This is a genomic window from Klebsiella indica (genome assembly GCF_005860775.1).
GTDB classification, from domain to species: Bacteria; Pseudomonadota; Gammaproteobacteria; order Enterobacterales; family Enterobacteriaceae; genus Klebsiella; species Klebsiella indica.
Map to the genome: position 1 here is coordinate 1 of NZ_VCHQ01000032.1, position 57,671 is coordinate 57,671.

Annotated in this window: 51 protein-coding genes and 2 pseudogenes (1 of these 53 running past the window's edge); 23 read left to right on the forward strand and 30 right to left on the reverse strand. The window is 55.1% G+C overall.

What is annotated here, in order from left to right; translation table 11 throughout:
- The 5 genes and pseudogenes from FE839_RS24785 to fabY form a co-directional block, all read left to right on the forward strand.
- Positions 1 to 412, forward strand: a pseudogene (locus FE839_RS24785) (hypothetical protein); the annotation flags it as partial.
- Positions 413 to 643: 231 nt separating this feature from the next.
- Positions 644 to 1,243, forward strand: a complete 600-nt coding sequence (yihX, locus tag FE839_RS21525; protein WP_138362808.1) for a glucose-1-phosphatase — start codon at positions 644 to 646, stop codon at positions 1,241 to 1,243.
- The gene (locus FE839_RS21530; RefSeq protein WP_138362809.1) at positions 1,237 to 2,097 is read left to right on the forward strand and encodes a virulence factor BrkB family protein; all 861 of its coding nucleotides are present in this window, start codon (positions 1,237 to 1,239) and stop codon (positions 2,095 to 2,097) included. The genes yihX and FE839_RS21530 overlap by 7 nt, the downstream gene beginning before the upstream one ends.
- Positions 2,094 to 2,531, forward strand: coding sequence for a D-aminoacyl-tRNA deacylase (gene dtd / locus FE839_RS21535; RefSeq protein WP_138362810.1), 438 nt, complete (start codon positions 2,094 to 2,096; stop codon positions 2,529 to 2,531). The genes FE839_RS21530 and dtd overlap by 4 nt, the downstream gene beginning before the upstream one ends.
- Positions 2,532 to 2,575: 44 nt before the next feature.
- Positions 2,576 to 3,517 carry a fatty acid biosynthesis protein FabY gene (gene fabY, locus FE839_RS21540; RefSeq protein WP_171034944.1) on the forward strand — a complete coding sequence of 314 codons (942 nt, stop codon included), beginning with the start codon at positions 2,576 to 2,578 and terminating at the stop codon, positions 3,515 to 3,517.
- A 19-nt stretch (positions 3,518 to 3,536) separates the two neighbouring features.
- Here the strand turns inward: fabY and FE839_RS21545 are convergent, their stop codons facing one another.
- From FE839_RS21545 to fdnG, 5 genes are all read right to left on the reverse strand, one after another.
- Positions 3,537 to 4,454 (reverse strand): alpha/beta hydrolase, encoded by a 918-nt coding sequence (locus FE839_RS21545; RefSeq protein ID WP_138362812.1) that lies wholly within the window; start codon positions 4,452 to 4,454, stop codon positions 3,537 to 3,539.
- Between the two features lie 182 nt (positions 4,455 to 4,636).
- The gene (gene fdhE, locus FE839_RS21550; protein ID WP_138362813.1) at positions 4,637 to 5,566 is read right to left on the reverse strand and encodes a formate dehydrogenase accessory protein FdhE; all 930 of its coding nucleotides are present in this window, start codon (positions 5,564 to 5,566) and stop codon (positions 4,637 to 4,639) included.
- A 526-nt stretch (positions 5,567 to 6,092) separates the two neighbouring features.
- The gene (gene fdoI / locus FE839_RS21555; protein ID WP_138362814.1) at positions 6,093 to 6,722 is read right to left on the reverse strand and encodes a formate dehydrogenase cytochrome b556 subunit; all 630 of its coding nucleotides are present in this window, start codon (positions 6,720 to 6,722) and stop codon (positions 6,093 to 6,095) included.
- On the reverse strand, positions 6,719 to 7,621 hold the full coding sequence (gene fdxH / locus FE839_RS21560; RefSeq protein ID WP_138362815.1) for a formate dehydrogenase subunit beta: 903 nt from the start codon (positions 7,619 to 7,621) through the stop codon (positions 6,719 to 6,721). The genes fdoI and fdxH overlap by 4 nt, the downstream gene beginning before the upstream one ends.
- 12 nt (positions 7,622 to 7,633) lie before the next feature.
- Positions 7,634 to 10,684, reverse strand: a complete 3,051-nt coding sequence (fdnG, locus tag FE839_RS21565) for a formate dehydrogenase-N subunit alpha (RefSeq protein WP_138362816.1) — start codon at positions 10,682 to 10,684, stop codon at positions 7,634 to 7,636.
- A gap of 191 nt (positions 10,685 to 10,875) precedes the next feature.
- On the opposite strand from fdnG, the gene fdhD reads away from it, so the two are divergent.
- The 6 genes from fdhD (at position 10,876) to FE839_RS21595 (ending at position 16,477) form a co-directional block, all read left to right on the forward strand.
- Entirely contained in the window at positions 10,876 to 11,676 is an 801-nt protein-coding gene (fdhD, locus tag FE839_RS21570) for a formate dehydrogenase accessory sulfurtransferase FdhD (RefSeq protein WP_374043500.1), read from the forward strand.
- Positions 11,677 to 11,804: 128 nt separating this feature from the next.
- Positions 11,805 to 12,017 (forward strand): YdgH/BhsA/McbA-like domain containing protein, encoded by a 213-nt coding sequence (locus FE839_RS21575; protein ID WP_138362818.1) that lies wholly within the window; start codon positions 11,805 to 11,807, stop codon positions 12,015 to 12,017.
- A gap of 527 nt (positions 12,018 to 12,544) precedes the next feature.
- Positions 12,545 to 13,756 carry a PfkB family carbohydrate kinase gene (locus FE839_RS21580; protein WP_138362819.1) on the forward strand — a complete coding sequence of 404 codons (1,212 nt, stop codon included), beginning with the start codon at positions 12,545 to 12,547 and terminating at the stop codon, positions 13,754 to 13,756.
- A gap of 16 nt (positions 13,757 to 13,772) precedes the next feature.
- Entirely contained in the window at positions 13,773 to 14,696 is a 924-nt protein-coding gene (locus FE839_RS21585) for a dihydrodipicolinate synthase family protein (RefSeq protein WP_138362820.1), read from the forward strand.
- Positions 14,697 to 14,711: 15 nt separating this feature from the next.
- Positions 14,712 to 15,203 (forward strand): NanQ anomerase/TabA/YiaL family protein, encoded by a 492-nt coding sequence (locus FE839_RS21590; protein WP_138362821.1) that lies wholly within the window; start codon positions 14,712 to 14,714, stop codon positions 15,201 to 15,203.
- Complete coding sequence (locus FE839_RS21595; RefSeq protein ID WP_138362822.1) at positions 15,200 to 16,477, forward strand: MFS transporter; 1,278 nt, start codon at positions 15,200 to 15,202, stop codon at positions 16,475 to 16,477. The genes FE839_RS21590 and FE839_RS21595 overlap by 4 nt, the downstream gene beginning before the upstream one ends.
- A 230-nt stretch (positions 16,478 to 16,707) precedes the next feature.
- On the opposite strand, the gene rhaM is transcribed toward FE839_RS21595, so the two are convergent.
- From rhaM to rhaB, 9 genes are all read right to left on the reverse strand, one after another.
- Positions 16,708 to 17,022: an L-rhamnose mutarotase gene (rhaM, locus tag FE839_RS21600; protein WP_138362823.1), complete on the reverse strand. Its 315-nt coding sequence runs from the start codon at positions 17,020 to 17,022 to the stop codon at positions 16,708 to 16,710.
- Positions 17,019 to 18,167 carry a lactaldehyde reductase gene (gene fucO / locus FE839_RS21605; RefSeq protein WP_138362824.1) on the reverse strand — a complete coding sequence of 383 codons (1,149 nt, stop codon included), beginning with the start codon at positions 18,165 to 18,167 and terminating at the stop codon, positions 17,019 to 17,021. Before fucO ends, rhaM begins: the two co-directional genes overlap by 4 nt.
- A gap of 133 nt (positions 18,168 to 18,300) precedes the next feature.
- On the reverse strand, positions 18,301 to 19,308 hold the full coding sequence (locus FE839_RS21610) for an ABC transporter permease (RefSeq protein ID WP_138362825.1): 1,008 nt from the start codon (positions 19,306 to 19,308) through the stop codon (positions 18,301 to 18,303).
- Entirely contained in the window at positions 19,305 to 20,309 is a 1,005-nt protein-coding gene (locus FE839_RS21615) for an ABC transporter permease (RefSeq protein WP_138362826.1), read from the reverse strand. The genes FE839_RS21610 and FE839_RS21615 overlap by 4 nt, the downstream gene beginning before the upstream one ends.
- A complete protein-coding gene (locus tag FE839_RS21620) occupies positions 20,309 to 21,820 on the reverse strand; it encodes a sugar ABC transporter ATP-binding protein (RefSeq protein WP_138362827.1) in 1,512 nt (503 codons plus the stop codon). Before FE839_RS21620 ends, FE839_RS21615 begins: the two co-directional genes overlap by 1 nt.
- A gap of 144 nt (positions 21,821 to 21,964) precedes the next feature.
- A complete protein-coding gene (gene rhaS / locus FE839_RS21625; protein ID WP_138362828.1) occupies positions 21,965 to 22,951 on the reverse strand; it encodes a rhamnose ABC transporter substrate-binding protein in 987 nt (328 codons plus the stop codon).
- Positions 22,952 to 23,146: 195 nt separating this feature from the next.
- A complete protein-coding gene (gene rhaD, locus FE839_RS21630) occupies positions 23,147 to 23,977 on the reverse strand; it encodes a rhamnulose-1-phosphate aldolase (protein ID WP_138362829.1) in 831 nt (276 codons plus the stop codon).
- A 59-nt stretch (positions 23,978 to 24,036) separates the two neighbouring features.
- Positions 24,037 to 25,296 carry an L-rhamnose isomerase gene (gene rhaA, locus FE839_RS21635; protein WP_138362830.1) on the reverse strand — a complete coding sequence of 420 codons (1,260 nt, stop codon included), beginning with the start codon at positions 25,294 to 25,296 and terminating at the stop codon, positions 24,037 to 24,039.
- A complete protein-coding gene (rhaB, locus tag FE839_RS21640; protein ID WP_138362831.1) occupies positions 25,293 to 26,759 on the reverse strand; it encodes a rhamnulokinase in 1,467 nt (488 codons plus the stop codon). The genes rhaA and rhaB overlap by 4 nt, the downstream gene beginning before the upstream one ends.
- A gap of 311 nt (positions 26,760 to 27,070) precedes the next feature.
- Here rhaB and rhaS (FE839_RS21650) point away from each other — a divergent pair, with 311 nt between their 5' ends.
- The gene (gene rhaS, locus FE839_RS21650; protein ID WP_138362832.1) at positions 27,071 to 27,907 is read left to right on the forward strand and encodes an HTH-type transcriptional activator RhaS; all 837 of its coding nucleotides are present in this window, start codon (positions 27,071 to 27,073) and stop codon (positions 27,905 to 27,907) included.
- Between the two features lie 155 nt (positions 27,908 to 28,062).
- Positions 28,063 to 28,911, forward strand: a complete 849-nt coding sequence (gene rhaR, locus FE839_RS21655; RefSeq protein ID WP_138362833.1) for an HTH-type transcriptional activator RhaR — start codon at positions 28,063 to 28,065, stop codon at positions 28,909 to 28,911.
- A 6-nt stretch (positions 28,912 to 28,917) separates the two neighbouring features.
- Here rhaR and rhaT read toward each other — a convergent pair whose 3' ends face one another.
- Entirely contained in the window at positions 28,918 to 29,952 is a 1,035-nt protein-coding gene (gene rhaT, locus FE839_RS21660) for an L-rhamnose/proton symporter RhaT (RefSeq protein ID WP_138362834.1), read from the reverse strand.
- A gap of 291 nt (positions 29,953 to 30,243) precedes the next feature.
- Here rhaT and sodA point away from each other — a divergent pair, with 291 nt between their 5' ends.
- Positions 30,244 to 30,864, forward strand: coding sequence for a superoxide dismutase [Mn] (sodA, locus tag FE839_RS21665; RefSeq protein ID WP_138362835.1), 621 nt, complete (start codon positions 30,244 to 30,246; stop codon positions 30,862 to 30,864).
- A gap of 72 nt (positions 30,865 to 30,936) precedes the next feature.
- Positions 30,937 to 31,611: a 6-hydroxyaminopurine reductase gene (gene yiiM, locus FE839_RS21670; RefSeq protein WP_138362836.1), complete on the forward strand. Its 675-nt coding sequence runs from the start codon at positions 30,937 to 30,939 to the stop codon at positions 31,609 to 31,611.
- 40 nt (positions 31,612 to 31,651) lie between these two features.
- Here the strand turns inward: yiiM and cpxA are convergent, their stop codons facing one another.
- Entirely contained in the window at positions 31,652 to 33,025 is a 1,374-nt protein-coding gene (cpxA, locus tag FE839_RS21675; protein WP_138362837.1) for an envelope stress sensor histidine kinase CpxA, read from the reverse strand.
- Entirely contained in the window at positions 33,022 to 33,720 is a 699-nt protein-coding gene (gene cpxR / locus FE839_RS21680) for an envelope stress response regulator transcription factor CpxR (RefSeq protein ID WP_138362838.1), read from the reverse strand. Before cpxR ends, cpxA begins: the two co-directional genes overlap by 4 nt.
- A gap of 149 nt (positions 33,721 to 33,869) precedes the next feature.
- Here cpxR and cpxP point away from each other — a divergent pair, with 149 nt between their 5' ends.
- The 3 genes from cpxP to pfkA all read left to right on the forward strand — a co-directional run bounded on the left by cpxP (position 33,870) and on the right by pfkA (position 36,586).
- Complete coding sequence (gene cpxP, locus FE839_RS21685; RefSeq protein WP_138362839.1) at positions 33,870 to 34,373, forward strand: cell-envelope stress modulator CpxP; 504 nt, start codon at positions 33,870 to 33,872, stop codon at positions 34,371 to 34,373.
- A 150-nt stretch (positions 34,374 to 34,523) separates the two neighbouring features.
- Positions 34,524 to 35,420 carry a CDF family cation-efflux transporter FieF gene (gene fieF / locus FE839_RS21690; protein ID WP_138362840.1) on the forward strand — a complete coding sequence of 299 codons (897 nt, stop codon included), beginning with the start codon at positions 34,524 to 34,526 and terminating at the stop codon, positions 35,418 to 35,420.
- Between the two features lie 203 nt (positions 35,421 to 35,623).
- Positions 35,624 to 36,586, forward strand: coding sequence for a 6-phosphofructokinase (gene pfkA, locus FE839_RS21695; RefSeq protein ID WP_138362841.1), 963 nt, complete (start codon positions 35,624 to 35,626; stop codon positions 36,584 to 36,586).
- A gap of 59 nt (positions 36,587 to 36,645) precedes the next feature.
- On the opposite strand, the gene rraA is transcribed toward pfkA, so the two are convergent.
- The 7 genes from rraA to priA form a co-directional block, all read right to left on the reverse strand.
- The gene (rraA, locus tag FE839_RS21700; RefSeq protein WP_138362842.1) at positions 36,646 to 37,131 is read right to left on the reverse strand and encodes a ribonuclease E activity regulator RraA; all 486 of its coding nucleotides are present in this window, start codon (positions 37,129 to 37,131) and stop codon (positions 36,646 to 36,648) included.
- Positions 37,132 to 37,223: 92 nt separating this feature from the next.
- On the reverse strand, positions 37,224 to 38,150 hold the full coding sequence (menA, locus tag FE839_RS21705) for a 1,4-dihydroxy-2-naphthoate polyprenyltransferase (RefSeq protein ID WP_138362843.1): 927 nt from the start codon (positions 38,148 to 38,150) through the stop codon (positions 37,224 to 37,226).
- Positions 38,151 to 38,357: 207 nt separating this feature from the next.
- A complete protein-coding gene (gene hslU / locus FE839_RS21710) occupies positions 38,358 to 39,692 on the reverse strand; it encodes an HslU--HslV peptidase ATPase subunit (RefSeq protein ID WP_138362844.1) in 1,335 nt (444 codons plus the stop codon).
- 9 nt (positions 39,693 to 39,701) lie between these two features.
- The gene (gene hslV / locus FE839_RS21715; RefSeq protein ID WP_138362845.1) at positions 39,702 to 40,232 is read right to left on the reverse strand and encodes an ATP-dependent protease subunit HslV; all 531 of its coding nucleotides are present in this window, start codon (positions 40,230 to 40,232) and stop codon (positions 39,702 to 39,704) included.
- A 90-nt stretch (positions 40,233 to 40,322) separates the two neighbouring features.
- A complete protein-coding gene (gene ftsN, locus FE839_RS21720; RefSeq protein ID WP_138362846.1) occupies positions 40,323 to 41,279 on the reverse strand; it encodes a cell division protein FtsN in 957 nt (318 codons plus the stop codon).
- A gap of 90 nt (positions 41,280 to 41,369) precedes the next feature.
- Entirely contained in the window at positions 41,370 to 42,398 is a 1,029-nt protein-coding gene (gene cytR, locus FE839_RS21725) for a DNA-binding transcriptional regulator CytR (protein ID WP_138362847.1), read from the reverse strand.
- Between the two features lie 150 nt (positions 42,399 to 42,548).
- A complete protein-coding gene (gene priA, locus FE839_RS21730) occupies positions 42,549 to 44,744 on the reverse strand; it encodes a primosomal protein N' (RefSeq protein WP_138362848.1) in 2,196 nt (731 codons plus the stop codon).
- 241 nt (positions 44,745 to 44,985) lie between these two features.
- Here priA and rpmE point away from each other — a divergent pair, with 241 nt between their 5' ends.
- A complete protein-coding gene (gene rpmE, locus FE839_RS21735; protein WP_138362849.1) occupies positions 44,986 to 45,201 on the forward strand; it encodes a 50S ribosomal protein L31 in 216 nt (71 codons plus the stop codon).
- Between the two features lie 101 nt (positions 45,202 to 45,302).
- Here the strand turns inward: rpmE and metJ are convergent, their stop codons facing one another.
- Positions 45,303 to 45,620 (reverse strand): met regulon transcriptional regulator MetJ, encoded by a 318-nt coding sequence (gene metJ, locus FE839_RS21740; RefSeq protein ID WP_004869405.1) that lies wholly within the window; start codon positions 45,618 to 45,620, stop codon positions 45,303 to 45,305.
- Between the two features lie 267 nt (positions 45,621 to 45,887).
- Between metJ and metB the strand changes: the two genes are divergently transcribed.
- Positions 45,888 to 47,048, forward strand: a complete 1,161-nt coding sequence (gene metB / locus FE839_RS21745; RefSeq protein WP_138362850.1) for a cystathionine gamma-synthase — start codon at positions 45,888 to 45,890, stop codon at positions 47,046 to 47,048.
- A gap of 2 nt (positions 47,049 to 47,050) precedes the next feature.
- Positions 47,051 to 49,483 (forward strand): bifunctional aspartate kinase/homoserine dehydrogenase II, encoded by a 2,433-nt coding sequence (locus FE839_RS21750; RefSeq protein WP_138362851.1) that lies wholly within the window; start codon positions 47,051 to 47,053, stop codon positions 49,481 to 49,483.
- Positions 49,484 to 49,618: 135 nt separating this feature from the next.
- Here FE839_RS21750 and FE839_RS21755 read toward each other — a convergent pair.
- A pseudogene (locus tag FE839_RS21755) lies at positions 49,619 to 49,756 on the reverse strand (carboxymuconolactone decarboxylase family protein); the annotation flags it as partial.
- Positions 49,757 to 50,118: 362 nt separating this feature from the next.
- Here FE839_RS21755 and metF point away from each other — a divergent pair.
- Positions 50,119 to 51,006 carry a methylenetetrahydrofolate reductase gene (gene metF / locus FE839_RS21760; protein WP_138362852.1) on the forward strand — a complete coding sequence of 296 codons (888 nt, stop codon included), beginning with the start codon at positions 50,119 to 50,121 and terminating at the stop codon, positions 51,004 to 51,006.
- A 724-nt stretch (positions 51,007 to 51,730) separates the two neighbouring features.
- Here the strand turns inward: metF and gldA are convergent.
- From gldA to FE839_RS21775, 3 genes are all read right to left on the reverse strand, one after another.
- The gene (gene gldA, locus FE839_RS21765; protein WP_138362853.1) at positions 51,731 to 52,834 is read right to left on the reverse strand and encodes a bifunctional L-1,2-propanediol dehydrogenase/glycerol dehydrogenase; all 1,104 of its coding nucleotides are present in this window, start codon (positions 52,832 to 52,834) and stop codon (positions 51,731 to 51,733) included.
- A 55-nt stretch (positions 52,835 to 52,889) separates the two neighbouring features.
- Entirely contained in the window at positions 52,890 to 53,552 is a 663-nt protein-coding gene (gene fsa / locus FE839_RS21770; RefSeq protein ID WP_138362854.1) for a fructose-6-phosphate aldolase, read from the reverse strand.
- 203 nt (positions 53,553 to 53,755) lie between these two features.
- Positions 53,756 to 54,619: a helix-turn-helix transcriptional regulator gene (locus tag FE839_RS21775; protein ID WP_138362855.1), complete on the reverse strand. Its 864-nt coding sequence runs from the start codon at positions 54,617 to 54,619 to the stop codon at positions 53,756 to 53,758.
- Between the two features lie 149 nt (positions 54,620 to 54,768).
- On the opposite strand from FE839_RS21775, the gene zinT reads away from it, so the two are divergent.
- Complete coding sequence (gene zinT, locus FE839_RS21780) at positions 54,769 to 55,419, forward strand: metal-binding protein ZinT (RefSeq protein WP_138362856.1); 651 nt, start codon at positions 54,769 to 54,771, stop codon at positions 55,417 to 55,419.
- Between the two features lie 56 nt (positions 55,420 to 55,475).
- On the opposite strand, the gene ppc is transcribed toward zinT, so the two are convergent.
- Positions 55,476 to 57,671, reverse strand: the 3' portion of a protein-coding gene (ppc, locus tag FE839_RS21785; RefSeq protein WP_138362857.1) for a phosphoenolpyruvate carboxylase. Its footprint extends 450 nt past the window's final position; 2,196 of the gene's 2,646 nt are visible here — the last part of the coding sequence; its start codon lies beyond the right edge, outside the window; its stop codon occupies positions 55,476 to 55,478.

The following is a 57,671-nucleotide window of genomic DNA, read 5'->3' on the forward strand; positions in this document are numbered from 1 at the left end:
CGTTTTGCCCGTCCCCCTGCACCCCCGGCATGGCGCTGAAAACCTGCCGCTGCGCGGTCCGCTCCACTCCGGCTTCATCTGGCGGACCGGGCGGGACTCGACGCTACTCGTCCCATCCCTGGGACTCGCCCTTCCAGGGCCAGCGCAAGCGCTGTTCAAAATTGCTCCCGGCAATTTTGTCCCTGTCTCGACCCGCCCTCTGGCCGCCGTCCTGGCGGCCAGTCCTGGATGCGCGCCTGCGTTCTCGCCAGGTTTCCTTGATGCGCCCAACCCCCATGCGGTGAGTCCGTTATTCGTCAGTGGCTTTTCAGAGGCTGAAAATCATAAAAAAAGTCATATCCTTTATATTTCAGCCCGTATCAGCTCAGTAAGCGAATCAACCGAATTAGATTTTCGTTTAAACCACCAATAATGCGATTGCCGCTGACAAATAAAACAAAAGACAACACCGATGATTTGCTTAAGTGAGCGGCATTGGGGCAATATCACGGCAGTATTATCGACCCTTTGATAGCATTATACGTCGTTGAGATCGCCTCCTCAGTTCCAGGCACGTTTAAGAACATTCAGTTCCCGCTCTCGCATGGTCAAACTTCTCCTTTCCCGCTACAGTTAATTTTCCACGGTACAAAAGGAGAGGACCATGCTCTATATCTTTGATTTAGGTAATGTGATTGTCGATATTGACTTTAACCGCGTGCTCGGGACATGGAGTGATTTAACGCGCATCCCTCTTGCGACACTGAAGCAGCATTTCACTATGGGGGAGGCGTTTCATCAGCATGAGCGCGGCGAAATCAGCGATGAAGATTTTGCCGCAAAGATGTGCCACGAAATGAATATGTCGCTGAGCTACGAGCAGTTTTCTCATGGCTGGCAGGCTGTTTTTGTTGCCCTGCGCCCGGACGTTATCACGATCATGCAAAAATTACGTGAACAGGGGCATCGGGTGGTGGTGCTGTCGAATACTAACCGTTTACATACCACTTTCTGGCCGGATGAATACCCGGAGATACGCGCTGCCGCTGACCATATCTATCTTTCGCAAGAGATGGGGATGCGTAAACCCGAAGCGCGGATCTACCAGCGTGTTCTCGAATCAGAAGGTTTCCCGGCTGAGAATGCGATCTTTTTCGACGATAACGCCGATAATATCGCGGGGGCTAATCTGTTAAGCATCACCAGTATTCTGGTGACCGGAAAGGAGACCATCCCTAACTATTTTGCCAAACAGTTATGTTAAAAACCGTTCATCAAAAAACAACGCGCAATGTGCGGCTGCTGGCAGGCTGGCTAAAGCTGTTATGGCGGCGTATTGATGAAGATAATATGACGACTCTGGCGGGCAACCTTGCCTATGTATCGTTGCTCTCCCTTGTGCCGCTTATCGCCGTGATTTTCGCGCTGTTCGCGGCATTTCCGATGTTTTCTGACGTCAGTATTCAGATTCGTCATTTTATTTTTGCCAATTTTATCCCGGCGACCGGGGATGTCATTCAGGGCTATATTGAGCAGTTTGTGGCTAACTCCCGGCGAATGACCGCCCTGGGCGCTTTCGGTCTGATCGTGACATCGTTGCTGCTGATGTATTCCATTGATAGCGCGTTGAATACGATCTGGCGCAGTACCCGAAAGCGACCAAAGACATACTCCTTTGCGGTTTACTGGATGATCCTGACTCTGGGGCCGCTACTGGCGGGGGCCAGCCTGGCGATCAGTTCTTATCTGCTGTCGTTACGGTGGGCAAGTGAACTGAATAGCTTTATTGATGATGTCCTGCGCATTTTCCCGTTGCTGTTATCCTGGGTGGCATTCTGGCTGCTCTACAGCATTGTGCCGACGACACAGGTATGCAACCGCGATGCGGTGGTTGGTTCGCTGGTCGCCGCGCTGCTCTTTGAAGCAGGCAAGAAGGCCTTTGCTTTATATATCACCGCATTCCCGTCATATCAGTTGATTTACGGCGTGATTGCCGTGGTGCCTATTTTGTTCGTCTGGGTGTACTGGACGTGGTGTATCGTCTTGCTTGGCGCTGAAATTACTGTCACTCTCGGTGAATACCGCAAACTGAAAAAAGAAGAAACAGAACAATCATGATTGCATTAATTCAACGCGTATCCCGAGCCAGCGTTACCGTGGAGGATGACGTGACGGGTGAAATTGGCCCAGGGCTTCTGGTGCTGCTGGGTGTCGAGAGCGACGATGATGAGCAAAAGGCGAACCGTCTATGCGAACGCGTACTGGGATACCGTATTTTTAGCGATGCCGAAGGCAAGATGAACCTTAACGTACGGCAGGCTGGCGGCAGCGTGCTGGTGGTCTCACAGTTTACGCTGGCGGCGGATACCGGGCGCGGAATGCGTCCCGGATTTTCTAAAGGGGCGGCGCCGGATAAAGCGGAAGCGCTGTACGAATATTTCGTTGAGCGCTGTCGCCACCAGGAAATGAATACACAGACCGGAAGATTTGCTGCCGATATGCAAGTTTCGCTGGTGAATGATGGCCCAGTGACTTTTTGGTTGCAGGTATGAGCCAGTTTTCAGTCAGGCAGCGGATAACAAAAGAGAGTACAGCTATGTATCACCTTCGTGTACCGCAAACAGAAGAAGAGTTAGAGAGCTACTATCAGTTTCGCTGGGAGATGCTGCGTAAGCCGCTGCATCAGCCGAAAGGCTCCGAGCGGGATGCCTGGGATGCGATGGCGCACCACCAGATGGTGGTCGATGAAGAGGGCAATCTGGTTGCCGTCGGGCGACTATATGTCAATGCGGAGAATGAAGCTTCCATTCGCTTTATGGCTGTGGATCCCTCGGTACAGGATAAAGGTCTGGGGACCCTGATGGCGATGACCCTGGAGTCCGTTGCCCGTCAGGAAGGCGTTAAACGCGTGACCTGTAGCGCCCGCGAAGATGCGGTGGACTTCTTTGCTAAGCTCGGTTTTGTCAATCAGGGTGAAATTACCACTCCGACCACCACCCCGATTCGCCATTTTTTGATGATCAAGCCGATTGCCTCGCTGGACGATATTTTACACCGCGGCGACTGGTGCGCTCAGCTACAACAGGCCTGGTATCAGCATATCCCGCTTAGCGAGAAAATGGGCGTGCGCATTCAGCAGTATACCGGGCAAAAATTTATCACCACCATGCCGGAATCCGGCAACCAGAACCCGCACCATACGCTGTTTGCCGGCAGCCTGTTTTCACAGGCAACGTTAACCGGCTGGGGGCTTATCTGGCTGATGCTGCGTGAGCGGCATCTCGGCGGCACAATTATTCTTGCCGATGCGCATATTCGATATAGCCAGCCCATTAGCGGACGCCCCAGCGCCGTTGCCGATCTCGGCTCCCTGAGCGGCGATCTCGATCGTCTGGCGCGAGGGCGCAAAGCGCGCGTTCAGCTACAGGTTGAACTCTTTGGCGACGACCAGTTGGGTGCGGTTTTTGAGGGGATCTACATTGTTCTTCCCGCGAAGCCGTTCGGCTCGTATGAAGAGGGCGGGAACGAAGAAGAGTAGTTTCCCTGCGTGCTTATCTCTATTGGCCTGGTGATTTAACCCGCCAGGCGATATCCCTCATAGCGCTTCGTGCCGCCGGGCTGATTCCCCCTGACTGAAAGAAGCCATGAATCACCCCGAGATAGCGCTGACAGGTGCAGTCAACGCCCTGCTCAACCATGTGCCGATACAGCGCTTCGCCTTCATCACACAAGGGATCGTATTCCGCGGTCAGAATATGCACTGGCGGTAAGCCATTAAAGTCGTTACGCCACAGCGGGCTGGCTTCCGGATGACGGCGTTCTGTTGATGAGAGGTACATTTCATAGCCACTGAGCAGCGTATCCTCGGTGATGATGTAATCTTTACCGTTGTCGATATAGCTCTTCATGCTGGCGGTGGGATCCAGCATCGGGTAAATCAGAATCAGTTGCGCTGGCTGCCAGCTATGGGCAGCTTTAAGGCGCAGAGCGGTCACTAATGCCAGATGTCCTCCGGCGCTATCGCCAGCAAGCGTAATACGGGAAGCGTCGATTGCGAGTCGTTCTGCGTGGCGATGAATAATCAGCGTTCCCTTTTCCGCATCGTCATGCGCGGCAGGGAAAGTCTGCTCTGGCGCTAGCCGGTATTGCATGGCGATAACCCGACAGCCGCTATGGTATGCTAACTGGCGGAGCTGATTGTCATGAGTGGCGAAACCGCCGCTGATAAAGCAGCCGCCGTGGAAATAGATAACGGCAGGGAGAGCGCCAGAAGCGTTAAGGGGAGAGACAACGCGAAATGCCATGCCCTCAAGCTCGATATCTTCTACCTGAACGCGCTTTTCCTGTTCTCCAGCCAGTACCGTACTGGCGATATAGCCGCGTCTACGGTCATCAATATTCTGTTCGCGCGATGAGGGGCGGCCTGCATCGATAAATTCCTGAACCAGTTCTGCAATGCCTTTTTCAAGCGCCATTTGTTATTCTCTTTCCTGTTTGGATATACAGTATTTTGGCCTGGTTTTTAATAAAAGAAAACGGCAGATTTCAGTCAAGGGATGCAATGCGATGCTAAAGAGTTTACTGGAATACCAGACGTGATGACGTCTTACTTATTTGTAAGCCGGGCAGCAAGCGCCGCCCGGCATAACGTCAGCAACTACTCCCCTTCTCCCGGGAACAGGAATGGGTTGATGGAGCTGCGGGCAAAACCCTCTTGTTCCATACGCGCGTCCAGCACCAGAGATGCCAGGTCATCGGCGACGGCGTCAACGTTTGGATCTTTTTCCTGATAGAGAATTTTCAGGTAAGTCCCACAGTCGCCACAGCTTTCGGCTTTAATCGCCGCTTGCTCGTTATCCAGCGACCAGTAGTGCAGATCCCGGGTCTGTTCGCAGTTGCTGCATTTCACGCGTACCACGTGCCACTCGGTTTCACACAGGTTACAGTGGAGATAACGCAGACCCTGGGTGGTGCCAATTTGTACCACGCTGGAGACCGGCATAGAACCGCATACCGGACAGAACTGACGCTGCTCACCATATTCCGCGCGGGCTTTTCCAGGGATCAGGCTGGCCATCTGCGCCCAGTAGAGCGACAGCGCGGCCCAGATGAACGGTGCTTTATCGCTGCTGACCGACGTGAAATCAGACGCAAACAGCGCGCTTGCCATCAGTTCCAGCTCCTGCTCCGAGGCCTTCTCCAGATTCTCGATAACCGCCAGCGCCGGGCCGCTCATTTCAGGCTTCAGCTCGGCAATCAGCGAATGCAGCAGCTTATGCCAGTGCTTATCACGAGGCAGAATGTGGATATCGAGCGGCGGTTTACCCTGCGCGTTCGCTTCTTTGATGCGCGTAGTCAGATCCATCTCCAGCGGGTGGTCGTACAGCACCACTTCCTGCGCATGGGCGATCAGCGCGGCAAAGCGCAGGTAATCGCCCAGCGGGTTATTTTCAGCCAGTTCGCGCAGGCGTGTGGCGCGACGGTGATATAAATTTTTTAGCCGGGGGAATAATAGCGGCGGGATCATATCCGTCGCGCGTTTTTCGCTCTGTTCCAGCTCGTCTTGCGGGATGATACGAATGCTCATTGAGTCACTTCCTGGTTGGGCAGGCTATCCCCTGGTTTTTCAGGCTGCGCCAGCGTTGGTTGCGCGCGTTTGCCGTTTTGATGCGACCAGAAATCCATGAGGTATAAAGTGGCCTGCTCTGTAATTTGGCGGGCATCATGTCGTCCGCTCTGTGAATATCGCTAATGATAACCGTAATTGACCTACGGGATATACCTATGGCATCGCAATGTGTACGTTACGATACCCGATGTTGATACCGCAGACTATGCGCCGTGCAGCTGTGAATAGCTCGTCGTGGACTCAAGCGGTGCAATAGCTAAGCTGCATGTCTGCTCTGTTTGCGACGCAATACCGATTTTCGCGCGAGGGCGAACCCACGCAGTCCGGGGATTCACGATATGTCTTTTTAGTGAAAGTATCTATTCGATGCTCATATGACCAGAATCCCGGTTGGTTCGCTGTCTATATAAAGCGGTATCCGCTAAAAAAATGGCGTCGATGCACGACGCCATTTTCGCGAGCCACAACATACTTGCGCTAATGGTTAGCGCTTATCCTGCTTTTCGCTAACCTCACGGTACCAGCGTGGGTGATGCTTCTTCGCCCATGTCTTCGTGACCCAGCCTTCCACCATCGCGGTAATCGTGCCTTTTACCCACAGCGCGGCGTAAATATGCACCATGATAACCACAATTAGCGCCACGGCGGAAAACGAATGCAGCAGCAGCGCAAAGCGGATCACCGGAATGGAGAACGCTGGCGCAAAGTACGGACGCCAGATAATCACCCCGCTTACCAGCAGCAGCACCAGGAGGATAATCGCCGCCCAGAACACGCATTTCTGGCCGAAGTTATAGCGCCCGGTGTCGCCCACTTCCTCATTAACGACGATCTTGCGAATATTCTTCGCCCAGAAGATATCGTCCCGGTTGATCAGGTTGTGATGCCAGTAACGGAAGAACATGATGATGAACGAAGCAAACATGATTACGCCGACAAACGGGTGCAGAATGCGCGCCAGCTGTGGGGTACCCATGATTTGCATCAGCCAGTTGAAGGACGGGAAGAAGAAGCCCAGCCCGCTCACCGCCGCCAGCACGAAGCAGAAGGCGGTGACCCAGTGGTTGATTCGCTCTGGCGCTGTGTAGCGCACGATGGTGTCACGTCTTTTCATTTGCGCACCTCGTCATTCTCTTCATGCAGGTTGTCTTCTTCCTCTTCTGCGCGGTTCGGGCCGACACCGACATAGTGGAAGATGCTGGCGGCGAAGGTGGCCGCAAAGCCGACCGCCGCAAGAGGTTTCCAGATGCCTTTCCAGAACTTCACGGTGGCGCTGATTTCCGGATTTTCCGGCAGGCCGTGATACAGATTCGGCTTGTCGGCGTGGTGCAGCACGTACATCACGTGCGTACCGCCGACGCCTGCCGGATCGTACAGTCCGGCGTTGTCGTAGCCGCGGGTTTTCAGCTCGGTCACGCGCTCAGCCGCCAGGGTTTTCATATCCTCTTTGGAGCCAAAGTGGATAGCGCCGGTGGGGCAGGTTTTCACGCAGGCCGGTTCCTGTCCCACTGTTACGCGGTCGACGCACAGGGTGCATTTGTAGACGCGGTTGTCTTCCGGGTTCAGGCGCGGCACGTTAAACGGACAGCCGGCGATGCAGTAGCCGCAGCCGATGCACTGCTCGGACTGGAAGTCGACGATGCCGTTGGCATACTGAATGATCGCCCCTTCCGCCGGGCAGGCCTTCAGACAGCCCGGATCGGCGCAATGCATACAGCCATCCTTGCGGATAAGCCACTCCAGTTTGTCGTTCTGCTCTACTTCCGAGAAGCGCATCACCGTCCAGGATTTGGCGGTCAGATCGGCGGGGTTATCGTATACCCCGACGTTATGACCAACTTCATCACGGATGTCGTTCCATTCTGAACACGCCACCTGACAGGCTTTACAGCCGATACAGGTGGTGACGTCGATAAGCTTCGCCACCTCTTCCTGATACTCTCGCGCCCGCGGCGCGGGAGTGAAACCGTTAGTCGCGGAACGACGAACGATGTCTTGCGATTGATAAGCCATAGGTCGTCTCCGTTACACCTTTTCCACATTCACCAGGAAAGATTTGAACTCCGGCGTTTGTGTGTTCGCATCACCGACAAATGGCGTCAGGGTATTGGCGATAAAGCCTTTCTTCGCCACGCCCTCGTAGCCCCAGTGAATCGGAATACCGATAGTGTCGATATCTTTACCGTCTGCTTTCAGCGTGCGAATACGCTTAGTCACCACCGCCTTGGCTTTGATATAGCCGCGGTTAGAGGAGACCTTAACGGTATCGCCGTGAGCGATGCCGAGTTTATTCGCCAGCTTCTCGCCGATCTCCACAAACTGTTCTGGCTGTGCGATGGCATTCAGCAGCGCGTGCTTGGTCCAGTAGTGGAAGTGCTCGGTCAGGCGGTAAGTGGTGCCGACGTACGGGAATTTCGCCACTTTGCCCATCTGCTCAAGGTCGTCTTTAAAGACGCGAGCGGCCGGGTTAGAGACCACATTCGGGTGCAGCGGGTTAGTTCCCAACGGCGTTTCAAAGGGTTCGTAGTGTTCCGGGAACGGCCCTTCCGCCATCTTATCGATCGCGAACAGGCGCCCCATCCCTTCCGGCTGCATGATAAACGGCCCAACGTCGCTGCCAGGCGCGGCGGCGCTGTAGTCCGGGATATCAATACCTCCCCATTTTGCGCCGTCCCATTTCAGCAACTGGCGTTTCGGATCCCACGGTTTCCCCTGGGTGTCAGCGGAGGCGCGGTTATACAGAATGCGGCGGTTAAGCGGCCATGCCCACGCCCAGCCCAGCGTATTGCCGAGGCCTGACGGGTCGGCGTTATCACGGCGCGCCATCTGGTTGCCGTCCGGCGTCCAGCTACCGGTGAAGATCCAGCAGCCGCTGGCGGTGGTACCGTCATCCCGCAACTGCGCGAACGAACTCAACTGCTGGCCTTTCTTGACGATCACCGCGCCGGTTGCCGGATCGACAAGATCCGCCAGCGCTTTACCGTTGCTCTCCATCGCCACTTCTTCCGAAGCGGGTTCATGAGGGGTGGCGTAGTTCCACGTCATGTTCAGCACCGGCTCTGGCGTTGTGCCGCCCTGTTCGGCGTACATCTTACGCAGACGCAGGAAGATACCGGCCAGAATCTCGCCATCGGTGACGGCAATTCCGGGGGCGTCCGCGCCTTTCCAGTGCCACTGCAGCCAGCGGCCGGAGTTAACGATAGAACCGTTCTCTTCGGCGAAACAGGTGGATGGCAGGCGGAACACTTCGGTCTGGATTTTCGACGGATCAACGTCGTTCGACTCACCGTGGTTTTGCCAGAAGGTGGACGTTTCGGTATTGAGCGGATCGATGGTCACCAGATACTTCAGTTTCGAAAGCGACGCCACGATCTTGTTTTTATTCGGGAATGAGGCCACCGGGTTAAAGCCCTGGCAGATATAGCCATTCACTTTACCCTGGCTCATCATCTCGAAATACTGCAGTACGTCGTAGCCTTTATCCCACTTCGGCAGCCAGTCAAAGCCCCAGTTGTTTTCTGCTGTGGCTTTATCGCCAAAGAAGGCCTTCATCATGGAAACGAAGAATTTCGGGTAGTTGCCCCAGTAGTTCACCTGGCCCTTCAACAGCGGTTTTGGCGTGTTGGCGGCGAGGTAGGTTTGCAGATCGGTCTGTTTTTCGTTCGGCAGCGTCAGGTAACCCGGCAGGCTCTGCGACAGCAGGCCGAGGTCAGTCAGCCCCTGGATATTGGAGTGACCGCGCAGGGCGTTGACGCCACCGCCAGCCATCCCCATATTGCCGAGCAGCAGCTGGATCATCGCCATCGTACGAATGTTTTGCGCGCCGATGGAGTGTTGCGTCCAGCCGAGCGCATACAGGAACGATGCGGTTTTATCATGGGCGCTGGTTTCCGCGATATATTCGCAGACTTTCAGGAAGTCGGCTTTTGGTGTACCGCAGATGTTTTCGACAACTTCCGGTGTATAACGGGAAACGTGCTGTTTCAGCAGGTTCCAGACGCAGCGCGGATGTTGCAGCGTGGTATCGCGTCTGGCAAAGCCGTTTTCATCCAGCTCATAATTCCAGGACGTTTTATCGTACTTGCGGGCTTCCGCGTCGTAGCCGCTGAACAGACCGTCTTCAAAGCTGTAATCCTCACGCACGATCAGGCTGGCGTTGGTATAGGCTTCGGTATATTCACGGTTGATTTTTTCGTTGTTCAACAGGTACAGCATGACGCCTGACAAGAAGGTAATGTCAGTACCGGAGCGAATGGGGGCATAGAAATCGGCCACCGATGCGGTACGCGTAAAACGGGGATCGATCACAATCAGCTTCGCGCCATTGTGAATTTTGGCTTCCATCGCCCAGCGGAACCCGACAGGGTGCGCTTCAGCGGCGTTACCGCCCATTACCACGACGAGGTTGGCGTTTTTGATGTCGACCCAGTGGTTGGTCATCGCACCGCGACCAAATGTTGGAGCAAGACTTGCTACCGTTGGTCCGTGTCAGACGCGCGCCTGGTTGTCGACCGCGAGCATGCCGAGCGATCGGGTAAATTTCTGGGTTAAATAACCGGTTTCGTTACTGGAAGCGGAGGCGCACAGCATACCGGTGGTCAGCCAGCGGTTAACGGTGGTGCCCGCGCTGTTTTGCGCGATAAAGTTGGCGTCGCGGTCCTCTTTCATCAGCTTAGCGATGCGGTCAAACGCCTCATCCCAGCTGATTTGCTGCCACTTATCGGAGCCTGGCGCACGGTATTCCGGGAATTTCAGGCGGCTTTCGGAGTGGATAAAGTCCACCAGACCGGCCCCTTTCGGGCAGAGCGCACCACGGTTGACCGGGTGATCCGGGTCACCTTCGATATGGAAGATTGACGCTTTGGCATTTTTTGCGCCGTCGCCGAGGCTGTACATTAACAGCCCGCAGCCAACGGAACAGTAAGTGCAGGTGTTACGGGTTTCGCGGGTGCGCAGCAGTTTGTACTGCCTGGTTTCCGCGAGCGCTGCGCCGGGGGCAAAGCCCAGCGCCGCTGCCGTCGTTCCTGCCATACCGCCAGCGCAGATCTTAAAGAACTGCCTTCTGCTGACCTGCATGGTTCGCTCCTTGTTTCGACATTGTCACGTATAGTTATTTGCTTTGCGGTAAGAGCCGCGAAGGTTCAGAATTGAGGTAATTTCCCTCGTTCCTGAAGGGATATAAATAGAATACCACATTGTGTGTGTGCCTGTTCCAATACGGTTAAGATAAAGTGAACAAGAACCCTCATAAACAAGTCGAAAACGTGATGGATATCACGGGTTGTCGCCAGGTCGCGCTCTGGAAGCGTGAAAATTTGCAACAGCCTCAGCCAGACACGCTGGCTGAAGAAGTTCCGGTCGCGTTGGTTTACAACGGGATCTCGCACGTGGTGATGATGGCGACGCCGAAAGATCTGCAGCAATTCGCCGTAGGCTTTTCCTTATCTGAAGGGATTATTGAAAGCCGACGCGAGATTTATGGGATCGATGTCGTACAGGCCTGTAACGGTCTGGAGGTGCAAATTGAGCTCTCCAGCCGCCGTTTTATGGGGCTGAAAGCGCGTCGTCGCGCGCTGGCTGGGCGCACCGGATGCGGGGTATGCGGCGTTGAGCAGCTCAACGATATCGGCAAACCGGTGCAGCCGCTGCCGTTTACTCAGACATTCGATCTGGCGAATCTCGATCGCGCGCTGGCGCATCTGCATGATTTTCAACCGATAGGTCGCCTTACCGGCTGTACGCATGCTGCGGCCTGGGTTGACCCTTGCGGCGCTCTTGCGGGCGGCTACGAGGACGTTGGCCGGCACGTGGCGCTGGATAAACTCCTCGGACGCCGCGCCGACGTAGAGGGGGACTGGGGCAGCGGCGCCGCGCTGGTCTCCAGCCGCGCCAGCTATGAGATGGTGCAGAAGGCGGCGATGTGCGGAGTAGAAATCCTGTTTGCGGTTTCCGCCGCCACCACGCTGGCGGTGGAGGTTGCCGGACGTTGCAACCTGACGCTGGTGGGATTTTGTAAGCCGGGCAGAGCGACGATCTATACCCATCCACAGCGGTTAATTGCGGGTTAAATTTAAGTCAATTTTTTTGAATGATAAAGACAAATCCTTCCGCTTTTTGTTTGGTCATGTGAGGGCTACTATTTATCACATCAAGGCACAACGCCTTATCTAAACAACTAACGTAAAGGGTTTATATCATGAAAAGCATCAAAACTTTTGTCGCAGTTATCGCTATGGCCGCTTCTTTTGGTTCCTTCGCCGCTGAAACCGTAACCGCTTCCGCGGCAACGATGGACGGCGCGGAAGCGAAAATCGCCGCTCAGGCCCAGGCCGCTGGCGCAGCGTCTTATAAAATTACCGAAGCCTTTACCGGTAACCATGTGCATATGACGGCGGAACTGAACAAATAAGCTTAAGAGCTACTGTCGAAAGAGCGCCTGCGGGCGCTTTTTTTGTGTCTGGTGGTTCAGGTGCGGCAATTTACTGAATTGCGTTACCTCTCGACTCAGCGGGGTGACCAATCATTCAGGTGAATTTAATATCATCGTGTGGTCTGAATTAATCCGCTTTCTCCTCATCTGGTTCCCGGAAACCGCGATTCCCGGTGCGTCATCATTAGCATTAGCGACTTTCGGTGGATTCCACCGTCACGACTATTTTGTAATTGTACATTGCAGATTCCCTTAATTTTGCAGGCGATGCGAACACCTTATCCGACCTACCCTCTCTTTATTTGCAACAGCGCCGTCGCGACATTGTCGTCCGGAGAATGTCTGGCGACGGCCCTGGGGCTCTCCAGTTCGGTGCATTAAATCGATTTCAGGCGAGAGAATCGCGCATTTTTGTTTGCTTCCGTTTTGCCTGAAAACATGAGATTGATGTCACTCTTCCGCCCTCAGACGGCTCGTATACTGCAATGGTGGCATCGGGGTTAATTATGTTTCTTGAAGAACGTAGAAAGTCTATTTTGCGATATTTAGATGAGCATGAGCGTGGCCATGTGAATTATTTTTCTACTTATTTTAATGTCACGAAAGAAACGATACGCAGTGATTTAAATGCGCTTGCAAATATGGGTCTGGTGCAGCGCTGTTATGGTGGGGCCATTATTTTACGCCGTAGTTTGCAGGCCGAGCTTATTTCGGAAACCGGTGATAGTTTTGAGGTACTGCTGCGACCTGTTAATCACCGTAAATCACCAGGTGATGAACGCCAGAAAGGAAAATTTATGCAGGGTAAGGTATGTGTATTCGGCTCGTTCAATGTTGATATTGTCGCTAAGGTTGAGCGTTTCCCGCGGGGAGGCGAGTCGCTGATGGCGCTGGGCAGCAGTCTGGGGCCTGGCGGGAAAGGGGCAAACCAGGCAACCGCCGCCAGCAAAGCGGGTGCCCAGGTGCATTTTGTCGCCAAAGTGGGCAAAGATCAGTTCAGCAATTTGGCGGCAGAACATTTAACGCGTTCGGCTATTCACTCTTACACCCTGTATCAGTCAGAGAGTGAGCCGACCGGGAATGCGATTATTTACGTTTCTCAGGAGAATGGCGAGAATATGATCGCTATTTATTCTGGGGCAAATACCACCATTACCCACAGTGAAATTCAGGCAATTATTCCTGAGTTATCGTCATCTGATGTGTTATTAGTGCAACTGGAAAATAACTTCGATGCGACGCATTCAATTATTAAAATAGCTCACGATTTGGGTAAGCGCGTTATTCTCAATCCGGCACCTTATTCTGCTGAAATTATTCATAGCATTCCCTTTGTTGATGTGATTACGCCGAACGAAACGGAAGCCTCTTTATTATCGGGTATCGACATCAAGGATCTTGATACGGCAAAAGAAGCCGCCCTGCACATTGCCGGGCTGGGCGTTAAGAAGGTGCTGATTACCATGGGATCGCGTGGTGCGTTGCTGCTGGACAACCATCAGTTTAGCCATATCCGCGCTTTCCCTGCCGTCACCGTGGATACCACCGGTGCTGGCGATGCTTTTAACGGCGCGCTGGCCGCTTCGCTTGCCGCCGGAAACAGTCTGGTGCAGGCCGCAACCTGGGCCTCCGCCTTCGCCTCTCTGGCCGTTGAGCTGGAAGGGGCATCCAACATGCCTGACTTCGAACAGGCAAATGCACGACTTCGGACCCTCTGAATCCAGGAAAAATAAGATGAAAACGATCAACGGTATTGTTCCAGTAATGCTGACGCCATTTACAGCTGACGAACGGATTGATTATCCGGCGCTGGCGAAATTAATCGACTGGTATCTGGAGAAGGGGGTTGATGCGCTGTTTGCCGTCTGCCAGTCCAGTGAAATGCAGTTCCTCTCCTTAGCGGAGCGCGTCGAACTGGCGCGCTTTGTGGTACAGCACGTTAATGGCCGTATTCCGGTTATCGCCTCTGGTCATATCAGCGACGATCTTGAAGCGCAAAAAACCGAACTGCTGGCAATGGCGCAGACCGGCATTGATGCTCTGGTGCTGGTGACCAATCACCTCGATCCGCGTAATGAGGGCAGCGAGGTCTTCCACGCCACGCTCAATGCGCTGCTGGAAACGCTGCCAGCCTCTCTGCCGCTCGGCCTTTACGAGTGTCCGGCACCGTATCGCCGCCTGCTTAGCGATGATGAATTTTCCTGGTGCGCTAACAGCGGTCGCTTCATTGTACTGAAGGATGTGAGCTGCGATCTGCCGACCGTTGAACGTCGCGTACGTCTGGCGCAGGGTACGCCGCTCAACGTCATTAACGCCAACGCGGCCATTGCGTGGCCAGCGATGCTCGCAGGTTCCCAGGGCTTTAGCGGCGTGTTTACCAACTTTCATCCTGAACTGTACAGCTGGTTGTGGCGGGAAGGAAAAAACCAGCGCGCGCTCGCCGATGAACTGGCGATTTTCCTCTCGCTGGGGGCTGTGACCGAAACGCTGGGTTATCCGAAAAACGCCAAAATTTATCATCAGCGGCTGGGGACTTTTGATGGCATTACCTGCCGGGTCAACAAAGATGATGTGCTGAATAAGTTCTGGGGACTGACGGTGATCCTTGACCAGATCCGCGCCGGAACCGAACAGTGGCGTCAGCGTATCGCGGGCTAAGCGGAGGATACCATTATGATAGTAACCAGCCTGCAGGCATGGCCCGCGCAAGAGTCGGCTTACCATCCGATCATTCGTCAGGCGCTGGCTTTTCTTGCGCAGCACGACTTTCAGGACTTCGCGCCGGGCAAAATCGACCTGATCCCCGGCAAACTGTTCTGCCTGTTGCAGGAGATGGACAGCGTTCCCTTTGCGGCGTCGCGCCCGGAGTCGCACCGCCAGTTTATCGATATTCAGTATTTGATCTCGGGTCATGAGCGGATCGGCGTTAGTCGCGTTGAAAGTGCACGACATACTGTTGTTGATGACCATACGCCGCAGCAGGACATTATGTTCTGGCAGGTTAAAGAAGAAGAGATCCAGCTGGAACTGACGCCCGGTATGTTCGCGATTTTCTTCCCGCAAGATATCCACCGTCCATGCTGTCATCCGCAGGGGGGCGGCGTTAACCACCTGCGCAAGGCAGTGATTAAAATCGATCGCCAGTTACTTGAGGAGGCGGTATGAGCACCGTGAATCCGACTTCCGCCACGGCAATTTCGCCGCCGACGCTTTCCCGACGTCGCTGGGGGATTATTTTAATTCTGCTGCTGGCTGCGGTGGTGAACTACCTTGACCGCGCCAACCTGAGTATCGCCAATACCACTATCTCCAGGGAGTTTGGTTTCTCCGGCACCGAAATGGGTCTGCTGTTGTCGGCATTCCTCTGGCCTTATGCGCTGGCTAACCTGCCTGCCGGATGGCTGGTGGACCGTTTTGGCCCGAAGAAGATGTTTACCAGTGCGCTGACGCTGTGGTCCGCCGTGACCTTCCTGATGGGATTTGTGAACACTTATAGCTTTTTCTACGGCTTGCGGGTATTGCTGGGGATAGCGGAATCACCGTTCTTTACCTCGGGGATCAAAATTACCCAAAGCTGGTTTGCGGAGAAAGAACGCGGTTTGCCGACGGCAATCATCAATACTGGTTCGCAAATCGCTAACGCCGTTGCGCCGCCGCTGCTGACTATCCTCTTGCTGTGGGTTGGCTGGCGCGGGATGTTTATCACCATCGGTCTGTTGGGGATTCCGTTAGCGCTGGCATGGCTGAAGTTTTATCGCGATCCAGACGCACGGGAAGCGATGCTTATCCATACCGGGCAGGTCGCCGGGAACGCAATGGATAAACCGCAGGTCAGTTGGGGCCAACTGTTCCGCAACAAAACCACCTGGTTCATGATTTCCGGCAACTTCTGCATCATGTTTACCATCTGGGTGTATCTGACATGGCTGCCGGGTTATCTGGAAACGTCGCTGGGATTCAGCCTGAAGCAGACGGGTTTTATTGCATCCATTCCGTTCTTCGCCGGTATTCTTGGCGTGCTATGCGGCGGGATGATTTCTGACCGTCTGATTCGCAGAGGAGTGAATGCGGTGACGGCGCGTAAGGTGCCAATTGTTCTGGGCGCGGTAATGGCGGCCTGTTTCGTGATGCCAATTCCGTTTGTAAGCAACAGCGGTACGGCGATTACGTTGCTGACGCTGGGCTATTTCTGTTCGCAGATGCCGTCCGGGGTGATCTGGGCGCTGGCCGCGGATATGGCACCTAAAGAACAGGTTGCTTCTCTCGGCGCGATCCAGAACTTTGGCGGTTTCCTTGGCGCGGCGCTGGCGCCGGTGATCACCGGGATTATTCTGGATGTGACCGGGCACTTTACCAACGTCTTTATTCTCGGCGGCTGCCTGCTGTTCCTTGGCGCCTGTTTCTATGGCTTCTTTGTGCGCAAACCGTTAGCACAGTAGTTCTCTCCCCAGACAGAGCGCCGACTGGCGCTTTGTCTCTCATATTGCGGGCTATTCGCCGCACTCTTCCACGCAAACTGAGAGACTTATTGCCGCTTATGTTTATTTCGCGCCGTGGATGATTAACCGTGGATGGTTTGATGGCACAGGGGAATAATGGCTTCGCTTTAAATCGGTTTTCTTATTCACTGCAAAGTTGCCCCGCCAGGTTCAGCGGGGCAATTATGGGGTTAATCCAGATAAAACACGCCTTTTAGCTCTGCGCTTACCGGACTGTTGTCCGGGTTGGCAGGCATCACATCGCGCATATGTTTCCACCAGCGCTGGCATACCTCGGTACTGGCGACGGCGTCCCAGCGCGCTTCTGATTCAATCTCCACCGTCGCAAACAGCAGGTTGCGCTCTTTATCGAGATAAATCGCGTAGTGGTGCGCGCCGTGGGCTTTCAGCACCGCTTCCAGTTCCGGCCAGATCGGATTGTGGCGGCGCTGATACTCTTCATGAGCGTCCGGATTTACCTGCATAACAAAAGCTTTACGGATCATAATGCCTCCAGATAGAGTTCGCGGACTTCATCGCGGCTGGCGGTGCGCGGGTTACATGGTGCGCATGGGTCGGCCAGCGCTTTGTCCAGCCAGCCTTCGATATCCTCTTTATTAACGCCAAGCTGGCTGAAGCCTTGCGGAATACCGACGCGTTTGCTCAGAGCGCGGATGGCGTTGATCGCCTCTATGCTGGCGGCTTCATCGCTCATGCCGCGGGTATCGACGCCCATTGCCTGCGCCACGCGGGCAAAGCGAGAGACCGCGTTCGGGCGGTTAAAGTTTTCGATGATCGGCAGCAGGATCGCGTTGCATACGCCGTGCGGCAGATTGTGGGTCGCGCCCGGCTGGTGGGCGAGGGCGTGAACCAGGCCAAGACCGGCGCTGTTAAACGCCATGCCCGCCAGATACTGACCGAATGCCATCTGCTCGCGGGCTTCCAGGTCGTGCCCGTCGTCCACGGCTTTTGGCAGCCACAGATTGATCAGGCGAATAGCTTCCAGAGCGTTGGCATCGGTCAGCGGGTGCGCGCCAATGGAAACGAAGGCTTCGATCGCGTGAGTCAGCGCATCCATACCGGTGGCGGCGGTAATGGCTGCAGGAATATCCAGCATCACGCTGGCGTCATCGACGGCGATATCCGGGATGATATTCGGGTCGATAATCACCTCTTTCACCTGGCGTGCGGAGTCGATGATCACCGCGTTACTGGTCATTTCTGCGGCCGTCCCGGCGGTGGTGTTGATCGCCACCAGCGGCACCCCGGCGTTTTTCACTTTGCCGACGCCGGAGTAGGCAGTTGATGGCGCCGGGTTGGCGGTCAGTATTTTTACCGCTTTGGCGGTATCAATCGGGCTGCCGCCGCCAAAGGCGATAAGGTAGTCGCAGCCCGCGTTCTGATACGCCGCGTAACCTTTTTGCACCAGCGCTTCGGTTGGGTTAGGGAACACGTCGTCAAACAGATGATAAGGCATTTGCTGCGCATCCAGCGCGGTGAACAGGCTGTCGAGCAGGCCCAGTTTCACCAGTTGACCATCGGTGACGATCAGCGCTTTACCCCACTGTTTACCCGCCACCAGCTTGACCATATCGCCGATTGCGCCGGCGCCGTGGAGGCTGATTTTGGGAAGTGCCAACATAAAACTCATGATAATTCTCCTTAAATATCTATTTTGGGAAATCCGTTCCCCTCACCCTGCTCCTCTCCCCAAAGGAGAGGAAGAAAGGCCGCACCGTACAGTTCCCTCTCCCCGAGGGGAGAGGGTCAGGGTGAGGGGGAAATTAAATGCGTCTTCGTTGCATAATCCGCTTTGTAATAATCGGCAGCGAAATCACCACAATCAGCATCGCGCCGATAATGATCGACATCACGATGCCCGGCACGTTGAGCAGGCTCAGGCCGAACGTTACCAGCCCCATCAGAAAGGCGGCGATAATCACCCCTGGCATGCTGCCGGAACCGCCGAGAATATTGACGCCGCCGAGTACCGCCATGGTGACCACCGCCAGCTCCCAGCCCATCGCCAGCGTCGGGCGGGTACTGCCGAGCCTTGAGGTCAGCAATACCGCCGCCAGTCCCGACATCAGTCCGACCAGCGCAAACAGCGCCAGGTTGTGGCGCTTGACGTTGATGCCGGAGAACCAGGCCCCGGTGGGGTTATTGCCGATGGCGTAAGTCCGGCGGCCAAAGTTGGTCTTATGCAGCAGAAAGGTAAAGGCGACGGCGAGGAGGATAAACAGCGCGAACTCGAAAGAGAGCGCGCCCCACACGTAGCCCTGACCGAACCAGGCGAAGCTATCCGGGTAGTGATTCAGCGCCTTGTCACCCAGCAGGATGTAGGTGATCCCGCGATACAGGCTCATGGTGCCGATGGTGATGACAATCGACGACAGATTAAAGCGCGTTACCAGGATGCCGTTAAACAGGCCGCACAGCAGCCCGACGCCCAGGCCGACGGCCACCAGCAGCGGCGTATCCATGCCCGCTGCCGCGCAGAATCCCATCACCGTGGAACTGAGCGCCATCGTTGACGCCACCGAGAGATCGATTTCTCTGGCGATAATCAGCATCGCCATCGGCAGCACGATGATCGCTTTTTCGGTGAAGTTAAACGTGGCGTCCGACAGGTTCCAGATATCGAGGAACCAGGGGGAGGCGAGGGCGTTGCCGATAAATACCGCCAGGGTCACCGCCAGCAGAAATCCTTCCCAGCACAGCAGGCGGCGCAGCGGCGACGGCGCGCCGGTAGCGTTTTTCATCTCTTCTGCAGATAGCATCATTTTGCTCATGATTTCACCGCCTGTTTCTGTCGGTCTAACGCCGCGTTGCGCAGAATTAATCGTCCATGTCCCTTATTGCTGCGTTCGTTAAGTAGCACCGCAATCACGATAACCGCGCCGGAAATGGCCATCTGCCAGAATGGCGAGATCCCGATCACCGGCAGCGCGTTATTGATCACCCCAAGGAACAATGCGCCGCACAGGCAGCCGAGCACCCGGCCGGTTCCGCCCATGGTGCTGATGCCGCCGATGACGCAGGCGGCGACCACCTGTAATTCAAAACCGTTGGCGACATCGACGTAGGCGACGGCAAAGCGCGAAATCCACAGGTAGCCGCAGAATCCGGCCAGCGCGCCGGAAAGGCAGAAGCTGACGAACTGCATTTTCCCGGCGTTAATTCCGGTGTAATACGCCGCCGTAGCGTTACCGCCTGCGGTGTACAGCGCTCGTCCGCTACGGCTGTAGCGTAAGAAATAGCCGACCAGCAGTAGCGCGGCGATGGCGTACCAGCTCAGCAGCGGCAGGCCCAACAACGAGGCGCGCGGCAGGCCGAGAAAGCTGGCGCTCATCTGGTGCGAATTGACCCAACTGCCGTCGGAGAGCAGGAAGATAATGCCGCGATAAATACTCATGGTGCCGAGCGTCACCACAATGGCCGGAATCCCGAGCCGCCAGACCAGCAGGCCGTTAATCGCCCCCATCAGCAGACCCAGCAGGGTTGCCAGCGCCAGCAGTGCCAACACGGGAATCCCTGGATAGTGGGCGTTGAGCAGCGCGACAATCATGCCGGTCAACGCCAGGTTGGCGGCCATCGACAGGTCGATACCTTTGGTGAGCAGCACCATCATCTGGCCGAGAGCAAGGATGATCAGAATGGCGGTGTCGTTAAACATCTCCACCAGATTACCCGGCGAGACAAACGACGGCGTCCGGCTGCCGATAGCGGCGATCATCACCACGATGACCGTCGCCAGCAGCGCTTCGCGGTGTTTAAACAGTTGTCGTCCCATTACGCCGCCTCCTGACTTGTGCCGCTGGCGGCGCTGACGATGGTTTCCGCCGTCGCCTCACCGGCGCGGTATTCCGCGACCATCAGCCCTTCATGCATGACGATAATCCGGTCGGCCATGCCCATCACTTCCGGCAGTTCCGAAGAGACCATAATGACCGCCAGCCCCTGGCTGACCAGTTCGGACATAAACTGATGCACCGCCGCTTTGGAACCGATGTCGATACCTTTGGTCGGCTCGTCGAGGATAATGACTTCCGGGTGGGTCGCCAGCCATTTGCCGATCACCACTTTTTGCTGATTACCGCCGGAGAGGGTCTCTACCGCCTGACGCCAGCTAAAGGCTTTGACCTGCAAGCGCGAGGCGTACTCATCCGCCAGCCGCCATTCGCGGGCGTCGTTAAGCACCCCATTGGGGTTCAGTTTGCTGAGCTGCGGCAGGCTGATGTTCTGGGCGATCGGCAGGGCGATAATCGCCCCTTGCTTCTGTCGTTCTTCCGGCACGCAGACGATACCGGCGCGGATAGCGTCGGCAGGCTGGCGAAAGTGGACGGTTTCGCCCTTCAGCACGATCTCGCCGCAGGAGGGATGCGAAACGCCGGAGAGCGCTTGCATCAGCTCGGTACGTCCGGCGCCCACCAGGCCGTAAAAACCGAGGATTTCACCTTTGCGCAGGCTGAAGTTGATATGGGCGAACTCGGTAGGATGACAGAGATCTTTTACCTCCAACACTGTTTCCCCCGGGACACAGTCGACTTTCGGGTAGGTTTGGGTAATCGCGCGGCCTACCATCATCGCCACCATCCGCTCCTCGGTGATGTCGTTAATTGCCCCGGAGTTGACGTAAACGCCATCGCGCAGAATGGTGTAGTAATCCGCCAGTTCGAAAATCTCATCGAACTTATGTGAGATAAACAGAATCGCTTTGCCGTCCTGCTTCAGGCGTTCAACGATCTGATAAAACTCCAGAATTTCGTGTTGTGAGAGTGCGGCGGTGGGTTCATCGAGGATCACCACCTGGGCATCAAAGGAGAGCGCTCTGGCAATCGCCACCATATGTCGCTGGGCGATGCTGAGGGTTTTTAGCGTCGCGCGCGGGTCGATCTGCACTTCAAGGCGGTTGAGAATTTCGCTGGCTTTGCGGTGCATCGCGGGCCAGTCGAGCTTCTTCAGCAAGCCGGTATAGAGATAATGGCCGACGAAAATATTTTCGCTGACCGAGAGTTCGTCAAACAGCACCGTTTCCTGATGGATCGCGGTGATCCCCACCTTATGGGCTGATTCCGGATTGGGCAGGTGGATTGGAATCGCTTTATAGAGAATATCGCCCTCTTCAGGCTGATAAATACCGGTCATCACTTTGACCAGCGTGGATTTGCCGGCACCGTTTTCGCCAATTAAGGCGGTCACTTTGCCGGGCCAGAGATCGAGCTGTACGTTCTCAAGGGCGCGCACACCGGGAAAGACCTTGGTGATGCCCTTAAGAGACAGCAGAGGCGTGGATGCGGACATGATAATTCTCCGTAAAAATCACCCCTTACCCGAACCCTCTCCCGGAAGGGGGAGCGAATTGTGCGGCGCGCCCTGCATCATTGCGCAGAGGGCATCGCTTTCTTCCTCTCCCTTTGCGAGAAGGCCGGAGTGGGGGCTCAGGGATTAGAAAATTTTTGAGAACTTATCAATGTTGCTGGCATCGTAGATGAACGGTTTGCCCATCGCGCCGTTACCATTGGCATCCAGCTTCACTTTACCCAGTTTGCCCATACTGGCTTCGGTTTTGCTCGCCGTGCCTTTGACTAAATCGTCGGCGAGGTAAGTGGCGGCGTAGCCAAGATCAATGGGGTTCCAGATGGCGAAGCTTTTGCTGGCGCCGGACTTAATCGCTCCGGCCATTTCTGACGGTAGCCCCAGCCCGGTCACGTACACTTTGCCGATTTTGCCCTGGTCTTTTACCGCCTGCGCGGCGGCAACGATCCCTACCGACGAAGGCGAAACGATCACTTTCAGATCCGGATATGACTTCAGCAGCCCTACCGCTTCGCGGTAGCTTTTATCGGACAGGTCATCTCCATAGGCAACGGTCACCAGATGGACCGACGGGTACTTCGGCAGCACCTTTTTCATCTCCTCAATCCAGATGTTCTGGTTAGTGGAGGTCGGGGTGGCGCTTAAAATCGCCACATCGCCTTTTTCAACGTTCAGCGCTTTTAGCGCATCGGCGGCGAGCCTGACGTTGGTTTCGCCAATTAAGGCGTTATTGGACGGATTAAGGTGGATCTGGCGGCCCGCAGGGGCGACGCCGGAGTCCCATGAAACCACTTTAATACCGCGTTGCATTGCTTTTTTCAGCACCGGCACCACGGCGTCGGGATCGTTAGCGGAAATGGCGATCGCATCGACTCTTTGAGCGATCAAGCCATTCAGCACTTCGATCTGCGCTTCGGCGGTAGTGGTGGTCGGGCCGGTATAGATAACATTTACATCGCCTAACTCTTTGGCCGCCTCCTGGGCACCAACGTTTGCCGCTTCGAAGAAGCCATTTCCCAGTGATTTCGCCACAAGGGCGATTTTAACTTCCGCTAAAGCAGAACCGGACAACGCCAGGGCGGCAACGGTGAGGATCAAGCTTGTCTTTGTTTTCATTGCTTTTACTCCACATGATTGAGTTAGATTCCCGTCGTTTTCCGCCTTTGCAGCGTTGTCGCTTGATTCCGTGACTTACGCGTGTAAGCGCCGGAGGAGTTACTGCGACACCTACTTTCTGCATGGCGAAATACTCAGAGAATATTTTGCAGGTGACAGAGTTCGCCCCATCTCAGTGAGCGGGGCGCGATGTTGTTATTGATAAAGGTCTAACGCGGACTGCATTGGTTGAACATTAAAGCGTTTGCCGAGGGCAATCAGCTCTTCGCGAGTGATGGTTTGTTTCATTCCTCCCATTGAATAGACTTTCACCAGAACTTCAGCAGATTTTTCGGCGGTATCGATCAGGCCGAAGGTTTCGTCCAGATTGGGGCCGCTGCCGAAGACGCCGTGGAACGGCCACAGCACCAGCGAGTGTTTTTGCATTGCCTCGGCGGTGGCCTGACCGATTTCGTCAGTACCTGGCACCATCCACGGCAGAATGCCGACGCCGTCCGGGAACACCACCAGACATTCGGTGCTGCCTTCCCACAGTTTGCGGGTGAACAGCTCGCTGCTGTTTTCCAGCACGTAGGTCAGGGCGATCAGGTTGGTAGCGTGGCAGTGCATGATCACGCGGTCTTTGCCGTTGGTCAGTTTGATGCGCTCGCTGTGCGACAGGAAGTGCGCCGGTAGCTCGGAAGTGGGCACCGCATCGTGAGTCAGTCCCCACAAAATATGGTATCCCTCGCCGTCACTGTCGACTTTCACGACCCCGAGATTCGCGGCAGGGTCGAGCTGGACGTTGCGGAAGAATTTACCGGAGCCGGTGACAATAAATGGCTGATTGGCCAGCGTTGGCATCGGCTGGCTCAGGGCGATATAGCGCGGTTTAGCGTGGAAATCTGCCGCGTAGGGTTCGATATCCGCTTCGTCGAGACGCAATGTCAGGTTGCCGCCGTTGCGCTCGTCCCAGCCTTTGAGCCAGGCGTCGGAAGTGGCTTTAATCATGCCCTGGACGAACCAGGCGTCGAGAATGGTCTGCATAGTCTAGTGTTTCCTGTTGATTCGGCGCGGGTCAATCACCCGCCATGTGCCGCTTATGGTTATCCGCGCTGGCTCAGAACCGCATTTTCGTAAGCCCGTACGTTATCCAGCCACTGGCTGCCTGCCGGCGTATCGTGACGCTGGCAGTACATCTCCCAGATAGCCTGCCACGGCAGAGATTTCTGCTCTTCCAGCAGCGCCAGACGGGCGGTGTAATCGCCGTCGATTTCCAGCTGGCGCAGTTGTTCGGTTGGTTCCAGCAGGGCGCGCAGCAGCGCTTTTTTCATATTGCGGGTACCGATAACCCATGCCGCGATGCGGTTAATCGACGCATCGAAGAAATCGAGGCCGATATGCACGCGGTCGAACAGGTTGTGGCGGATGATTTCGCTGGCGATAGCCTGGGTTTCATCATCCAGCAGCACCACATGGTCGCTGTCCCAGCGTACCGGGCGGCTGACGTGCAGCAGCAGATGCGGGATATAGAGCATCGCGGCGGAAATTTTGTCAGAGATGACTTCTGTCGGGTGGAAGTGGCCGGCATCCAGGCACAGTGCGGTCTGACGGCTGGTGGCGTAGCCCATATAGAACTCATTGGAGCCGACGGTGTAGCTTTCCGCGCCGATACCGAACAGTTTGCTCTCCACGGCATCAATGTGGTGAGCCGGGTTGAATTTCTCGCTGATGACTTCATCAAGCGCATTCAGCAGACGCTGGCGCGGAGCGAAGCGGTCAACGGTGATATCTTTCATGCCGTCCGGGATCCAGATATTCATGACCGACGCGGTGCCTAACTGTTCGCCGAAATATGCGGAAACCCGGCGGCTGGCTTTACAGTGATCGATCCAGAACTGGCGGATTTCATCGTTCGCGTGCGACAGCGTAAAACCATCGGCGCTTAGCGGATGCGAGAAGCAGGAGGGGTTAAAATCCAGCCCGAGATTGTTGGCTTTCGCCCATTCCACCCAGTTTTTAAAGTGTTCCGGCTTGATTTCATTACGTGGAACCGGAGTATCCGATTCCAGATAGAGCGCGTGCAGGTTCAGGCGTTTTGGCCCTGGGATCAGGCTCAGCGCCTGTTCGAGGTCAGCGCGTAGTTCGGTTGCGTTACGGGCTTTACCCGGATAGTTACCGGTGGCCTGAATGCCGCCGGTGAGACTCCCTTCCGGGTTTTCGAAACCGACGACGTCATCGCCCTGCCAGCAGTGCATGGAAACAGGCAGGCGGTCCAGCTGGCGCAAGGCCTCCTCGACATCCACGCCGATGCTGGCGTAACGCTGTTTGGCAATTTCCCAGGCTTGTTCAAGTTGAGTGGTCATGCGCAAAGCTCCTTGTTCTGTTGTGGCTGAAACTGCGCAACGAAGCGAGCAATTTCATTTTCAGGATTAGGGGTAAACGTGGTGAGGGCATAGTTCTGTCGCACCACCTGACGGAATTCATCGACGTTATTCAGTTCGTCGAGGGTCATGAGCTGGATACCGATATTTCCCAGCGTGGAGGCTTCGATGGGGCCGGCGATCACGGTGATACCGCAGGCGTCCGCGCACAGCTGGTTGAGTAGTTCGTTCTGGCAGCCGCCGCCAACGATATGGAGCTGGCTGAATGGCTGACCGCGAAGGGTTGCCAGTTCATTGAGTACCCGGGCGTACAGCAGCGCCAGACTGTCGAAAATGCAGCGCGCCAGTTCAGCGTCATTATCAGGTATCGGCTGCCCGGATTCGCGGCAGGCGGCCTGGATTTCGGCGCTCATATTGGCCGGATTGATAAAGCGATCGTCGTTACAGTCAATGATGGCGCGGCAGGCCGGAAGCGCGGCGGTACGCGCGATCAGTTGCGGCAGATCGCTGACGTTTTGCTCTTTCAGCACCCGTTGCAGTAGCCACAGGCCCATAATATTTTTCAGCACCCGATAGCGGCCTTCAGCGCCGCCTTCGTTGGTGATATTTGCCTTCAGCGCCTCCTCGCTGGTGCAGGGGATTTTGCTTTCAAAGCCCATCAGCGACCAGGTGCCTGAAGAGAGATAAGCGGCGTTTTTACCGGCCAGCGGCGAAGCGATGACCGCGCTGGCGGTATCGTGGCTGGCGACGGCCACCACCGGGATGGGGTTGCCCTGCGGGCAGATCCAGTGGCCGATAACGTTGCCGGGATGCGTCGGCGTACCGAACCATTCGCGCGGCGCGCCGGTCCAGTTCAGCAGCTCTTCGTCCCAGTTATCGTTATTGATATTGACCAGTTGCGTGGTGGTGGCGTTGGTGTATTCCCAGTTCATGTTACCGGTCAGGCGAAAGCTGAAGTAGTCCGGGATCAGCAGCGCGTGCGCGGCCTGGCTGACCAGTTCCGGCTGCTGTTCAACCACCGCGCGGAGCTGATAAAGAGTGTTAAACGGCAGAAACTGAATACCGCTGCGGCGATAGATTTCCTCGCGACCTAATTGCTCTTCGGCATGGCGCATCAGCCCCTGGGTACGCGCATCGCGATAGGAAACCGGCAGGCCGACGCGCTGGCCCTGTTTATCCAGCAGGACATAATCCACGCCCCAGGTATCGATACCGATGCTATCGATCAGGATGCCCTGTTCGCATACCTTGTTCAGCCCGAGGCGAATTTCGCCTTCCAGGCTATCGATATCCCAGCAGTCGAAGCCATTGACTTTCTGTAAATGATTGGCAAACCGGTGAACCTCACGCAGCGCCAGGGTTTGCTGCCCGGAGGTATAGCTGGCGAGCATCACCCGCCCGCTGGAGGCGCCTAAATCAACGGCGACACAATGACGAAAACGCATAGGAAGTTCCTTGTGAAAATCATTGCATGCAGTCTAAAAAAGTCGCGCCTGGCTCACCTTCTTGTTACTGACAGGTGAAATTCGCCCCTGGCAAGAAAGCAAAGGTGACCGTGAGAGATGTCACAGTTTTGTTTTGTCAACGATGCGTCGGGAGATGTGATGTTGTCCGCAGTTCCCGATCTTTCCCGTCGTTTCTTGAAAAAGCGGCAGGTTTTACGAATTTTGCGGTCAAAAATTGAAGGCTGGATTGCCGCCCCTTGATTACTATTTGCTCCACTGATTGATAAAATTTCTCATTTCGAGGAGCGGCTATGACCATGTTGCACTGTGTGGATTTCTTTAAGTCCGGCGCTTCAACTGTCGCCATTGAACCGCGGCTTCCGCAATCGGCCTTTCCGGAGCATCACCATGATTTTCATGAAATTGTTATCGTGGAGCACGGCACCGGGATTCATGTTTTCAACGGTCAGCCCTATACCATCAGCGGCGGATCGGTTTGCTTTATTCGCGATCACGATCGTCATCTCTATGAGCACACGGACAATTTATGTCTGACCAATGTGCTCTACCGCGCGCCGGACGCGTTTCGTTTTTTGTCCAGCCTGAACGAATTGTTGCCGAAGGAGCAGGAGGGGAATTATCTCTCGCACTGGCGGGTCAACCAGAACGTTTTACAGCAGGTTCGTCAGATTGTGAGCCAGATAGAGAATGTGGGCGTGGACGCGGATATGCATTCCATCGCCAGCCGTGAAATTTATTTTATGCAACTGCTGGTGTTACTGCGTAAAAGCAGCCTGGCGGAAGAGACGACAGACAATGATGCGCGGCTCAATCATCTGATGGCCTGGCTCGAAGACCATTTCGCTGAAGATGTTTGCTGGGAAGAGGTGGCTGCGCAGTTTTTCCTGTCATTGCGCACGCTGCATCGGCAGTTAAAACAGCAAACCGGTCTGACGCCGCAGCGCTATTTGAACCGGGTGCGGTTGATAAAAGCGCGGCATCTGTTGCGGCATAGCGATGACAGCGTGACGGATATCGCCTATCGCTGCGGGTTCGGCGACAGTAACCACTTTTCTACGCTTTTTCGCCGGGAATTTGACTGGTCTCCGCGCGATATTCGCCAGGGGCGTGACGCCATTCTTCAGTAACGCGAGAGCAGTCAACGTTTTAGCAGACATAAACGCGAATAATATGCCCTGAATAATTCGGGTTGCAGACGTTCTGTACAGCGCTTGCGCTGGCAACGCGCAGGCAACCTGAAGTATGACGAGTATCAAACGTTATTCGCCCTGGAGTTGATGCCGTGGTAGGTCAGCTGATTCTTCGCAAAGATGAATTTTTTGCCTCCCCCGCTCAGGCGGTGGCGGTCGCCGATCGCTACCCGCAAAACGTCTTCGCCGAACATACCCATGAATTTTGTGAACTGGTGCTGGTGTGGCGCGGTAACGGTCTGCATGTCCTTAACGATCGTCCGTGGCGTATTACCCGCGGCGACCTGTTTTATATTCGCGCGGAAGATAAACACTCCTACGCCTCAGTTAATGATTTAGTCCTGCAAAACGTGATTTATTGCCCGGAGCGGCTGCGGCTCAACTTTGACTGGGCAGCGTATATACCCGGCCTGTTCGGTACTCCGTGGGTCCCGCACTGGCGGATTGGCAGCAACGGCATGGCTCAGGTCAGGCAGGTGATTACTCAACTGGAGCATGAGAGCTGCCGCAGCGATGCGCGGGCTGATGATATGGACGAACTGCTGTTCGCGCAGTTGGTGCTTATGCTTCAACGCTATCGCTACGCCACCGATAATCTGGCGGCGACCCAGAGTGAAGCGCTACTCGATAAACTGCTCACCGAACTGGCCGGCAGCCTGAATCGCCCTTTCTTTCTTGACCGGTTTTGCCAGCGGGAAGGGTGCAGCGAACGTGCGTTACGCCAGCAGTTTCGTCAGCAGACGGGAATGACCGTTAACCATTACCTGCGCCAGTTACGCATCTGCCATGCCCAGTATCTGCTGCAGCACACGGAACGGTTGATTGGCGAAATAGCGATGCAATGCGGGTTTGAAGACAGTAACTACTTTTCGGTGGTGTTTAACCGCGAGATTGGCATGACGCCGGGGCAGTGGCGGCAGCGCAGCCGCACTGCCGCATAACTCCGCTTAGTTCGCCATGCCGAGGCCGACGATATTGGCGGCGATAATAATCACCACGCAGCCGAGGCTCAGTACGCTCACCGGGCGACGACCGGCGTTTTTCCACTCTTTCAGCACCAGACCGACCAGGCCGCCGCACAGAACATAGAAGCTCATATGCAGCATCCAGCTCATGTAGTCATACTGCGCCGGAATCCGGGCATGGCCCCAGGCATAGAAGAAGAACTGGAGATACCACATCAGGCCGCCCAACGCGGAAAGCAGAATATTGCTGATGATCAGCGGTCTTGCCAGCGAGAAGTCGGCTTTTATCGACAGATCTTTTACTTTTGCCAGGCGGATAAAGCAGAAGCCGAGATTGATCACCGCGCCACCGCCCATAATCACCACGTAGCTTGGCAGCGCAATGTAGAGCGGGTCAACGCCGAGCGCGGCGGCGGCTTCATGCATCGGTTTGGCGGCATTCATCGCAAATGACATACCGGCAGAGAAGATGCCGCACATCACCGCCAGTATCAGCCCTTTTTTCAGGTTGAACTCCTCTGCTTTGATGCCCATTTTTCGCTCTTTAAGCTGGCCGGCGCGGGTGACGATACCCACGCCAATCACCGCAACCAGCACGCCGAGCAGCGTCAACTGGCCGCCTTTGGTGTTAATTAAGGTATCGAACTGACCATTGATAATCGGAGTCATTAGCGTGCCGACGATCAGCGTAATGCCGATGGCGATGCCGATTCCCATCGACATGCCGAGGTAGCGCATGGTCAGACCATAGTTGATATTGCCGATCCCCCACATTGCGCCGAACAGGAAGACGGGCAGAAGAGTGGAAGCGCTAAAGGAGCTGTAATAAGCCCAAAAATCAGGCAATAGCATGGCACTGATGGCCCAGGGCAGAATCAGCCAGGAGACGACTCCGCCAATAGACCACATGGTTTCCCAGGACCAGTGTTTAACTTTCTTGAACGGGGCATAAAAACAGGCCGCGCTGGCCGCGCCTATTAAATGCCAAAAAATACCCATCGTAATCGCGTGATCCATTGATTTTATCCTCATCTATTTTTTATCGGATAAATCTTCTTCCGACACTGGAGAGTGTAAAAATCGATCACTTTTTCCGCCTTTAAGCTGTTGCCACCAGAAACGTCATTCTGGCAACCATCAACTTAATTAGTTGTTCTGCATCACAAAATCGGTTGTATAACGGACTGTTATAACCTTATTAAAAATACGGCATTGATAAGCGTTTTCAATATCATTTAATTAACTATAATGAACCAACTGCTTACGCGGCATTAACACTCCCGCCGCTCGACAATAATGGAGATGATTATGAGTTATACACTGCCAGACCTGCCGTACGCTTATGATGCCCTGGAACCGCACTTCGACAAGCAGACGATGGAAATCCATCACACTAAACACCACCAGACCTATGTTAATAATGCCAATGCCGCGCTGGAAAGCCTGCCGGAATTCGCCAGCCTGTCCGCTGAAGAACTGATCACCAAACTGGATCAGCTGCCAGCAGACAAAAAAACCGTTCTGCGTAACAACGCGGGCGGTCACGCTAACCACAGTCTGTTCTGGAAAGGGCTGAAAACCGGTACCACGCTGCAGGGCGACCTGAAAGCAGCTATCGAGCGCGATTTCGGTTCCGTTGACAACTTCAAAGCGGAATTTGAAAAAGCCGCAGCCACCCGTTTCGGCTCCGGCTGGGCGTGGCTGGTGCTGCAGGGGGACAAACTGGCGGTGGTTTCTACCGCTAACCAGGATTCCCCGCTGATGGGTGAAGCTATCTCCGGCGTTTCCGGCTTCCCGATTCTGGGCCTGGACGTATGGGAACACGCTTACTACCTGAAATTCCAGAACCGTCGCCCGGACTACATTAAAGCGTTCTGGGACGTGGTGAACTGGGACGAAGCCGCAGCGCGTTTTGCCGCCAAAAAATAAGGTTGCATTGTGCTGAATGAGAAGCGAGTCTGATGGCTCGCTTTTTTTATATTTGCAGCACAAGGAGCAGCGATGCACTATCCGGTGAATGTCTTTGTCGGCAAGGTAAGGGATTATGACGGCAGCCGTCCCAGCGCCATCGGTAAAATTCAGGTTGATGGCGAACTGACTCTCGGCGATTTGGGGCTGGAGGGCGATGAGCAGGCGGAGAAGAAAATTCACGGTGGGCCGGATCGTGCGTTGTGTCACTATCCCCGTGAACATTACCGTCACTGGGCCCGTGACCTGCCACAGCAGGCGGATCTTTTCTGTGCTCCGGCATTTGGCGAGAATCTTTCGACGGAAGGGCTGACGGAAAAAAACGTCTTTATCGGCGATATTTTCCGTTGGGGAACGGCGCTGATTCAGGTGACGCAGCCGCGTTCCCCTTGCTTTAAACTTAACTATCATTTTGCTGTCAGCGATATGGCGCAATTGGTGCAAAACAGCGGCAAAACCGGCTGGCTGTATCGGGTGCTGGCGGGCGGGCAGGTGTTCAGCGATTCGCCGCTGGAGCGGGTTTCCCGGCTAAGCGATATCAGCGTCCATGAGGCGGGCGTGATTGCCTGGCAAATGCCGTTTGATGATGAGCAGTATCATCGCCTGCTGGCGGCCGCCGGGTTGTCGGTAAGCTGGAGCCGGACCTTGCAAAGACGGCGCTTAAGCGGACAGATTGAAGACAATTCGCGGCGGTTGTGGGGGAAATAATGTCCCCGGCTGGGCGCAGCCTCAGCCGGGAGTGATGGCATCAGGTTCGCTTATACAGCGGCAGCCAGATAGTTAAGCGTAAACCGCCCAGCGGGCTGTCATCGGCTTTTACCCAACCGCGATGCTGTTGAATCGCGGTTTCGACAATCGCCAGTCCCAGGCCCGTGCCGCCAGATTCGCGATCGCGCGCTTCATCGGTGCGGTAGAACGGGCGGAAAATTTGCTCGCGATCCTCCGGGCTCACGCCTGGGCCATCGTCATCAACGTTAATCGTAATCCCGTCTTTGTCTACCGAGAAGCTGACGGAAATTTTAGTATGCGAGTAGCGCAGCGCGTTACGCACGATGTTCTCCAGCGCGCTTTCCAGCGCATTGGGATTACCGTACAGCGGCCAGGGCCCTGGCGGATACTCCACGGTGAACGATTTCCCTACCTGTTCGGCTTCAAATGTGGCGTTATCCAGCACTTCGCCCCAAAGCTGGTTGGCTTTTACCGTCTCGCTGACCAGCGCGGTTTTCGCTTGATTGCGCGACATTACCAGCAGGTCGTTGATCATGCTATCCAGCCGTTGGGCCTCCATCTCAATACGTTCCAGCTCTTTACTCTCGCCGCTGCGGCGGCGCAGTAGCGCCGTACCTAACTGCAAACGTGTGAGCGGCGTGCGCAGCTCGTGGGAGATATCGGATAGCAGACGATGCTGGCTGGACATCATGCGCTCCAGGGCCGTCACCATCTGGTTAAAGCTGGTTCCGGCGGCTAAAAACTCCTGCGGGCCGGATTCCAGCTCCGGGTGTTGTCGCAGGTTGCCCTGGGCGACCTCATCGGCGGCATTTTTTAGCTTACGTGCCGGTTTTGCCAGACTCCACGCCAGCCATAATAGCAGCGGAGCGCTAACTAACATGGTAACGATCAGCAGCAGTAACGGTCGATCGAAAAGCAGATTGATAAAGTCTGATTGCGAGGTGTTGGCAGGCCGAAGCAGATAGAGCTGGTAATTATCTTCCCCATCTTTGACGGAAAAAGGCCCGACCATTTCCAGGCGGCCATAGCGCTTTTTCTGCGGGTGAGCGGCGTTATCCGCCTGGCCGATAAAATTGCGGATGATCTGCATTTCGTTGCGTTCGGCACCGATAACGCGGCCTTCACTGGTAACCAGCAGTAAACGCTGGCCCGGCGGCGCCCACTTATCAATGGCGCGAAACAGACGACGCCACCACATCAGGTCGTTCGGCGGATCGTTCGCCAGCTCGGCCTCAACGTGTTGTTCGATCATGATGCCCTGACGTTGCTCACTCTCCAGCAGCTCCGTCATCTGGCGCGAATCCAGCTTGGGCAGCATCAAAACCAGCATCAACACCAGTGCCAGCGTCAGCCAGAAAATAGCGAAGATGCGTGCGGTCAAACTACCGATCATGAAGCCGATACCATCAGATAACCGCGTCCACGCAGGGTTTTAAACCAGGGATGGCCATCTTTGCGTTCCGGCAACTTACGTCGCAGGTTGGAGATATGCATGTCGATCGCACGATCGAACGGCGTCAGGCGTTTACCTAATACCTCCTGGCTCAGATGTTCACGCGATACCACCTGGCCAAGATGCTGCGCCAGCAGATAGAGCAGGGTGAATTCAGTACCTGTGAGCTCCAGCGTCTGACCATCGAAACTGGCTTCCTGGCGACCAGGGTTAAGGCTTAGCGCGTCCACTTCCAGCGTAGGCGAGCCGGCCTCGGTCGTTTGCTGCTGCTCGCTCCAGTGCGAACGGCGCAGAATAGCGCGTATACGCGCCACCAGCTCACGATCGTTAAACGGCTTGGGCAAATAGTCGTCCGCGCCCAGCTCAAGGCCGAGAACGCGATCCAGTTCGCTGCCGCGGGCCGTTAGCATGATGACCGGGGTCTGGTGTGTCTGACGCAACTCTTTAAGCGTATCGATACCGTTTTTCTTCGGCATCATCACATCAAGCAAAAGTAAATCAATGCTGTCGTCCAGAAGAGTCAGCGCCTGTTCCCCGTCATGGGCCACGAGCACATTAAAACCTTCCATATCGAGCAGCTCTTTTAACAGGGAGGTGAGCTCCCGGTCATCATCTACTAACAGGATTTTATTCATTGTTTAAATACCTCCGAGGCAGAAATTACGTCATCAAGGCTCGCTAATCCATGACTTTACGTTGTTTTACACCCCCTGACGCATGTTTGCAGCCTGCATCGTAGACTCTCTCTCGTTGAATCGCGACACAAACGTTTTGGGAGTATGTGATGCGCAATGTTCTCGCTGCCGTCATGGCCTCAACGTTGATGCTAAGTGTATCCAGCATGGCCGCTGAAATCGCAGCCAGCGTTAACTGGCTCCCCGGTGATGACGACAGCCAGCGCAACAGTCAGGGCCATATGTTTGACGGCATAAGTTTAACCGAACAGCAACGGCAACAGTTACGTGATCTTATGCAGCAGGCACGCCACGACAGGCCACCTGTTAATGTTAGTGAAATGGAGACAATGCATCGTCTTGTCACCGCAGAAAAATTTGATGAAAACGCTGTGCGCGCTCAGGCAGAAAAGATGGCGCAGGAGCAGGTTGCCCGCCAGGTTGAAATGGCAAAAGTGCGCAATCAAATGTATCACCTGCTAACGCCAGAGCAGCAAGCGATTTTAAATACTAAGTACCAGCAACGAATGGATCAGTTGCGTGAAGTTTCAAGGATGCAACAAGGCTCAGCAATAACGTTTTCGAGTAATAGCAGTACCCTGCAACCCCAGTAACAAACCCTGTTTTCCTTGCCATAGACACCATCCCTGTCTTCCCCCTCATGATGAGGGGGTTTTTTTTATCTGTAATTCGGCGTTTTCCTTGTTCCCTGTCCCGGTAAAAGATCGGGTTATACTAAGCGCATTGCGAAGCAAGGAGCGTTTATGAATCAATCCTATGGGCAGTTGGTGAACCGCGCAGCTATTGCGGCGACGGTGATGGCCTCTGCGTTACTTTTGATCAAAATTTTTGCGTGGTGGTATACCGGCTCCGTGAGTATTCTGGCGGCGCTGGTGGATTCGCTGGTGGATATCGCCGCCTCGCTGACTAACCTGCTGGTGGTGCGTTATTCGCTGCAACCGGCTGATGAAGAACATACCTTTGGCCACGGCAAGGCGGAGTCACTGGCGGCGCTGGCGCAAAGCATGTTTATTTCCGGATCGGCGTTATTTCTTTTTTTGACCGGCATTCAGCACATTGTGCGTCCTGAGCCGATGAAGGCTGCCGGCGTTGGGATGGTGGTAACGCTGGTTGCGTTGTTAAGCACGCTGGCGCTGGTGACGTTCCAGCGCTGGGTGGTGAGAAAAACGCAAAGTCAGGCGGTGCGCGCGGATATGCTGCACTATCAGTCCGATGTTATGATGAACGGTGCAATTCTGGTGGCGCTCGCCCTCTCCTGGTACGGCTGGCATCGTGCCGATGCGCTGTTTGCATTAGGCATCGGTGCCTATATTCTATATAGTGCGCTGCGGATGGCTTATGACGCTGTTCAGTCATTGTTAGACCGCGCTCTTCCTGATGAGGAACGCCAGGAAATTATCAATATCGTGACCGGCTGGCCTGGGGTTAGCGGGACGCACGATCTACGAACGCGGCAGTCAGGGCCGACTCGCTTTATTCAGATTCATTTGGAAATGGAAGATAGCCTCCCACTGGTTCAGGCGCATAAGATTGCCGACCAGGTGGAACAGGCGATTCTGCGCCGTTTTCCGGATTCTGATGTCATTATCCATCAGGACCCCAACTCTGTGGTGCCGCTTGCGCAGCAGGGTGTTTTATGAGCTTTAGGTTATAGTCTGTAAACTTGATGTAAAAGTGTGGGGCGGATCGGCATTTTTTGTATAAATTACCGCCATTTGGTCTGACCTGAATCAATTCAGCCAGAAGCGTTTGATATACTATTGCAATTATTGATGTGCACTCCTGGTGAGAGGGCGCTTCAGGCAACAGGATTATTTTTTGCTTCCTAAGTTCAGAGGTAGTCATGATTAAGAAAATCGGTGTGTTGACAAGTGGCGGTGATGCTCCGGGCATGAACGCAGCAATTCGTGGCGTTGTGCGCGCAGCATTAACGGAAGGTCTGGAAGTTTTTGGAATCTATGACGGTTACCTCGGCTTGTATGAAGATCGTATGGTTCAGCTCGACCGCTACAGCGTCTCCGATATGATCAACCGCGGCGGCACTTTCCTGGGGTCAGCGCGCTTTCCGGAATTCCGTGAAGAAAAGGTGCGCGCCGTCGCTATCGAACACATGAGAAAACGCGGTCTGGATGCGTTAGTGGTTATCGGCGGTGATGGTTCCTATATGGGCGCCATGCGTCTGACCGAGATGGGCTTCCCCTGCATCGGCCTGCCAGGCACGATCGACAACGATATTAAAGGCACTGACTACACCATTGGTTTCTTTACCGCGCTGAGCACGGTTGTTGAGGCGATTGACCGCCTGCGCGACACCTCCTCCTCTCACCAGCGCATTTCTGTCGTTGAGGTCATGGGGCGTTACTGCGGCGACCTGACGCTGGCGGCGGCAATCTCCGGTGGCTGTGAATTCATCATGGTTCCTGAGGTTGAATACACGCGTGAAGACCTGGTGGCTGAAATTAAGGCCGGTATCGCCAAAGGCAAAAAGCATGCTATCGTGGCCATCACTGAGCATATGTGCGACATCGATGAACTGGCGCAATTTATTGAGAAAGAGACAGGCCGTGAAACGCGCGCGACCGTTCTGGGTCACATTCAGCGCGGCGGTTCTCCGGTTCCTTATGACCGTATTCTGGCATCCCGTATGGGGGCGTATGCGATTGAACTGCTGTTGCAGGGCTTCGGTGGCCGCTGCGTCGGTATTCAGAACGAGAAACTGGTGCACCACGACATTATCGACGCCATCGAAAACATGAAGCGTCCGTTCAAAAGCGACTGGCTGGAGTGCGCGAAGAAGCTGTACTAAAGGTTCTGGCGGTAACAAAAAGGCCTTCTCTCTGAGAAGGCCTTTTTTACGAGTGGATGTTACTCAATATCCAGGGGATCTTCGGAGAGGATGATCCCGGTATTATCGGCGTACAGATGATCGCCGGAAAAGAAGGTGACGCCGCCGAAGTTGACGCGAATGTCGCTTTCGCCAATACCTTCGCCCGCTGCGCCCACAGGAATAGCAGCCAGTGCCTGGATGCCAATATCCAGGTCTTCCAGATCGTCAACCTGGCGCACCGCGCCATAGATGACTAACCCTTCCCACTCGTTTTGCACGGCCAGGCGCGCCAGGTCTGCGTCAATTAACGCACGCCGAACGGAACCACCGCCATCAACCAACAGGACATGACCTCGGCCGTTCTGTTCGAGCAGATCGTAGAGCAACCCGTTATCCTCGAAACATTTCACCGTGATGATTTGTCCCCCAAACGACGACCGCCCCCCAAAATTGGAGAACAGAGGTTCCACGACGTTGACATCCTCCTGGTAGATGTCACAAAGCTCGGAAGTATCGTATTTCATAGGCTTAACGTTCAGTTGCTGCGAGAATTTCCAGTATATCGCGTGAATCGTGTTGTTGGCAAAATCATCAATTGTTAATTGATATTTGTCAGTTAACCGACAAGCTTATTGCAAATAATTCCGATAACAAACAACAGGTTGGTCAGTAAAGCGCCTTTTACGGTTCTTTCCAGCATCGGACGCATCGCTATCGGATCGCGCTCGCGCATCACAAAACGCGCCTGCTTGACCAGCAGAGGCGTAGCCAACAGGAACAACCAGCCCCAGAGGCTATGAAGGGACATGAGATTAAACAGCGCCAGGCACAGCAGCGAGCCAATCAACAGACAGGCATGATAACGGCGGGCGTTAACGGGCCCCAGACGTACCGCAAGGGTGTTCTTACCGTTGTCGCGGTCACTATCGATATCACGCAGGTTGTTAATATTCAGTACCGCCGTTGCCAGCAGGCCGCAGGCGGTTGCCGGTAAAAAAATGACCGCTTCAACGCTGTGTACCTGGAGGTACCAGCTTCCGACGACGCTGAGCCAGCCGAAAAATACCAGCACCGAAATATCGCCGAGACCGATATATCCGTAAGGACGCGTGCCGACGGTGTAAGTAATGGCCGCGATGATGGCCAGCCCGCCAAGCACCATAAAACCAATAAAGTCGGCCATAGTTTGCCAGGCAAAAAACAGCAGCGCCAGACCGGAGAGACAAATCAGCACCACGGTCAGCATTAACGCGCGTTTCATCTGCGCCTGGGTGATAGCCCCTTTTTGCATGCCGCGCAGGGGGCCAATGCGATCGGGTTTGTCGCTGCCTTTTACCGCGTCGCCATAATCGTTGGCCAGATTGGAGAGTATTTGCAGTAAACCCGCGGTAATAATGGCCAGTAGGGCGATCCAGGGATCGAAACGCCCCTGATGCCAGGCAAGAGCGGAGCCGACAATGATAGCGGCGAAGGCCAGAGGTAATGTTTTCGGGCGCAGGCTTTCCAGCCAGGCCTGGGTGCGAGTGATAGCGTGTTCAGTCATATGTCCCGGCCAATAAAAAATGGGGCTCTACCCATCATACTTCAAGCTGCGGGTGCGTTGGCTACGGATTACCCGGCCCATCCATGGGCTTCGCCCCGGCGGGCGGGCACCAGCGTTGTTCAAAACGGTCAACCGTTTTGTCATGCAACTTGAATTATCAGGGTATCTATAGCCCCATCTATAGTGATGAAATTGTATTGAACCGGATTATAAGATAAAACGACTCAGATCTTCATCTGCCACCAGTACATCCAGATGCTTACCGACATATTCCGCATCAATGGTCACGGTTTGCCCATTCATTTCACTGGCGTCGTAGGAGATGTCTTCGATCAGACGCTCCAACACGGTATGCAGACGACGGGCCCCGATGTTCTCGGTGGTTTCGTTAACCTGCCATGCGGCCTGAGCGATGCGCTTGATGCCATCTTCCGTGAACTCGATATTGACGCCTTCGGTTGCCATCAGCGCTTTATACTGCACAGTGATGGAGGCGTTTGGCTCGGTCAGGATGCGCTCAAAATCGTGTGTGGTTAGCGCTTTCAGTTCAACACGAATCGGCAGACGCCCTTGCAGCTCAGGGATCAGGTCCGATGGACTGGCCACCTGGAACGCCCCGGAGGCGATAAACAGGATGTGATCGGTTTTGACCATTCCGTGTTTGGTGGAGACCGTGCAGCCTTCAACCAGCGGCAGCAGGTCGCGCTGCACGCCTTCGCGTGAAACATCGGGGCCAGAAGTGTTGCCGCCACGCTTACAGATTTTGTCGATTTCGTCGATAAACACGATACCGTGCTGTTCAACGGCCTCAATGGCATCCTGCTTCAGCTCTTCCGGGTTTACCAGTTTCGCCGCTTCTTCTTCAACCAGCAGCTTCATCGCGTCTTTGATTTTCAGCTTACGCGGTTTTTGCTTCTGACCGCCGAGGTTCTGGAACATAGACTGCAACTGGCTGGTCATCTCTTCCATGCCCGGAGGGGACATGATTTCAACGCCCATCGGCGCAGCGGCGAGCTCGATCTCAATCTCTTTATCGTCAAGCTGCCCTTCACGCAGTTTTTTGCGGAAAGACTGGCGCGCCGCGGAAGGCTCCTGAGGCTGTTCGGCCTGACCCCAGTTGTTTTTTGGCGGGGGGATCAGTACGTCGAGGATGCGTTCTTCCGCCAGTTCTTCTGCGCGATAGCGGTTTTTATCGATGGACTGCATGCGAACCATTTTGATCGCCGCATCGGTCAGATCGCGGATAATTGAATCCACTTCCTTACCAACATAGCCCACTTCAGTGAATTTCGTCGCTTCGACTTTGATGAACGGCGCGTTGGCGAGCTTTGCCAGACGGCGTGCGATTTCAGTTTTACCGACGCCGGTAGGGCCGATCATCAGGATATTTTTCGGTGTGACTTCGTGACGCAGCTCTTCGTTAAGCTGCATACGACGCCAGCGGTTGCGCAGCGCGATGGCGACGGAACGCTTGGCGGCATCCTGGCCGATAATATGTTTGTCCAGTTCGCTGACAATTTCGCGTGGGGTCATTTCAGACATGGGAGATCCTTACGCTTTAGACGGTAATTCTTCGATGGTATGGAAGTGGTTGGTATAAATGCAGATATCACCTGCAATATTCAACGCTTTCTCTGCGATATCGCGTGCGCTCATATCGGTATTTTCCAGTAAAGCACGCGCCGCAGCCTGGGCGTAAGGACCGCCGGAACCGATGGCAATCAAATCGTTTTCTGGCTGCACCACGTCACCGTTACCGGTGATGATAAGTGATGCGTTTTCGTCAGCTACGGCCAGCAGGGCTTCCAGCTTGCGCAGCATGCGATCGGTTCGCCAGTCTTTCGCCAGTTCAACGGCGGCTTTGACCAGATGTCCCTGATGCATTTCCAGCTTACGTTCAAACAGTTCGAACAGCGTGAAAGCGTCAGCGGTGCCGCCAGCGAAGCCTGCGATCACTTTGTCGTTATACAGACGGCGCACTTTTTTCACGTTGCCTTTCATTACGGTGTTGCCCAGTGTGGCCTGGCCATCACCAGCAATCACGACATGACCGTTACGGCGAACACTTACAATTGTAGTCACGAGCAGACCCCTTGGTTACAAAAGCGAAATAGAGGCCCCGCAGTGATGCGGGGCAGAATGCAATTATAGATGGGGGGGATTTTGCGGGTTTCAACCCCTGACGGCGAGACGAATGCAGTTTGCGTGTCCGGCCATTTTCAGCCGTTCAATCATATTGCTGGCGTTTTCTTTGCCCTTCAGCGGCCCAATCACTACCCGGTTCCAGCCGTTATTGGTGGTGATGTGCGAGGAGAAGCCTTCAAATGCCAGTTGAGCACGAACGGTCTCCGCCTGCTCGGCGCCTTTGAAAGACCCACACTGAATCATCCAGCTACGATCGTCTTTTTTCTCCGTCGCCGCGGCTTTTGGCGCGTCCTCAACGCGGGTCACCGGAGCGGCGGCCTGAGTTTTAGGTTGCGTCGTATTGGTATGCGCAGGCGTTTGCAGCAGATCCTGATACGGCTGCTGATTTGATGCAGTTTGTTTCGGCTGCTGTACCGGTTTGGGCTGCTCCACAACCCGCGGCTGGGTGCGCGGCTGCTGGATCGGTGCCTGCTGCCGGGACTGCGCTAACTGTTGCTGAGCCAGACGCTGACGCTGCAGCGTTTGCTGGCGCTGTGCCGGTGTTTGTTCGTTCCACGGCACTTCGGTCAACTGCGTGGGCTGTTGACGCATATCGGCCTGCATTTGCGCCAGTAGCTGACGCTGCTCGTCCGTCAGTTGCTCCGGCTTCATGACTTCGCCGCCGGCTGTCGGTTCCGTTGGCGCACGTACTCCAGGCTGGCGGCTCTCCAGCTCTTTAATATAGCGCCAGCGCTCTTCTGGCTTTGGCGGTAAACCGTTGCCTGTCGCCTGGCGATTTTGCAATACCGCGGTTTCTTCTTTCTTATGGTGCGTAATGAAGTACAGTCCACCGATAAAGGCCACCAGCACGGCTGCCGCGATTGCGACCATAGCGGGTGACACCGCAGAAATGCCGCTTTGCTTGTTCCTTGAGCTTCGGGTATTGCTCTTTTTGCGCCGCGAAGAAGCCGGTTGGCTGCGGCGTACATAATCTCGTTGTGCCACTATCGTTTCGCTGTCTTATTCGTTTTTCAGCCCGACATGTTACTTAAGTGGCGGGCCTTTGACCAGAAGAGCAGGCCCGAAAGCCTGTGGTTATGTTCGGATATTGCGCGTACTACCGCGAATAATCAGCTCGCAGTCGAGTAGTCGTGAACCGCTGTTGACGTTATGCCCATGCAACTGATCCAGCAAAAGCAGCATCGCTTCGCGGCCAATATCAAAACGTGGTTGCGCAACTGTCGTCAATGGCGGATCGCAAAATTCAGACAAAGAGATGTTATCAAAACCCACAATAGAGAGATCTTCAGGCACTTTCAGACCGCGGCGTTTTGCCAGCGATAGCGCGCCCAGCGCCATAATATCGCTATGACAGAAGAGCGCCGTTGGCGGCACTGGCAGCGCCAGAAGTTGCTCCAGCGCCATGGCGCCGGCTTCATAAGTAAAATTGCCACGGGCGATGTAGTGCGGATCGACGGTTATTCCGCTGCGGCGCAGCGCCTGGACATAGCCTTGCAGGCGATAATGACATAGCGGCATCTCTTCCGGCCCGGCGATACAGGCAATGTGGCGGTGCCCCAGCTCGCGCAGGTAGTTAACGGCATTGAATGCGGCGGTGAGGTTATCAATATGCACTGTCGGCAGCTCCAGCTCGGGAGCAAACTCGTTAGCCATGACCATTGGCGGCAGATTGAGCTGCTCTTCCACGCCAGCATCGAAGGGTAAACGGGAGCCCAGCAGCAGCATCCCGTCGATCTGCTTGGTGATAATCAGATCGATAAAGGTTTTTTCCTGGCGATTCTGGTGGGCGCAATCGCCAATGAGGACCAGATATTCCTGCTTTGCCGCCGTGACTTCAATACCGCGAATAATCTCGCTGAAAAAGGGATCGCAAATATCGGGCACAATCACCAGGATGGTGCGCGATTCATTGCGTTTCATATTGCGTCCGAGCGATTGCGGCAGATAGCCGACTTCAAGTGCGGCCTGCTCTACCCGATTGCGGGTACTCTGCGAAACCTTATCGGGGTTCATTAACGCTCGGGATACGGTTGCCGTGGAGACGTTTGCCTTCTGGGCGACGTCTTTCATGGTGGCGGCAACAGCCTGTTTTTTGGGTTTCACCTGTTTTCTCCTCGCTGACCGGCGCAGACACATCCCTGGCGTTCTGACATCAGCCACATTTTTAACAGATAGTACATCCAGAGAGTTACAGAATTTTCATCAAAAACGTGATGGAGGTTAGATTTTTCGATCCGCCTCGCAATAGACGTCTTAGCTTTCAATAGGATCGACATCCACAATCCATTTCACTTTGCGTGCTTCCGGTAGCGTGTTTATCAATGCCAGCGTCCCGCTGACGATATGCTGCAGATGCATGCGCGACGGGTGCTGGAGAAGAATTTGCCAGCGCCAGCGCCCTCCGCGCTTTGGCGCCAGCGCCGGAACAGGACCGAGTATCCACAGCTTATTGTCGGCCAGCGGGCTGGCCTGTAATAGATTGCGTAACTGCTGTAAAAAGAGCGGGGCCTGCTGATTGGTATGATCTTCCGCGCGAATCAGTACATGGCTGGTCCACGGCGGGAGCTGCATGCTTTGTCGTTCTGCCAGAGCCTGCCCGGCAAAGGCGTCATAGCCTTTATACAGCAGCGTTTGCAGCAACGGGTGTTCCGGGTGGTGAGTCTGCAGGATCACCTCGCCCTGTTTACCGGCACGTCCTGCCCGACCTGAAACCTGAGTGTAGAGCTGGGCGAAGCGCTCCGCTGAACGGAAATCAGCGGAAAATAGCGCGCCGTCAACATCCAGCAGGGAAACCAGCGTCACGTCCGGGAAGTGATGGCCTTTCGCCAGCATTTGGGTGCCGATAAGAATACGCGCGCCGCCGCGATTCACGTCGGCAAGATATTGCTCCAGCGCACCTTTGCGGCTGGTGGTGTCTCTGTCGATACGCGAAATGGGTATACCAGGAAACAGCGGGCCCAGCGCATGTTCAAGTTGTTCGGTGCCCAGGCCGACCGGTACCAGGTGCGTCGAACCGCAGGAAGGGCACTGGCGCGGAACCGGGCGCTGGCTGTCGCAGTGGTGGCAGCGCAGATGCTGCTGGGCCTGGTGCAACGTATAGTAGCTGTCGCAGCGCGGGCATTCGGCGATCCAGCCGCAGTCGTGACACAGCAGCGCCGGCGCGAAGCCGCGGCGGTTTAAAAACAAAATCACCTGGTTATCGGCCTGTAGATGCTGACGCATGCGACCGATCAGCGCCGGAGAAAGCCCGGCCTGCAACGGCTGACCTTTTAAATCCAGAACATGTTGTTGAGCCGGGCGCGCATTGCCTGCGCGTTTGGTCAGTTTCAACTGGCGATACTTGCCCTGGCGGACGTTATGCAGCGTCTCCAGCGCCGGCGTCGCCGAGCCGAGAATGATCGGAATTTGCTCGCTATGGGCGCGCCAGACCGCGAGGTCCCGTGCGTGATAGCGCCAGCCTTCCTGCTGTTTATAAGAGCTGTCGTGCTCTTCGTCGATCACGATCACTCCGAGATCTTTAAATGGCGTAAACAGTGACGAACGAGTGCCGATCACAATCGCCGCTTCACCGTTTTTGGCTTTCAGCCATGCGGAGAGGCGCTCGCTGTCGTTAAGGCCCGAATGCAGTACTTCTACCGGGGCGTTAAAACGGTGGCGGAACCGGGCGATAGTCTGCGGCGTCAGGCCGATTTCCGGCACCATGACCAGCGCCTGACGCCCCTGCGCCAGTACGTTTTCGAGAACGCTCAGATAAACTTCCGTTTTCCCGGAGCCGGTGATCCCGGCCAGCAGCCAGGCGGAAAAACTGTCTGAGGCGCTGTGAATGGCCCCAACGGCGGTCGCTTGTTCGGTGTTGAGGCGCAGGCGCTCGCCGGGCACCGAAAAGCTTGCCCGCCAGTCGGTAATGGCCGGCGCTTCGCTGGCCAGTTCGGCAAGACCTTTACTCCTCAGCGCCTGTAAAACGGTATCGCTAAATTCCAGCTCGGCAACCTGATGCCGCCAGATTTTTCCCTGACGCAGGGCCGCCAGCGCTTTTTGCTGCTTTGGCGAGCGCTTAAGGCTGTTTATGTCAACCGCTTGCCCCTGTTCGCTGGCAAACCAGTACCATAGCGGGGTCGTGTTGGCAGGTTTCCCCTGGCGGAGCGGAATGGGCAGCGCGTGGAATAACACATCGCCAATGGGATGGTGGTAGTAGTCCGCTGCCCAGAGCAGCAATTGCCAGACTGAAGAGGAGAACACCGGTTCGGTGTCGAGGGCCTCGGCAACCGGCTTGAGGTCGTCGAGCGGTAATTCACTGTGTGTGCCGATCGACACGACAATGCCCGTCCGTTCCTGTTTACCGAACGGGATGCGCACGCGGCAGCCTGCTTTGACCGGCATACCGTCAGGCAGCACATAGTCAAAGGTGCGGGGCAGCGGAACGGGCAGGGCAACGTGAGCGACGAGCATGTAATCTTCCTGACTTGAAATCTGGCGGGTTAGTATACACATTGTGGTAAAGGGGCGCGGATCAGTTTGCATATGCTGGTTAAATTCTGTATGATTCGCCGCCTTTGATGCATGTTGTCCGGCATCAAAATCTATTACCCGGGGATTTCACTTAGCGGGATCGCGCCGGGAAATTATTAACATCGCGTGGTGTCTGGCGTTAGGGCTGGAAGAGCGACGCGGCCTTAACTGAGGTTCTCCCATGAAAAAAGATATTCATCCGAAATACGACGAAGTTACTGCTTCCTGCTCTTGCGGTAACGTCATGAAAATCCGTTCTACCGTAGGTCACGACCTGAACCTCGACGTGTGCGGTAAATGCCACCCGTTCTACACTGGCAAGCAGCGTGATGTTGCGACCGGTGGTCGTGTTGACCGCTTCAACAAGCGCTTCAGCTTACCGGGTTCCAGCAAGTAAGTTGCTGAAGAAGCCGCCTCAGGGCGGCTTTTTTGTGTTTTTCACAGTGCAATACCGCGAAAGGAAAAGGGCAGCAGCACACTTTTGCCCTTTTTACTGGCTTAATATTCCCACGTATCCGGGTCGATCCCCATCTCACGCATAATCTGTTTCGCCGCTTCCGGGATTTCATCGCTGCGCTCTTTACGCAGGTCTTCATCGTTAGGTAACGGTTGACCGGTAAAGGCATGCAGGAATGCTTCACACAACAGTTCGCTGTTGGTGGCGTGACGCAGGTTGTTCACCTGACGACGCGTGCGTTCATCGGTGAGGATTTTTAACACCTTCAGAGGAATGGAAACCGTAATTTTTTTTACTTGCTCACTCTTCTTACCGTGCTCAGCGTATGGGCTGATATATTCGCCGCTCCATTCAGCCATGAGTTACCTTAATCCTCTGTTTATTTAGTTAAGGGCCAGAAATGCAAATTCAGGCCATACTTGCGCGTAGTTTACCGTAGAGGGGCGCGTCTGACACCAAACAAGCCGCCATGGATGTGCGCTAATGCATATAATTTTAACGGCTATTTCTCGTTTGCTCAATCTATACGCAAAGAAGTTTAGATGTCCAGATGTATTGACGTCCATTGTAACAATGTTTACTCTGGAACCTGACTTTTCACCGATTCAGCTCAGGAACTCCCCAACATGACGCGTAAACAGGCCACCATCGCAGTGCGTAGCGGTTTAAATGACGACGAGCAGTACGGTTGCGTTGTCCCGCCGATTCACCTCTCCAGCACCTATAACTTCACCGGATTTAACGAACCTCGCGCTCACGACTATTCTCGCCGCGGTAACCCAACCCGTGATGTGGTTCAGCGTGCGCTGGCAGAGCTGGAGGGCGGCGCAGGAGCGGTTCTGACCAATACCGGTATGTCGGCGATTCTGCTGGTTACCACCGTTTTCCTGAAACCTGGCGATCTGCTGGTGGCGCCGCATGACTGCTACGGCGGCAGCTATCGCCTGTTTGATAGCCTGGCAAAACGCGGCAGCTATCGCGTGCGGTTTGTCGATCAGAATGACGAACAGGCGCTGAGCGCCGCGCTGGCGGAAAAACCGAAGCTGGTGCTGGTGGAAAGTCCAAGTAATCCATTGCTGAGGGTGGTGGATATTGCGAAAATCTGCGGGCTGGCGCGTGAGGCTGGCGCGGTGAGCGTCGTGGATAACACTTTCCTGAGCCCGGCATTGCAGAATCCGCTGGCGCTGGGCGCCGATCTGGTGTTGCATTCATGCACCAAATATTTGAACGGCCACTCTGATGTGGTGGCCGGAGTGGTGATCGCCAAAGATCCGGCCACTGTCACCGAACTGGCATGGTGGGCGAATAATATCGGCGTTACCGGCGGCGCATTTGATAGCTACCTGCTGCTGCGTGGTTTACGTACGCTCTCTCCGCGTATGGAGGCGGCGCAACGTAATGCGCTGGCGATTGTCGGCTATCTGAAATCGCAACCGCTAGTAAAAAAACTGTACCATCCGTCGCTGCCGGAAAACCAGGGACATGAGATTGCGGCGCGTCAGCAAAAAGGTTTTGGCGCAATGTTAAGTTTCGAACTGGATGGCGATGAGCAGACGCTGCGTCGTTTCCTGAGTGGACTATCCCTGTTCACGCTGGCGGAATCACTGGGAGGCGTAGAAAGCCTGATTTCCCATGCGGCGACAATGACTCACGCGGGCATGTCGCCTGAAGCGCGTGCGGCAGCGGGGATCTCAGAAACGCTGTTACGTATTTCAACCGGTATTGAAGATGGTGAAGATTTAATTGCCGATCTGGAAAATGGCTTCCGGGCAGCAAACGAGGAATAAACATGAGTGTGATTGCGCAGGCAGGGGCGAAGGGTCGTCAACTGCACAAATTTGGTGGGAGTAGTTTAGCTGATGCGAAATGTTACCTGCGCGTCGCGGGGATCATGACGGAGTATTCGCAGGCGGGCGATATGATGGTCGTCTCTGCAGCAGGCAGTACCACCAACCAGTTGATCAGTTGGCTGAAGCTCAGCCAGACGGATCGCCTCTCTGCGCATCAGGTGCAACAATCGCTTCGTCGTTATCAGATGGATCTGATATGTGGATTATTGTCAGCGGAGGCTGCGGATACGCTGATCGCGATGTTCATTCAGGATCTTGAACGGCTGGCCGCTCTGCTTGATGGCGGTGTTACGGATGCAGTCTACGCCGAGGTGGTCGGTCACGGTGAAGTCTGGTCAGCTCGCCTGATGGCGGCGGTGCTGAATCATCTGGGTATGGACGCCGCCTGGCTGGATGCGCGTAGCTTCTTACGCGCCGAGCGCTCCGCGCAGCCGCAAGTGGATGAGGGGTTGTCTTATCCACTTTTGCAACAACAGATGGCACAGCATCCGAATAAACGCCTGGTGGTGACGGGCTTTATTTCGCGCAACAACGCCGGGGAAACCGTGCTGCTGGGGCGTAACGGTTCCGACTACTCCGCCACGCAAATTGGCGCCCTGGCCGGGGTGTCTCGCGTTACTATCTGGAGCGACGTGGCCGGGGTCTACAGTGCGGACCCGCGTAAGGTGAAAGATGCCTGTCTGCTGCCGCTGCTGCGTCTTGATGAAGCCAGCGAGCTGGCTCGTCTGGCGGCACCGGTGCTGCATGCCCGTACGTTACAGCCGGTATCCGGCAGCGATATCGATTTACAATTACGCTGTAGCTACACCCCGGATCAGGGGTCGACGCGTATCGAACGCGTGCTGGCTTCCGGCACCGGGGCGCGTATTGTCACCAGCCATGATGATGTCTGCCTGATTGAGTTCCAGGTGCCGGCGGGTCAGGATTTCAAACTGACATATAAAGAGCTGGATGCGATTTTAAAACGCGCTCAGCTGCGTCCGCTGGCCGTCGGCGTTCATGCCGATCGTAAGCTGCTGCAGTTTTGCTATACCGCCGAAGTTGCTGACAGCGCGCTGAAACTCCTGGATGAGGCTGGCCTGCCGGGCGAGCTGCGCCTGCGTCAAAATCTGGCGCTGGTGGCGATGGTCGGCGCGGGGGTGACCCGTAATCCGCTGCACTGTCACCGCTTCTGGCAGCAACTGAAAGGGCAGCCGGTGGAGTTTACCTGGCAATCAGAAGAGGGGATCAGTCTGGTGGCGGTGCTGCGCGCCGGGCCAACCGAGAGCTTGATTCAGGGCCTGCATCAGTCGCTGTTCCGCGCGGAAAAGCGTATTGGTCTGGTGCTGTTTGGCAAAGGGAATATTGGTTCCCGCTGGCTGGAACTGTTTGCCCGCGAGCAGACCACGCTTTCCGCGCGCACGGGTTTTGAATTTATCCTTGCCGGGGTAGTGGATAGCCGCCGTAGCTTGCTCAATTATGCCGGTCTTGATGCCAGCCGCGCGCTGGCTTTCTTTAATGATGAAGCCGTGGAACAGGATGAAGAGTCGTTGTTCCTGTGGATGCGCGCGCATCCGTACGATGATTTGGTGGTGCTGGACGTGACAGCCAGCGAACAACTGGCCGATCAGTACCTCGATTTCGCCAGTCATGGTTTCCATGTTATCAGCGCAAATAAGCTGGCGGGCGCCAGTAGCAGCAGTAAGTATCGTCAAATCCGCGATGCGTTTGAGAAAACGGGCCGTCACTGGCTGTATAACGCCACCGTGGGGGCCGGTTTGCCGATAAACCACACGGTGCGCGATTTGATTGATAGCGGCGATACCATTCTGGCGCTGAGCGGCATTTTCTCCGGCACGCTCTCGTGGTTATTTTTGCAGTTTGACGGTACGGTGCCGTTTATTGACCTTGTCGATCAGGCCTGGCAGCAGGGGTTGACTGAGCCGGACCCGCGGGTCGATCTTTCCGGGAAAGATGTCATGCGTAAGCTGGTGATTCTGGCGCGTGAAGCGGGCTATGACATCGAACCGGATCAGGTACGCGTCGAATCGCTGGTGCCAGTTCACTGCGAAGAGGGGTCTGTCGATCATTTCTTCGAGAATGGCGAAGAGCTGAATGACCAGATGCTGCAGCGCCTGGAAGCGGCGCGTGAAATGGGTCTGGTGTTGCGCTACGTGGCGCGTTTTGACGCCAATGGTAAAGCGCGCGTGGGCGTAGAAGCGGTGCGCGAAGATCATCCTCTGGCGTCGCTGCTGCCGTGCGATAACGTTTTTGCTATCGACAGCCGCTGGTATCGTGATAACCCGCTGGTGATCCGCGGGCCGGGTGCCGGTCGCGACGTCACCGCCGGCGCGATTCAGTCCGATATTAATCGACTGGCGCAATTGCTGTAAGATCGCGTAAAAGGTTCGTGTAAGCGCAGGCCATTTTATGCTGTCGCGCCCATCCGCCGTCCTGGCGGCCAGAGGATGGGCGCCTGGGTTCTCAGCAGAACGTCCCATTAACCTGACATAGCGGATCTTTTCAGATTAATGTGCGGCAAAAACTTCTTTGGCGGCAAACAGGCCATTCAGAGCCGCCGGGAATCCGGCGTACACCGCCATCTGCATAATAACTTCCGTCATTTCTTCTCGCGTCAGCCCGACATTTAACCCTGCGGCGAGATGCTCTCATTGCCGTATCACAAGCCGTTAATCGCAGCATTACTCGCATCATTTTCGGCCATTCAGCTTGAATGGGTAGTGTTTCGCCATCTGGACGATGCCAGCCAGCAGCTTCCGCCTGGCCTGGGTGTTGTGACACTGCCTGGCAACAATCGTTTGTCTGATGAGTTGATAGCAGTATTTGAAAAATCATGGGGTTAGTGGACGTGACATGAATCAATTTCATCTTGTCTGAATATTCCTCACTCTTTACGCTGATTTTTCTATTGACGCCTGCATACTTTTCCGTCATTTTTACATCTGGACGTCTAAACGTATAGAAGTTCGCGATACGACAAACAAAAATGCGATTGATGAGGTAAGGTATGAGCTTTTTTCACGCCAATCAGCGGGAAGCCCTGAATCAGAGCCTGGCGGAAGTGCAGGGGCAGATTAATGTCTCCTTTGAATTCTTTCCGCCGCGCACCAGTGAAATGGAGCAAACACTATGGAAATCCATCGATCGCCTGAGCAGCCTGAAGCCGAAATTTGTCTCCGTCACCTATGGGGCTAACTCCGGTGAACGCGATCGTACCCATAGCATTATTAAAGGGATAAAGGAGCGTACTGGCCTGGAAGCGGCGCCGCATCTGACCTGCATTGACGCCAGTCGTGATGAGCTGCGTACCATCGCCCAGGATTACTGGGACAGCGGGATTCGCCATATTGTTGCGCTGCGCGGCGACCTGCCGCCGGGCAGCGGCAAGCCGGATATGTACGCGGTCGACCTGGTCACGCTGTTGAAAGAGGTGGGGGACTTTGATATCTCCGTCGCCGCTTACCCGGAAGTGCATCCGGAAGCTAAAAGCGCGCAGGCAGATCTGTTGAATCTGAAGCATAAAGTGGATGCGGGGGCGAATCGCGCGATTACCCAGTTCTTCTTTGACGTGGAAAGCTACCTGCGTTTTCGCGACCGTTGTGTCTCCACCGGCATCGACGTAGAGATTATTCCGGGTATTCTGCCCGTTTCGAACTTTAAACAGGCGAAAAAGTTTGCCGATATGACCAATGTCCGTATTCCGGCGTGGATGGCGAAAATGTTCGAAGGCCTGGATAATGACGCCGAAACTCGCCAACTGGTGGGAGCCAACATCGCCATGGATATGGTGAAAATTTTAAGCCGCGAAGGCGTCAAGGATTTCCACTTCTACACGCTAAACCGTGCGGAAATGAGTTACGCGATTTGCCACACCCTGGGCGTGCGTCCGGCATAATTATTTTCTCAGCGGCGGCGATACTCTCTCGCCGCCGTTTCTGGGTTCCGTGACCCGGCAGAATCGTTAAAACAGGTTTGTTATCCGTCTCATACATACCCGCCAAAGGTGGGCATGTGTGCCTGATGCCGTTCACTTAAGCAAATCATCGGTGTTGTCTTTTGTTTTATTTGCCAGCGGCAATCGCATTATCGGTGGTTTAAACGAAAACCTGATTCGGTTGATTCACTAACTGAGCTGATACGGGCTGAAATATAAAGGATATAACTTTTTTTATAATTTTCAGCCTCTGAAAAGCCACTGACGAATAACGGACTCACCGCATGGGGGTTGGGCGCATCAAGGAAACCTGGCGAGAACGCAGGCGCGCATCCAGGACTGGCCGCCAGGACGGCGGCCAGAGGGCGGGTCGAGACAGGGACGTCGAGTCCCGCCCGGTCCGCCAGATGAAGCCGGAGTGGAGCGGACCGCGGAGCGGCAGGTTTTCAGCGCAATGCCGGGGGTGCAGGGGGACGGGCGAAACGTCCCCCTGCCCGTTCACACGCTGTGGATATAACGAATATCCGCGTATTTATCGTGAACGGAACAGACCACGGAATCTGAATGGGCGAAAATGAAAAATGCGCCATATTCGCCATAACCACCGATTAGCGGAGCTGCTTACCCGCCATAACACCGGATGCATCTCCCTCAATTGACCAGCATTAGGGCATATGTGCCGGGTTCACTCCCACTCTTGCAGGAAGCGTTGACCGTACTGGTCGGCGACCAGTAATGCCGCATAGACCTGATCCGGTGTCGCGCCGCCGGGCATATTGTGGATCGTTTCGCCTTCAGCGCAGGCGGCTTCCGCCACGGTGCGCATTTTTTGTGGAATGTCCACTTTAATATCCAGTTGCGCCAGGGTGACAGGCAACCCTACGCTATGGCACAGCGCCGCTACGGTTTCGATCTCTTCCACTGGCGCATTTTCCAGCACCAGTTGAGTGAGCGTACCAAAGGCCACTTTTTCACCATGATAGTAGCGGTGTGCATCCGGAATGGCGGTCAGGCCGTTGTGGATAGCGTGCGCCGCCGCCAGGCCGCCGCTTTCAAAACCGACGCCGCTCAGGTAGGTATTGGCTTCAATAATGCGCTCCAGCGCCGGGGTGACAACATGCTGTTCCGCTGCCAGCATCGCTTTTTCGCCTTCTTCAATCAGCGTGTTGTAACACAATTCAGCCAGCGCCAGTGCCGCCTGGGTACACTGACCGCCCGCCATGGTGATCGCGCCGCTTCGTGAGCAGGCACGCGCTTCAAACCAGGTGGCCAGCGCATCGCCGATCCCCGCCGCCAGCAGGCGTGCTGGCGCGCCGGCCACAATTTGCGTATCGACAATCACCCTATTTGGATTGTGCGGCAGCATCAGGTAGCTGTCGAATTCACCGTCATCGGAATAGATAACCGACAGGGCGCTGCACGGCGCATCGGTTGAGGCAATCGTCGGCGCAATGACCACTGGCAGATTCATAAAGTGTGCTAATGCTTTTGCGGTATCCAGCGTTTTACCGCCGCCGATACCCAGTACGGCCGTACAGTGTGCCGAAGCGGCGATCTCGCGTAATCGATTGATTTCATTATGTGAGCACTCGCCGCCGAAGGGAGCGATTTCGGCAATCAGGCCAGCATCTGCCAGACTTTTGCGCAGTGTTTCTTCGGCAAAACCGAGTACGAATTTATCGCCAACGATGAGCCAGCGTTCAGCCAGCGGTTTGAGGTATCCGCCCAGGCGAGTCATTACGCCTGCGCCCTGAATATATTTACCGGGTGATTGAATAATGCGATCCATTTCTATTCCTCCTGGATGACCGGATACCGCCCCTCCGGGCGGCTCACCGATCGGGTTACAGGTTCAGCGTTCCAAAAGCGTTATTCCAGTCCAGCTCAAACTTCTCTATGGCCGACTCTACCGCAGGCGTGCCAAGCATTTGTTGCGCGACATCTAACGGAAGGGTGATTGCTTCACAACCGGCCAGCAGGCAATCCAGAGCCTGGCGGGGGGTTTTGAAGCTGGCGGCCAGAACTCTGCTTTCCGGAGCATGCAGTTCCAGCAGGGATTGCAGCTCCTGTACCATACGGATGCCGTCTCCGCCTTGTGCGTCCACGCGGTTGACGTAAGGCGCGACGTATTTTGCTCCCGCCAGAGCGGCCAGCAGGCCCTGGGAGGCGCTGTATACCGCGGTGCCGAGTGTGGAAATGCCTTCTTTTTTCAACAGTTTGATGGCCGCCAGACCTTCGGCGGTGACCGGGATTTTTACCACGATACCGGGTATGGCGTTGCTCAGGCGTTTAGCTTCTTCCACCATGCCCTGGGCATCGCGACTCATGGTTTGGGCGAACAAAATACCTTCCGGCCCGACGGCTTTTTGCAGTCGCGGCAGAACATCCCAGATCGGCGTTTTACCGGCGGCGATAATACTGGGGTTGGTTGTCACTCCGGCTAGTGGGTAGATACGTGCCAGACGTTCAACTTCTGCTACGTTTGCGGTGTCCAGATAGAGTTCCATAGTGCTTTCCTCAATGCATAATTCAGAGATGTTGAGGTAAGGATAGGGCTTTCACTTGCCGCGTTGCCAGATGACAAATTTGCCAAAAACTGGATAAATGTACGCATTGTCATTAAGGATGATTTAGATCACGTTTACCGGCTTACCTGGTATTACCCGGATACAGGGTGGCAGAAAAGGCGAAAGGTGGAACTTACAAAAATCTAGTTTTCTGTACTGCGAGGCTTTTCTGTCAACTGGCTGTGATACTGGCGGCGATACTCTGAGGGCGAACGTTCGGTGTTTTTACGAAACAGGCGGCAGAAGTAGTTGCTGTCGGCGAAACCGCAGGCGTGAGCGATATCTTTGATTTTCATATCATGGCCTTTGAGAAGCATTCTGGCCTGTTCAAGACGGATATGATTCAGGTATTCGTTAAAGCCCATTGGCCCGCATTTCTGAAACAGATGCGAAAGGTAGTTTGGCGAGAGATAAAATTTCTGCGCCACGGACTCACGGGTGAGGGCGTCAGCAAAGTGGCTATCGATATATTTCCGGATGGCTTCAAAAAGCGCCTGGCTCCGCGAGGACGTTTGCGCCTGGCTGCCTAACAGATCGGCACAGTGGCTGAGCAGGCTGGTGGCAATGCAGCGTGCCGTACGTTGTTCCTGCGGCTGCATCTGCATTTCATTCAGCGCCTGGAGTAGGAATGAGCCAACTCGCGGTCCTCGACGCGGCACCTGCTGTTTTTCCACGATAGTTAGCATACGCCCGTCCCAGCGTTGCAGCACGAATTCCAGCTGCTGCTTACCGAACAAAAGACTTAAAAGCGTGGCGGGGGCCTGCCATTGCGGGAAATTCCACCCTCCGGCAGGAACGAACAGCGCATCATACTGTGCCAGCAAAGCGGGTTCTGCTTTGATGGCCGGGTCGTTAAGCTGGCCTTCCAGCAGGATTTCGAGTCGGGGAAAATCAACGCTCCGTACCCGATCGGTAATCGGGCGCGTTTGCGTGGAAAAATGGACTAACCGAATAAGTGACGGGGCTTTAATCAAAGAATCAATAATCTGATTGATGTCGCTATCCATTGTTGCTCCGCAAAACGTACCTTGTCCTCATCATAGCGAACATCATGAGGAGGGTAAAAGGCGGATCAGTCGCCGGCTGGGTGTTGCATAATGTGTTTGATATGTTATATCGTAACATATTATTGCAGAAATTGACTCAGGAGAGAGTGATGAACAGAAAGATTTCCGTCCTTGCGTTTGGTATTGGCATGTTACTGGCGGGGAGCCAGGCCTTTGCCCATGGACACCATAGCCACGGGCCTGCATTGACCGAGGCGGAACAGAAAGCGAGCGAAGGGATTTTTGCCGACCAGGATGTGAAAGATCGGGCGTTAAGCGACTGGGATGGCATCTGGCAGTCGATTAACCCCTATCTGCTGAACGGCGATTTAGATCCGGTGCTGGAGCAGAAAGCCAAAAAAGCCGGCGGCAAAAGCGTAGAGGAGTATCGGGAATATTATAAGAAGGGCTATGCCACCGATGTGGATCAGATTGGCATTGAAGATAACGTGATGGAGTTTCATATCGGGAAAACCGTTAATGCCTGCAAATACGCCTATTCCGGCTATAAAATTCTGACCTACGCATCTGGGAAAAAAGGCGTGCGTTATCTGTTCGAATGCCAGCAGGCGGATTCAAAAGCGCCGAAATTTGTTCAGTTTAGCGATCACATTATTGCGCCGCGTAAGTCGCAGCATTTCCATATTTTTATGGGCAATACGTCGCAAGAGGCGCTGCTGAAAGAGATGGATAACTGGCCAACCTATTATCCTTATGCGCTGCATAAAGAGCAGATTGTCGACGAGATGCTGCATCATTAATAAAAATCGCTCCGGTAAACGTGATGCTTACCGGAGCGACGGGTTTTACCCGGTAATTAGCCGGTGTTGCGCATACCGGCCGCCACGCCAGCGATGGTCACCATCAGGGCTTGTTCAACGCGTGGATCGGGTTTCTCGCCTTTCTCTTCCGCCATACGCGAACGATGCAGCAGTTCGGCCTGGAGCACGTTCAGCGGGTCGGTATAGATGTTGCGTAACTGGATAGACTCGGCGATCCACGGCAGGTCGGCCATCAGGTGGGAGTCGTTAGCGATCGCCAGCACGACGTTGATATCCGCGGACAGCAGTTTGCGCAGTTCTTCACCCAGTTTCCACAGTTCTGGTTTCACCAGACGTTGATCGTAATACTCCGCCAGCCACAGGTCGGCTTTGGAAAAGACCATCTCCAGCATGCCGAGGCGTGTGGAGAAGAATGGCCAGTCCCGGCACATGCTTTCCAGTTCGCTCTGCTTACCGTCTTCAACCACTTTTTGCAGTGCGGCGCCAGCGCCTAGCCAGGCCGGCAACATCAGGCGATTCTGTGTCCAGGCAAAGATCCACGGAATCGCGCGCAGTGACTCGACGCCGCCGGTCGGGCGACGTTTTGCCGGACGGGAGCCCAGCGGCAGTTTACCCAGTTCCTGTTCCGGCGTGGCGGAACGGAAGTAAGGGACGAAATCTTTATTTTCACGCACATAGCCGCGGTACATATCACAGGAGACGTTGGACAGTTCAGCCATGATGTCGCGCCATTGTGGTTTGGGCTCCGGCGGCGGCAGGAGGTTGGCTTCCAGAATCGCGCTGGTGTAGAGCGACAGACTACTGATCGTGACTTCCGGCAGACCGTATTTAAAACGGATCATTTCGCCCTGTTCAGTGACGCGCAGGCCGCCCTTCAGGCTTCCTGGCGGCTGGGAAAGCAGCGCCGCATGCGCAGGCGCGCCGCCACGGCCGATTGAACCGCCGCGACCATGGAATAACGTCAGTTCAATACCGGCTTTTGCACAGGTTTTGATTAATGCGTCCTGCGCCTGATACTGCGCCCACGACGCGGCCATGACCCCCGCGTCTTTGGCTGAATCAGAATAGCCAATCATGACCATCTGCTTGCCCTGGATAAAGCCGCGATACCAGTCGATATTCAGCAACTGGCTCATGACATCGTTGGCGTTGTTCAGGTCATCCAGCGTTTCGAACAGCGGTGCGACCGGCAGCGCGAAGCCAATTCCGGCCTCTTTCAGCAACAGATGTACCGCCAGTACGTCAGACGGCGTTTTCGCCATCGAGATAACGTAAGCGGCAATGGAACCGCGCGGCGCTTCGGCGATCACTTTACAGGTCTCAAGCACTTCACGCGTGTCATCGCTCGGCTCCCACTGGCGAGGCAGCAGAGGACGCTTGGAATTCAGTTCGCGGATCAAGAAGGCCTGCTTATCGGCTTCAGACCAGCTTTCATAGTCGCCAATGCCGAGATAGCGGGTCATCTCACCCAGCGCTTCGGTATGACGGGTGCTCTCCTGGCGGATATCAATACGCACCAGCGGTACGCCAAAGGCTTTTACGCGGCGCAGGGTATCCAGCAGTTCGCCGTTGGCGATGATGCCCATGCCACAGGCTTGTAGCGATTGATAGCACGCATAGAGCGGCTCCCACAGCTGTTCGTTTTGCGTGATAAGACCTGCCGGCTTCGGCAGCTTCTGCCCCTTCAGTCGCGCTTCCAGCCAGCTTTGTGTCTCCATCAACTGGGTGCGCAGTTTTTTCATTAAGAAACGATAGGGTTCTTCCTGCGTGCCCGCCAGTTCGCGCAGTTCGTCGGTGCATTCGACCATCGACAGTTCGGAAATCAGTAACTGGACATCTTTCAGGAACAGGTCAGTTGCTTTCCAGCGGCTGAGCAGCAAAACGTGGCGGGTGATATTGGCAGTTACGTTCGGGTTGCCATCGCGGTCACCGCCCATCCAGGAGGTAAAGCGAACCGGAACGAAGTCCACCGGTAACCGATAGTTGAGATTATCTTCCAGCTGTTCGTTTAGCTCACGAAGGTAGCCAGGCACGCCTTCCCACAGGCTGTTTTCAACGACGGCGAAGCCCCATTTGGCTTCATCAACCGGGGTCGGGCGGTTCTTGCGGATTTCATCGGTGTGCCATGACTGGGCAATCAACTGGCGCAGACGGCGCATGATCTGGTGACGTTCATAGTCAGCGATATCGCTGTTATCGAGCTGCTTCAGACAACTGTTGATTTCCCCCAT

Coding starts and splice junctions, on each gene's coding strand:
- yihX (WP_138362808.1), top strand. CDS start 644: ATGCTCTATATCTTTGATTTAGGTAATGTGATTGTCGATATTGACTTT.
- FE839_RS21530 (WP_138362809.1), top strand. CDS start 1,237: ATGTTAAAAACCGTTCATCAAAAAACAACGCGCAATGTGCGGCTGCTG.
- dtd (WP_138362810.1), top strand. CDS start 2,094: ATGATTGCATTAATTCAACGCGTATCCCGAGCCAGCGTTACCGTGGAG.
- fabY (WP_171034944.1), top strand. CDS start 2,576: ATGTATCACCTTCGTGTACCGCAAACAGAAGAAGAGTTAGAGAGCTAC.
- FE839_RS21545 (WP_138362812.1), bottom strand. CDS start 4,454: ATGGCGCTTGAAAAAGGCATTGCAGAACTGGTTCAGGAATTTATCGAT.
- fdhE (WP_138362813.1), bottom strand. CDS start 5,566: ATGAGCATTCGTATCATCCCGCAAGACGAGCTGGAACAGAGCGAAAAA.
- fdoI (WP_138362814.1), bottom strand. CDS start 6,722: ATGAAAAGACGTGACACCATCGTGCGCTACACAGCGCCAGAGCGAATC.
- fdxH (WP_138362815.1), bottom strand. CDS start 7,621: ATGGCTTATCAATCGCAAGACATCGTTCGTCGTTCCGCGACTAACGGT.
- fdhD (WP_374043500.1), top strand. CDS start 10,876: ATGGATATCACGGGTTGTCGCCAGGTCGCGCTCTGGAAGCGTGAAAAT.
- FE839_RS21575 (WP_138362818.1), top strand. CDS start 11,805: ATGAAAAGCATCAAAACTTTTGTCGCAGTTATCGCTATGGCCGCTTCT.
- FE839_RS21580 (WP_138362819.1), top strand. CDS start 12,545: ATGTTTCTTGAAGAACGTAGAAAGTCTATTTTGCGATATTTAGATGAG.
- FE839_RS21585 (WP_138362820.1), top strand. CDS start 13,773: ATGAAAACGATCAACGGTATTGTTCCAGTAATGCTGACGCCATTTACA.
- FE839_RS21590 (WP_138362821.1), top strand. CDS start 14,712: ATGATAGTAACCAGCCTGCAGGCATGGCCCGCGCAAGAGTCGGCTTAC.
- FE839_RS21595 (WP_138362822.1), top strand. CDS start 15,200: ATGAGCACCGTGAATCCGACTTCCGCCACGGCAATTTCGCCGCCGACG.
- rhaM (WP_138362823.1), bottom strand. CDS start 17,022: ATGATCCGTAAAGCTTTTGTTATGCAGGTAAATCCGGACGCTCATGAA.
- fucO (WP_138362824.1), bottom strand. CDS start 18,167: ATGAGTTTTATGTTGGCACTTCCCAAAATCAGCCTCCACGGCGCCGGC.
- FE839_RS21610 (WP_138362825.1), bottom strand. CDS start 19,308: ATGAGCAAAATGATGCTATCTGCAGAAGAGATGAAAAACGCTACCGGC.
- FE839_RS21615 (WP_138362826.1), bottom strand. CDS start 20,309: ATGGGACGACAACTGTTTAAACACCGCGAAGCGCTGCTGGCGACGGTC.
- FE839_RS21620 (WP_138362827.1), bottom strand. CDS start 21,820: ATGTCCGCATCCACGCCTCTGCTGTCTCTTAAGGGCATCACCAAGGTC.
- rhaS (WP_138362828.1), bottom strand. CDS start 22,951: ATGAAAACAAAGACAAGCTTGATCCTCACCGTTGCCGCCCTGGCGTTG.
- rhaD (WP_138362829.1), bottom strand. CDS start 23,977: ATGCAGACCATTCTCGACGCCTGGTTCGTCCAGGGCATGATTAAAGCC.
- rhaA (WP_138362830.1), bottom strand. CDS start 25,296: ATGACCACTCAACTTGAACAAGCCTGGGAAATTGCCAAACAGCGTTAC.
- rhaB (WP_138362831.1), bottom strand. CDS start 26,759: ATGCGTTTTCGTCATTGTGTCGCCGTTGATTTAGGCGCCTCCAGCGGG.
- rhaS (WP_138362832.1), top strand. CDS start 27,071: ATGACCATGTTGCACTGTGTGGATTTCTTTAAGTCCGGCGCTTCAACT.
- rhaT (WP_138362834.1), bottom strand. CDS start 29,952: ATGGATCACGCGATTACGATGGGTATTTTTTGGCATTTAATAGGCGCG.
- sodA (WP_138362835.1), top strand. CDS start 30,244: ATGAGTTATACACTGCCAGACCTGCCGTACGCTTATGATGCCCTGGAA.
- yiiM (WP_138362836.1), top strand. CDS start 30,937: ATGCACTATCCGGTGAATGTCTTTGTCGGCAAGGTAAGGGATTATGAC.
- cpxA (WP_138362837.1), bottom strand. CDS start 33,025: ATGATCGGTAGTTTGACCGCACGCATCTTCGCTATTTTCTGGCTGACG.
- cpxR (WP_138362838.1), bottom strand. CDS start 33,720: ATGAATAAAATCCTGTTAGTAGATGATGACCGGGAGCTCACCTCCCTG.
- cpxP (WP_138362839.1), top strand. CDS start 33,870: ATGCGCAATGTTCTCGCTGCCGTCATGGCCTCAACGTTGATGCTAAGT.
- fieF (WP_138362840.1), top strand. CDS start 34,524: ATGAATCAATCCTATGGGCAGTTGGTGAACCGCGCAGCTATTGCGGCG.
- pfkA (WP_138362841.1), top strand. CDS start 35,624: ATGATTAAGAAAATCGGTGTGTTGACAAGTGGCGGTGATGCTCCGGGC.
- rraA (WP_138362842.1), bottom strand. CDS start 37,131: ATGAAATACGATACTTCCGAGCTTTGTGACATCTACCAGGAGGATGTC.
- menA (WP_138362843.1), bottom strand. CDS start 38,150: ATGACTGAACACGCTATCACTCGCACCCAGGCCTGGCTGGAAAGCCTG.
- hslU (WP_138362844.1), bottom strand. CDS start 39,692: ATGTCTGAAATGACCCCACGCGAAATTGTCAGCGAACTGGACAAACAT.
- priA (WP_138362848.1), bottom strand. CDS start 44,744: ATGCTCGTCGCTCACGTTGCCCTGCCCGTTCCGCTGCCCCGCACCTTT.
- rpmE (WP_138362849.1), top strand. CDS start 44,986: ATGAAAAAAGATATTCATCCGAAATACGACGAAGTTACTGCTTCCTGC.
- metJ (WP_004869405.1), bottom strand. CDS start 45,620: ATGGCTGAATGGAGCGGCGAATATATCAGCCCATACGCTGAGCACGGT.
- metB (WP_138362850.1), top strand. CDS start 45,888: ATGACGCGTAAACAGGCCACCATCGCAGTGCGTAGCGGTTTAAATGAC.
- FE839_RS21750 (WP_138362851.1), top strand. CDS start 47,051: ATGAGTGTGATTGCGCAGGCAGGGGCGAAGGGTCGTCAACTGCACAAA.
- metF (WP_138362852.1), top strand. CDS start 50,119: ATGAGCTTTTTTCACGCCAATCAGCGGGAAGCCCTGAATCAGAGCCTG.
- gldA (WP_138362853.1), bottom strand. CDS start 52,834: ATGGATCGCATTATTCAATCACCCGGTAAATATATTCAGGGCGCAGGC.
- fsa (WP_138362854.1), bottom strand. CDS start 53,552: ATGGAACTCTATCTGGACACCGCAAACGTAGCAGAAGTTGAACGTCTG.
- FE839_RS21775 (WP_138362855.1), bottom strand. CDS start 54,619: ATGGATAGCGACATCAATCAGATTATTGATTCTTTGATTAAAGCCCCG.
- zinT (WP_138362856.1), top strand. CDS start 54,769: ATGAACAGAAAGATTTCCGTCCTTGCGTTTGGTATTGGCATGTTACTG.